This is a genomic window from Candidatus Nitrospira allomarina, from assembly GCF_032050975.1.
Classification (GTDB): Bacteria; Nitrospirota; Nitrospiria; order Nitrospirales; family UBA8639; genus Nitrospira_E; species Nitrospira_E allomarina.
The window spans coordinates 2479442-2537112 of the sequence record NZ_CP116967.1 but is presented as its reverse complement, the minus strand read 5'-3'; the positions used below and the strand labels follow the sequence as shown (position 1 = coordinate 2537112).

Genomic DNA, 57671 nt, shown 5'->3' with positions numbered 1-57671 from the left:
AAATAAATGATTTCCGCGAGGTTCCCCGCCATTCCCGATGTGGCCACAAGTTGATTAAATTGAGAGTCACGTTTCTTTGATGGTAAGGATTTCTTCAAGGTTTGACTGACCAGATTTTCCAGACGTTGGATTATTTTTTTATCAGGAATATCTGCCTTGAGAAATTCATCCTTCAACCTGATCGCACCTAGCTTGAGGCTTCTCACAAATTTTAAGCGCCTTTGCGTACAAGCCATCAATTCCACGGATCCGCCCCCGATATCCACAATCATGGCGGGAAAATGGTCGAGATCCATACTATTCCTGACGCCTAAATAGATGAGGCGAGCCTCTTCCTCCCCGGTGATGACCCGCACCCGAAGGCCAAGCTCTTTGCGTACGAGCTTTAAAAAATCCCCTCCATTTTTTGCCTCCCGGACCGCACTGGTGGCAATGGGTAAAATAGGATCAAATCCTTTATTCTTTGCCAGCATGGAAAACCGTTTTAGGACGGTCAACCCACGGTCCATGGCCTCTGGAGACAACCGCTGAGACGTAAAGGTTCCATCACCTAATCTGGCCATATCCTTTATACGATCGACAATCTTGTAAGAAAATCCTTTTCCAATTTCGGCTAGAACCATGTGAATGGAATTAGTTCCAATATCAATAACCGCGAGCCTTTTCATGTAGCTGAACTCCTTCAAAAAATAGATTCGGTTTTACCCGTTCATGCCCACAGAGATTCCGTGGTCAATACCCGTATCAGATGTTGCAAGAAGGAAATCTTCAGGAAGGGACAGAACCATCATGAATGATATGTATACGATACCCCACACCCCAGACAGTTTCAATAGTGGGGCCGTGATCGCCCAACCGCTGAAGTTTTCGCTACTATATGAGAGCCTACAGTCCGAACTTCGACAGAGATCTGCGTTCACCAGACGCGGTTCAAGAGATCCTGGCGATACAGAGATCTGCCATCGCTATAACCCCGAAAATATTAAAAGGAGAGTTCTCGAGTAAGATGTTGGACGAGCAAACGGTTCCCAAATATGGCATCAACCTTTCCGGATACCTTTGAGGGACGAAGGATTGCCGTCCCTCCTGCCTCCTCAATTAATACTTGAGTAGCCAGGATATCCCACGGGTTCAAAGCTGGATCCACCATTGCGCCAAGGGCTCCACTGATCACCAGGCTATGGCCAAAGCAATCGGTATACCCTCGCACATATCCGGACATCCTTAACAGCTGATGATAATCCGCCTCCCTATTAACACTGGAAAACTGAGCGAAATCGCCCACTCCGATAATGGCCTTTTCAATGGGAAGATCTTCAGGAAGGTGTAAGGCTTTTCCTTGTCGAGTGATCCCTTGTCCCCTGGCCGCGGCATAGGTGAGACCGAGCATGGGTAGGTGAATCACTCCGAGAACAGGAAATTGTTCCCGAGCGTCAACCAAGGCGATAATGGTACCGAATAACGGGATCCCATGGATAAAGGATCGTGTTCCATCGATAGGATCCACGACCCATTGCCATCTTGTTCCCGTTCCCTGTAACCCTTCTTCTTCACCAAGAATATCGAGAGGCCCGATTGCGGCGTTGGAAAGCAAGTGACTGCGGATGAGTGCTTCCCCCTCTTGATCGGCTTGAGTCACCGGTGAACCATCGCTTTTTTCTCTAATACGGAAATCCTGCTTTTCAAAATAGGCTCGAATCGGAACAGCCGCAACGTGGGCCGCCTGGACAGCTGTTTGCAACAGTTGAGTCAGTTGATTATTAGGCAATCCTTTATACATCATTATTCTCCTGCGTGTTTTGAACCCCACTTTTCCCCTGGTAGTATATCGAAATTCATTTTTTGGTGACACAGTTTCTCTCGAATTCTGGATCACAATGCGTTTTCTGACAGTCATATGCAGACTCAATTACCCATCACGTGCAACAGAGCGTGCAGGAAAGAGATACCCGTTTCTTTAAATCAGGTGAGCTCAAGTAATGCTCCCTGGGATTACCGGAGCATGAAGGTGGCCGTAAAAGCCCTGCAGGAAACAACAAGACATTTATCTTGAAAAGACAAGAATTTGCGCGGGAATTTCACACTTTCTTGCGATTCATTCAGGTAAAATGAGACGGATCCCGGGAAGATGTGATTCAAACGGCCCACAGCACACTGAATATTGCAGGATGAGTTGTTATGGCATGGAAGATTCACCAGGCGATTGAAAACGAAATTAAGTTTCGGATTCCCCCCCGCTTCCAAATCCCTCCCGACATGGGGGAGCCGATCCCGCCACGCGTATTTACCTCCACCTATTTTGACAGCGAGCACCATCGACTCGGTCAATTGGGTCTGACACTCCGAAAACGAGTGGAACAAGCCCATGGGGTGTGGCAATTAAAGATACCCAGCGGTGCCGTTCGAGTGGAGTTGACCATTGATTCCAGCAGTCGCAGCATTCCCTGGGAATTTCAGGACTTATTAACGGCTTTTTTTAGAAAACAGGAGGCCATTCAACTCGGAAAACTCCGGACAAAGAGAAAAGGGGTACGCATTCGGAAGGACAGCCAGGTCATCGTTGAAGTCGTTCAGGACTCCGTCGCCCTCATCAGAGACCAAAAAACTGTGCATTCATTCCAGGAAGTCGAGATCGAACTCCAGGAAAGCACAGCCGCTCAACTCAAGCCTATCAGGAAGATCTTGCTGTATGCCGGGGCAGAGGAGAAACCATTACAACCCAAGATTTTTCAAGCACTACAACTTCCCTATCCGCTTGCCCTCAAACTCAGTGATGCTTCAGCACCACCGACAGAACATATTCGAGAAAGGCTTCACTCCCAGTTCCTTCAGATGTTGCAACATGATCCCGGCACCCGCTTGGGTCGGGATAGCGAAGCACTCCATCGCATGCGAGTCGCGATCCGCCGCATGAGAGCCATCATTCGAGCCATGCGTACTTTTCTCGCACCCGAATGGACAGAGCATGTCCGCCAGGAGCTGGGATGGGTTGGTTCTTTGTTGGGCGAAGTGAGAGATGGGGATGTCCTTTTGGAATCATTTCGTCAAAATTTCCATGACCTCTCCATACAAGAAACGCGTGCATTTCAATCGATTCTCAAGATTTTTGAAGATCAGAGGTCTATGGCCCGTGCCAAACTTCTGGAGGGATTGCGTAGTGACCGGTATCTCAATCTCCTGAATCATTTTGAGGACTCATTACCCCGTTTTCCATTTCAGTCGTCTCCACTGACGATTACGGAATTAGCGGAAAACGCCTTTCACAAAGTTCAGGATTTTGTGGATGCCTCAAACAGCTTGTTCCCGAAAACTGATCTGCATCGCACTCGAATACTCTTAAAACGGGCGCGATATGCCATTGAACTGGCCGAGCCCTTGCTTGGCAAGCGTGCCAAACAGTTTCTTAAACAAGCGCAACACACGCAGGATCTTCTGGGACACCATCAGGATGCGTTAGTTGCTGAGCAACGGCTCCTCGCCATCAAGCAATACTCCCGGTCAACGGGCATAGCCTATGTCATTGGACTGATGATCGAACGGTTACGAAACCAGCAATCCCAAGTGTATCAACAACTCCCGAAACAGTGGCAAAAGCTTCAAAAACATGGGAAAAAGCTATAAAGCCTTATGCCACAAATCCTCCTTGCCCCGTTTATGTCGACATTGACCCGTTTTATTGGACTGATGATGGGCCTGTATAACCTCAATGAGGTAGAATGACTCTTCATCCATAACAGGCATAATAGGAGATTAGGTCATGACTCATCAGATAAAACCGAAGGCACCCAATCAATCTGAGGTTATCGATAATCTTGATGACCCCAAGCTGTACCTGAACCGGGAACTGAGCTGGCTGGAGTTCAATAAACGGGTACTGGAAGAGGCAGAAGATCCGAGCCATCCATTACTGGAACGAATTAAATTCCTTTCCATATTCTTCAATAATCTTGATGAATTTTTCATGATCCGAATTTCAGGATTACGCGAGCAATTGTCCAGCGGCGTTCTGGAAGCCGCTCTGGATGGGATGAGTCCGTCCGATCAATTGGGCCAAATCCGGGACGCCCTTCTCCGCAGTTTTTCCCGTGTCACCCAATGTTGGCAGGATGACCTTCTGACGCGTCTGGCGCAAGCACATATTTGCATTCTGGCCTATCAAGACCTCAAACCCAAACAACGATCCCTTCTCCGCCGATATTTTCGAAAAGAAATTTTTCCCGCGTTGACGCCTTTGGCCTTTGACCCCAGCCACCCTTTCCCCCATATCTCCAACCTCACGGTCAACCTGGCCGTCGTGGCGAACGACCCCGAGCGTGGGGAATGTTTTGCACGCATTAAGGTTCCGTCGTTGTTTCCAAGATTAATCAGAATTCCAGACGAATCGCAGGTATCAGACGATGAACAAATGGGGTTAGCCACCGGAGCGGAAAGCACCAACTTTGTGTGGCTGGAGGACATCATCGCCGCCAATCTGGACTTATTGTTTCCGGGTTTGACAATTCAGGCCTCCTATTATTTTCGCATTACCAGGGATGCGGATTTTGAAATTGAGGAAGATGAAGCCGGCGATCTGCTGGCTGCCATTGAGGAACAAATTGATTTACGCCAATTCGGTTCGGTGGTGCGATTGGAACTGGACCGGCATATGCCCGATTCCATTAAAGATATCCTGGTCAGAAATCTGAGTTTAGCGCCCTATCAGGTTTACACCTATGACTTCCGTCTCGGCCTATCGAATCTCCTTGAACTCACAGCCATTGACCGACCGGATCTGAAATTTTCACCCCATTTCCCCAATATTCTGCACGACCCCACCTCCAAGGAGTCATTATTTTCACTCATCAAACGGGAAGACATCTTCCTTCATCACCCATACGACAGCTTCTCACCCGTCGTGGATTTCATTCGACAAGCCGCTCTGGATCCGAAGGTGTTAGCCATTAAGCAGACACTCTATCGAGTAGGCATCAACTCCCCTGTGGTAGACGCCCTCATGGAAGCCCGCCAAAATGACAAGCAGGTTGCCGTACTCTTGGAACTCAAAGCCCGGTTCGATGAGGAAAATAATATTGAATGGGCAAGAAAACTAGAAGATGAAGGCGTCCATGTGGTGTATGGTGTCCTGGGCCTGAAAACACATGCCAAGGTCTGCATGGTCGTTCGTCGTGAATCAGATGGCATTCGTCGCTATCTGCATCTCGGAACCGGCAATTACAATCCCATCACCAGCAAATTCTATACAGATTTCAGTTTATTTACCTGTCATCCGGTATTCGGCGAAGATGTCACCGATCTGTTCAATGCCTTGACCGGGTATTCAAAAAAAGACTCCTACGCGAAACTTTTGATTGCGCCGGTCGGAATTCGAACGAATATCATCGAGCGAATCAATCGGGAAATATCCCGCCAACAACAACATGGAGACGGCTACCTGGCATTCAAGGTAAATTCTCTCGTCGACAAAGCCTCAATTCAGGCCTTGTATCGAGCCTCTCAAGCAGGAGTCAAGATTGAACTCATGGTCCGTGGAATGTGCGGGCTCCGCCCTGGGGTTCCTGGGCTCAGCCAAACCATTACGGTCACGTCTCTCGTCGGACGATTCCTCGAGCATTCCCGCTGTTATTATTTTGGTAACGGAGGGCAGGATGAATTATTTCTGGGAAGTGCGGATCTCATGCCTCGCAATATGGACCGTCGGGTTGAAATTTTGTTTCCGATTGAGAGTCCCACACTCCGAGCCTTCATTGTTGAAACCGTTTTGCGTCCCTACCTGAAAGATAACATGCACACGCGACAACTCCAACCCGATGGAACCTATACTCGCGTCAAGCCTTTGGAGCATGAAGCACCATTTCATGCTCAAGATTGGTTTATTGCAAACTGGAAAGGAAAGTACACCAAGCCGCTTTCCTTCTGAAGATGGTGAATGACCAGTCGGATGCTTTTTTCAACGATGCCAACACATCTCAGCGCCTCTGCCAAAATTAGCCGGTGGATTTGTTAGGCACTAAAAACCAGTTTTCCGAAAGAAACGCTGCTTCCAACTCCATCAGCGGACATCCCTCTTGCTGGCCCTTTATCCTAAAATCCGGCTCATCAGAATATCTATCGAACGTGAGCTTCATGGTCAGCCATCCAGCCGACACATACATCTCATTGAATCATCAGATGCTCTAGCCCATAACAACGGTGCATTCCTCCTGAACCGTCTCGTTTTGACGGGACTTCGTCCAAACCCGGCCAACCGCCTCATTAGCAACTCCACAGAGTTCACGGCGCCTCATACACGCGATAGTTTCCTGAATGCGCTCTGGCCTTCCCCAATCACTCCAATAGACCTCGGTCAAATCCATCATATGTAATTGCTGAGGAATCAGCGATAAGAGATCGCTCGAGAAATTTCTCGTGGGCATCGTTCGATAGAGATGCAGTAAACGTTGATGTTCGCTTGAGGTCCCAATCCCACCCGCATGGTCTTCAAGAGGCATCACAACCTCCGGAATACACTGACGTCCAGCTTCCCATAAAGTTTGAACGTTGGCAATCAACACCAACGTATTCCATTGCCCTCCACTCAAGGCAATGTCCTCTAGCTGGGATCCATCTGGTTTTTCCACAAATCTTCGCACTTCCCTGACCTGAACCCCTCCCGGATGCGAGACACGAGCACCTGGAATCACCCACCCATAGTCCTGGTCTCGCGATTGAGGAGGAACAGTCAACAGCACCATACGGTGCGGGTGCTCCTGGACAAAGGCCACCGCATCATGAACCACTTGAATCATCGGCTCAACGGGGAAAATGAAATGATCAGAAGGCCATAGAACCACCGTGGCATGAGGATCATGCGTTCGAATATAGGAGAGGGGCAGAAACACACCGGGTCCGGTTCCTCGGTTATCAGGTTGCCAGACCACCCGTCCAAGGGATTCCTGGATCAATTGTGTCCGTACATAACCCCAGTGTGATTGGTCCATCACCGTTACAACCTGATGAGGAAGACAAAGGGCTTTCGCCCGCCTCCAGGTATGTTGAATCATCGAACGTTTTCCCATAAACGCACAATATTGCTTTGGTCGATAGGCACCGAAACGCTGTTCGGTATATTCCCGAAGGCGTTCCCCATGTCCACCTGCCAGGACCAAGGACCACAGCGAACCAGGGCCCTGTAAACGTAACGGAGTAACCTGACCTTGGGAATACGGTGAGGAACCTCCGCGGGTGTCAATCCATTTTTGCATACCATTCTCCTTCCGCAAGTGGTTGTGTATATTGAGGATCATTCATACCCACACTATACGTTTGGGAAATGACACTCCTGTCACAGACAGGTAAATTTTTTGTGACAGACGCTAGGAAGCTTGAGGGAGAACACACCAACAAGAGAAAATGGGGAGGAGAAAACAGCAGGCAGGAAAACAGAGTCAGGTTGGATTCATATGACGGATAATTTTCCCTTCAACCATATACACAACCAGTTCCGCCACATTTGTCGCATGATCGGCGATCCGCTCAATGTATTTGGAGATAAATGATAACCGGATGGCACGCGAAATTGTTTGGGGATTTTCCATCATAAAAGACAATAGTTCGCGAAATATTTGTTCATTCAGTTCATCCACATAGTCATCCTCGTTGAGGACCTGTCTGGCAAGTACCGAATCCCCTCGCACAAACGCATCAAGGGCTTCTCCCACCATTTTAATGGCACGCTCAGCCATGAGCGGAATATCGATGTACGGCTTCAATTGAGGTTCGGCATGCAGTTCGATGGCACGCTCACAGATATTTTCGGCCAAGTCGCTCATACGCTCTAATTCTGTGGAAATTTTCATGGCGGTCGTGACAAACCGAAGGTCCTTCGCCGCAGGTTGGTGGAGCGCCAACAATTCGAGGCAAAGTTCGTCGATGACCACATCCATCGTATTCACCTGACGATCATTCTGAATGACCTGATTGGCCACGACATCATCACGGTCCACAAGTGCGGTAAGGGCTTGACGAATTTGGCCCTCAACGAGCGCTCCCATGCGCAAAATTCTCTGTCTGAGATCCGCTAACGAATCATCAAAATGTCGTTTCATCGTGATCCTTTATTCTGGTCTACCAGAAATCAGCCGAACCGCCCCGTCACATAATCTTCCGTTCGGGAATCGCCTGGATTGGTGAAAATTTTCTTGGTGTCATCGAATTCGATTAATTCCCCTAACAGGAAAAATCCCGTCAAATCAGAGACTCGGGCAGCCTGTTGCATGTTATGTGTCACAATGACGACTGTAAGCCGTTCTTTCAACGTATGAAGAAGTTCTTCAATCCTCCCGGTGGAGATCGGATCCAGAGCGGAACACGGTTCATCCATCAACAACACTTCTGGATTCACCGCAAGTGCCCTCGCAATACAGAGTCGTTGCTGTTGACCTCCCGACAAACCCAAGGCGCTGGCATGTAACCGATCTTTGACCTCATCCCACAATCCTGCTCCCTGAAGACTTGTTTCAACGATTCCGTCAAGGATGGCACGTTTGCGGATCTTCTGCAATTGGGGACCATAGGCCACATTCTGCCAGACTGTCTTCGGAAACGGGTTAATCTTCTGAAACACCATACCCACCCGTGTTCGAAGATCGGTCGCATCGACTTCAGGTCGATAAATATTTTCCTCATCCAGGAGAATTGTGCCTTCGACCCTGGCACCATCGACCAAATCGTTGAGTCGGTTGAGACAGCGCAAGAGCGTCGATTTTCCACAACCTGAAGGTCCGATAAATGCCGTCACCTTATTGGCGGGAATGGTCATATTCACACATTTGAGAGCCTGAACGGTTCCATAGTAAAAATTCATATCCTGAATGACGATTTTCGCAGGCACAACCGTTGGTGAATGTTGAGCCGTATCGGATTCTACAAAAGCCTTCTTCATGGGGTCCGTCTGCCTCGTTTCAACCACCAGCCTCAAAGGATTTGCCCCGGAGGTTTTGACCAAAGGCATAGATTGTTCCAGAAAATTCTGCTCGATTTCCATAATTGTACCTCATTTAGACCGAAGCACCAGCATAGCGCTTCCGCATCCGAGTGCGAAGCGCAATTGCGGTCATGTTCAAAAGAAGCACGACCAGAACCAGGACCAGGGTCGTGACGTAGACCATAGGCTTTGCCGCCTCCACGTTAGGGGATTGAAATCCCACATCATAGATATGAAAGCCCAAATGCATAAATTTCCGATCAAGATGCAGAAAAGGAAACTGGCTATCAACCGGCAGGGCCGGAGCAAGTTTGACGACGCCGGTTAACATGAGTGGCGCCACTTCCCCCGTAGCCCGGGACACCGCGAGAATCAACCCGGTTAAAATCCCCGGCATGGCACACGGCAGGACAACCCGCATGAGGGATTCAAATTTTGTCGCCCCCAACCCCAACGACCCTTCCCGGTACTCCCTGGGAACTGCCGATAATCCCTCTTCCGTCGCAACAATCACAACTGGAACAGTCATGAGGGCTAAGGTAAGTGAAGCCCATAACATTCCCCCGGTTCCAAACGTCGGGTTCGGCAAGGAGGCCGAAAAAAATAATTGATCAATGGTTCCTCCCACCGCATACACAAAGAACCCCAGACCGAATACTCCAAAGACAATTGACGGAACCCCCGCAAGATTATTCACCGCAATCCGAATCATTCGGGTCAATGGGCCTTGTTTGGCATATTCCTTTAAATACACGGCCGCCAGGACGCCGAACGGCACCACCACCACACTCATCACCAAGACCATCATGACCGTACCAAAAATCGCAGGGAAGATCCCACCTTCGGTATTGGCTTCCCGTGGCTCTTCGGATAACACGTTCCAGAAGTTTTCCACATACATCAGAATTTTGTCCGACACAGTCATGGCGTTCGGACGCCACGCCTTTACAATGCCGCCAACCGGAAATGTTTTTTCTTCGCCTGTGACATCAAGGAGGGTGACACGATACCGGTTCAATCGCTCATACAATCCTACCAATCGTTCAATCTGCTCCTGATATGCCGCTTCCCGTTGTTGAATCTCCCGTTGAAGAATGTCGGCTGAATCCTGAGAAATTTCCCCTTTTGATTCCAAAACCTTCAGATTCAGGCGGGCCCGCTCCATGTCAGCGTTTATGGCGCCAATCACATCGTGTTCAATATGATGAATTTCCTGGTGAAGCACTTCGGCCTGCTTCAGGAAGGGATACCAGACGTCCCACCCGATATCCTGGCCCTGAGCCAGACGCGTCTCCCCATCCCACACCGCCGTGACCCAGCCATAAAAATTCCCCCACTCCCGTCGTTCAAATGCGATGACATCCTGAGGCCGGTTCCGCTGGGCAATGTCGGCTTCATCAACCCACCGGAAATCCAGTCCGTACACATCCCGGTTGCCCACTTTCAGTTGGATGCGGGACTGCCCATCGGGAAAATCCGCAGTGACCGTTTCCGGAATGCGTTGGGAATCCACGATTTCCCCAAGCACCCGGGTGTTATCCTTGAGCGTCAGCTGCACAAGATCCTTCGGCCAAAAATACCCCATACCATTAATGAAAATAAGCGCCAGGAGGCCGCCGATCAGGAGCAGAGAACAGGCTAAGGCACCACCTGCCAACCAGATAAATAATGTGCCGGATGAAAAAAACCGTTGAAAAAATTTCATGGCTGTTCGACTTAAAACTGAGAATATTTTTGGCGGAGCCGTTGCCGGACGATTTCGGCAATTGTATTAATCGTAAAGGTGAAGCCAAACAAAATCAGACCGGACAGGAACAACACACGATACAGGGTCCCGCCATGAGGAGCTTCAGGCATTTCCACTGCAATGTTGGCCGATAGCGTACGAAATCCATTGAACATACTCCAATCCATAATCGGGGTATTTCCGGTGGCCATCAGTACAATCATTGTTTCGCCTATCGCACGCCCAAATCCGATCATCAATGCCGAGAAGATTCCCGGACTGGCCGAAATAAGGACTAACCGGGTCAAGGTCTGCCAACGCGTCGCACCCAAGGCCAGAGATCCGGCGACAAGTTGCCTCGGCACATTGGCAATGGCATCTTCAGCTATGCTGAAAATTATCGGAATCACCGCAAAGCCCATGGCAAAACTAATGACAATGGCATTACGCTGATCATACGTTAACCCCAAATTTTGTATTAACCATTGTTTGAAGTTTCCTCCAAACAACCAGCCCTCAATCGACTGATTGGCCATCAAACAGGCACTCACCGTAAGAACGATGGCAACCATCATGACCACCAGGTCAAGGCCATACGCCTCAAAACGCTTTATCCGAATAGGAAGAAATTGCCACGCCAGACAACAGACGGCAATCACCAGAGGCAGCAATCCCACAATGGCCACAACCGCAGGGAAAATCCTTTCTAAGAGAGGAGCAAACCAGAGGCCCGCGAGAAAGCCCAGTACCACGGACGGTAGAGCCGCCATTAATTCCAGTGACGGCTTCACCACAGCTCGAAGATGAGGGTGCATGAACATCCCCGTATAAATGGCTCCCATAACCGCAAGAGGTATGGCCAACACCATGGCATATAACGTCCCCTTCAACGTCCCAAACATGAGTGGGATGAGTCCTAATTTCGGCTCAAACTCATCCGACCCACTGGAGGATTGCCAAATCATCTCCGGACGATCATACCCTTCATAGGTCACCGGAAAAAATAAGGATTTGAACGTCACCTCCGGATGGGGATTATCAATAGCATAGGTCTGAAGCGTGCCACCTTCCTCCACCCACACCGCGCCATCGGCCTTGGGAGCATAGCGCAGAGATTCGATGGCTTTGCCCCTACCAGGGATTTCTAAAATCGTTTCGCCAGTCGTGGAATAATGCAGCAACACGGTTCCCTGCTCATCGGCAGTGAGAAATCCTTTATCACGTTGGGACACGGAGAGACTTGTCACCGACCGGGTATGAGGAGTGAAGGTATGAACTTTTCTCAAGATTTTTCCGAACGGCCCGGACTGATCGGCTGAGAACGCCCATGTACTCACGCTTCCAGAGGTGGTGCCAACCACCAACGTTCTTTCACCTAATACATATGAGAGAGCAGTCACCCCATCCTCGGCAGCACCTACAGGCACGGATTGAGGCAGCGCATCAAATCCCTGCCGTTCCCATTCCCATGCGAGGAGATGTCCATCGTTCGTCCCGGCCACCAATCGTTTTCCCACACTATCCAGGGCCAAAGTCCTCAGATGCGCCTTCGGGGGAAGGACCAACCGATTGGTTGTGACAACGACGTCATCCGAAAAGGAAAAATCCCCTGGTTCTTCAATCCTGGTCACCCAAAGCTCCCCGCTTCCGGTGAGAGCCACGACGGTTTGCAATTCATCTCCTCGAGTGACATGCGCATGGAGGATTATTCCCCTTCCGTCAGGAACCACCCGCACAGGATCGTTAACCTTCACACTCGGGAGAATGGTCCGTTGGTCCCCTTGGAAATCCGAGCGATACAGTATTTTGACCAGATAGACGAGTCCCCGATCGGTCCCGACGCTAAGGGTATGGCCTTTTAACCCGACACGCACCACAGACGTCGGCTCACCCTCGATCGACAATCCCCCTCCCGCCTCCGGTATTGGCGTGCCATGGGGTAAAGAAAGAAATTTGAGCTGTTTTCCTTCAAAAATAAACGGAACTTCACGGTATTCATCAATTCCCACCATCATGGGAGTCCGTTCGGAAACTTGAGTCTCGGGAATTGCTACAGGCAGAGTCAGTTCGGGAGAAACGGTAGCGGGTTGAAACAAAGGAATGACTTCCCACACCAGATACACAAAAATCCCAAGGATACTGATAATCGTCGCCAGGCCTCCCGCCCCGACAATATATTTGGCCACACGATCAAACAGGTGACGGATCCGCCTTCGAGTGCCAGGACGGGAAACGTCAGCCAATGATTGCCTATTAGATTCTAAAGATGAAGAGGAGGAAGATACGGGTGGCATCAGGTGTGAGGGCAATGAGAAACAGGGCTAAAATGATTTTAGAACACCCAACCGCTCTCCAAGAGGTTTCTCATGGAGGCGGTCCAGATGTTCCTTAAGATATTTCTACTTGAGGTGCTCTGACTGTTTCCCAATAATCTTTTCCGGGATGGGGAAATAGCCATCTTTAATGACGACCTTCTGTCCTTCACGGCTATACACATATTTCAAAAATTCTCGAACAATCGGCGACAACGGTTGATTGGGAGCTTTGTTCACATACACAAACAAATACCGTGACAAGGGGTACTTCCCCTTGATGGCATTTTCGTACGTGGGCTCCACAAAGGGTTGCCCTGTTTTCATGGAAAGAGGAAGCGCATGGACACTCGAGGTTCGATATCCAATACCGCTATATCCGATCCCTGCCTGATCTTCAGTCACTCCTTGCACGACAGAAGCCGAACCGGGCTGTTCCTTCACTTCATCTTTATAATCACCGTTTTCCAGCACCACTTCTTTGAAAAACCCATAGGTCCCCGACGCCGAATTCCGGCCATAGATACTAATCGGCATATTGGCGAACATTCCGGTTAATCCCAATTGTCCCCAACTGGAGAGGCTTTCCTTATATCCGTGCTGCCGGGTCGTGGAAAATACCGCGTCGACTTGCTCAATCGTCATCCCTTGAATGGGATTATCCTTATTGACATAGACCGCCAACGCATCTATCGCAACCGGAAAGGCGGTAGGTTTATAACCGAACTTTGACTCAAAAGCATCGATTTCTTTCCCCTTCATTTTACGAGACATCGGCCCCAATTGAGCTGTTCCTTCAATGAGAGCAGGGGGAGCGGTACTTGATCCTTTTCCCTCAATTTGAATTTTGACATTCGGGTATTGCCTCCGGAATCCTTCAGCCCATAGCGTCATAAGATTATTCAGGGTATCCGAGCCAATGCTATTGAGGGTTCCGGATACGCCACTCACCCTGGCATAATTCATCCAATTGGGATCTTCCATCCCATCTTTGGCCCAAACAGTGGAGGCCCCAGGCATCGCGGTCCAGGTCCAGCCCATGAACAGCCCTATCACCAAGCCCAACAACCACATTTGCTTTCGTTTCTGACTGTGTTTCATCAATCATGCCTCCTCATGTGAATAAATAGTGTAGGTCCAACAAGTTTCTTCTATGTAACGCCAATGTTACGAATTTGTTAAATACCCATCCACCGATCTCCGGGGTTTGCTGGAATGCTTCCCCCCAGGACATTCTCCACGTTTCCGTTTAACGACGGATGGATGGCCCGAACTTCAAATTGAAACTCCTTTTGGCACCGTCACACCCGGACGGGCAGAAATGACCGCTGACACCTGATCATGATCTTTCCGTTCTACATCAACCGGAGCAATCCATTCTGTGCTTGTTGTTCCCATGGGCCTCTCCCGTCATGGTCGTCTCAACTTGTGACAATTCAAAAGCTCGGCAGTCTAATTATTTAACCCTGCCATCGAATCCTAGCGAATGACTATTTCACCTCTGTGAGGTTCGGGTTACAACTGTGTAACGTTTTTCGGGGGGATCAGGTGGAAACACTAGAGGAAGGGATTTATCCGGGAGAAACCACGAAATCTCACAAAGATCGACTTGAGGAAGTGGGGCTGGCTATTGGCAGGATCACCTCCACGGTGGTGCCTTTACCCAATTCACTCTGTATGCGAAGTTTGCCATCGAGCAGTTGAAGCAGATGCTTGACAATGGAGAGCCCAAGGCCCGTCCCGCCTTCTTCACGGGACCTCGCTCGATCCACCCGATAAAATCGCTCGGTAATCCTCGGAAGATCCGTGGAAGGAATGCCCTGGCCTGTATCTTTAATCTGCAATGAGATTCGCTCATCTCCCAAAGGTATGGATTGAAACGTTATGGTGCCTCCGTCAGACGTATATTTAATGGCATTATCCACGAGATTTACCAGAATCTGAATCAACCGATCTCTATCAACCCAGGCACTAAGGGCGACTCCGATTTTATTGGAGATCTGCAGATTTTTTTTCGACAGTTGATGCTGAAACATCTCAGAGACATCCTGTGCCACTTCACACAGCGGCACCGATTCACAACGCAATACGACTTTTCCCGATTCAATTTCCGAGAGGCTGCGTAAGTCTTCTACTAACCGACTGAGCCGTACGGCATGTTGGTGGGCAACCTGTACAAATTTCCGATTGTTTGGGGTTTCCAATGACGGTTCATCCACAAGCGTTTCCAAATATCCGACAATGGCCGTCAGCGGAGTTCGCAGTTCATGGGACACGTTCTCAACAAACTCCGTCCGTACCTGTTCCAAACGACGCAGTTGGGTGACGTCGTGTAACACCAGCACGCTCCCCTTTTTCTGGTTGGAAAAGGGAAAAGGGAGCGCATAGACCTCTAACACCATGGAGACGGGAGGATGCAATTCTACCTCTGCCTGTCGTCGTTCATGCCACGCCAATTCCTGACAACCTTCAACCAGACCTGCCAGTTCTTGATTTCTGATGATTTCCCACAGCGATCGTCCTTGAATCGCCTGAGCGTCCAATCCCAATATTCGATGGGCGCTGGAATTGGTGAATAACACCTTTCCCTTTGGATCAAACGCCACCACCCCTTCCACCAGATTTTCCATGATGGCAATAATTTTCGTGCGTTCTTCCTCGAGGCCGGTCATACGTTTCTTCACGTTTTCCACCAGGCGCTGGATATGGCCTCCAAAGGCCTCGGGTTCCAACACACGGGAAGTCCTCGCCTCATCAATCCCGCTGAGCTGTTCAAGTTGACGAACGCCTGTCATGACATCTTCATGGTTTTCTCTCGTCTGATCCCATATGTTCCGGGTCAGCAACACCGCCACGCCAACCAGACCAACCCCCAACGAAACCACCACCCAGAATGGCCATGCCCAGGCAACCGACACACCCACACCGATCATGGAGGCCACCATCCAACCAACAAGAATGAGCGAAGGATTACGCATGGATCAAGGTCACGTTCATCGTACTCACCTTAGACCGTCCCTGACTCAAAGCGATAGCCCACACCTTTGACCGTGACAATGCGTGGGCATTCGCTTCCTAACTTTTCCCGGAGCCGTCGAATGTGCACATCCACCGTTCGCGATTCTATATCCACGGCATTGGAATAGCCCCATACCGTTTCCAATATTTGCTCCCGGTTCAGGACCCGGCCATTCGCCCGCATCAACGCACAGAGCAGATCGAATTCCTTGACGGTTAACTCCACCACGGTTCCGTCCACCGTCACCTGGTGCTTGCCTTCATCGACCTCGAGCGTTCCAATCCGTTTGAGCGCCGGCATGTCCTGCCCCTGTCCCCGCCGCAACACCGCTTTCACTCTGGCGAGGAGTTCCCTCGGGCTAAAGGGCTTTACCATGTAGTCGTCCGCCCCCATTTCCAACCCGACAATCCGATCTACTTCTTCGGCCTTCGCCGTCAGCATAATAATGGCGATCGAAGACGTTTTCGGGTCTTTCCTCAACTTCCGGCAGACCTCTAAACCATCCACCCCCGGCAACATCAGATCCAAGACCATAAGATCCGGAGTACGTTCCCTTGCCATCTGCAAGGCCGTTTCCCCATCACGGGCTTCCAAGCACTTGAGCCCTTCCTTTTCCAAGTGATACTTGACCAACTCCACCAGATCCTTCTCATCATCGACGACTAATACCGTGGCAGCCATAGTCCAATCTCCTCAACAGTGCGTCTCAAGGCGCCAGCTTTTTAGCCATTCCCTGAGTCTTGTGGGCGTGATGTTCAAAATATTGTGTGATGGCTGCCATGGCATAGCAATCATCCTCGTTATATTCCAGAATTCTATTCAACAGCGCTTCATTGGCTGGATCCGATAAATAATCGTTATACCAGGCAATGGAGTTGGCCCCGGACGGGTCCAGGTCTCTCCACTGAAACCCGATTAACTTGGCGATATGTTTAATCCCATAAGAAAAGGTCGGCCAGTCAGAATATTCCACAATGAGGTCTTGATACAAATCAAATTCACAGGACTTATATTTTTCAAACGTATCGGCATCCAGATCATATTTTTCCATCAGACGTTTCAGCGTCGATCGCTCCTTATGGGAATACACATAATACACAGCATGTTCCGTCGATTGAATAAATTGCCAGAAATCCCTAACCGTCTGCTCTTCATCTTCGGGCCTTTTAGCCAAAAAATAGGTGAAATGAGAGGGTCTTTTCCCATCCTGAATTACCATTCCGAACAGATAGGTGACGCCACGGGTCGGGTCATCTTCAATATCAAAATAGATCTCCCGATCAACCTCCGGGAACCTATAGCCGGAGCGTATCCTCGGCTTTCCCTCTAACAGAACCTGCGCCCGCTCTTTCATCCGGGTCAAGGAGACTTTTCCCATTCGCGGAATCTTATGAGGCGGCTTGAGATAGGTTTGCACATCCATGCCAGCAATATCTTGAATCGTCCGAAGCCCCTGCTCCCGGAGCGCAAACTTTTGCTTACCCACAAAAAATAAACCGGTGGGATCGGACTGGTCTTTTACCCATCGATAGCATCGGCTAAACCATCCGCACATGGTACAGTGACTTCCCAGCACCGGCTCCGAAGTCTCGTCTCCGGACACCAATTGCTGAACGTCCTGCATGGCCTGGGTAAACCGTTCTTCAAAGAGAGCCGGATCAAATTCTTCAAGCTGTTTGTCCACATTAATAATCCGGCCACCCGCTGGAACGATTCCCTGAATCTGCTCAAGTAACAGCCGATAAAACAAAATCTGAAACGCGTAATGTTCTTTAAACTTGGGTTTCTTGCCGTCCGTTTCTTCCCAACCTTTTCCAGCCTTAATATCAATCGGCTCATAAAGATATCCGCCAAAGCGAGACGCCCCGTCCTCACGTTTTAATAACAGATCCGGTCGCCCCACAAAGTGCTCATGAATCAGACAGCCTTGGTAAATCACAGGGGCTCCATGCTTCATGGCCAACAGGGTTTCCTGAAATGCCGGCTCTACCGCAAGATTTTGCAGGTCCACGATCTCCTGATCGCCGAGCGAAGTAATATAATCCCGTTCAGTCTGCAACCCCACTTCCCACAACAATTTCACAAATGAGCTGACCTCGGATTTTTCGGAGGGATCGCCGTTGCTATCCAGATACACGCGATGCAGACACTTGGTGTAGTTATAGAGGTCTTGGGCGGTGATTCGTTGCCGGGCCATGCTTCAGGAAGGAACGAAGCAGTCAGTTCACATTTGGAAGAATTTTGCGTTCATTGTTAGTACCAATACTAGCACAACAGGCAGAAAAGACCGAGCAGAAAGGGGAAGTAGTCAAAGCACGCAACGGGGAAAAACCATAAGGAAACTCTTCGGTTGATACGGCAGTCGTAGCCTCGATCCTTGTTAAAGCATTTCGAAATCCGGGCGAACCGCTAGTCCTCCATTCAAGCATTCTATTTACACATTGTTTACATAGATGTGATCGACGCCTAACCTTCCGGCAACTTCCGGCCATTACAGTTCCCTTCACCAAATAAAAAATAGAACCCGTAAATTTTCTCATGCTTCTTTCCGATTGTGGCCGATTTCCCATAATTAGAGGAGGATTTCAATTTATGTATTGGGAAGTTGGAATTAGGTTTTTGATCAAATCCGTCCATTCATATGTTTGCCACTTCTTCAAACACCTCAGACAAGAAACGCTACCACGGATTTTAAAATCATTTCGTCGCCCTGCACAGCAATGGGGATGATCCACTTCTGCCCTGCACCTCATCAAAACCCTTCTAGCACAATCTTGCCCCGCGCAGAGCCGCTTTCGAGCTGCGCATGCACCGCCCGCAGCGTCGCCGCAGCGATCTTGCCGGCGACTTCGGTCGCGGTGGAACGGATGCGTCCCGCATCGACCAGTGCGGCCACTTCGTTCAACAGCTTGCCCTGCTCCGCCATATCCGGTGTGCCAAAGAGCGAACGCGTGAACATCATTTCCCAATGAATTGACACGGCCTTGAGCTTGAAGGGCATGACGTTGAGCACGTCCGGGTCATCGATCAGGCCAAAACGGCCCTGCGGCGCAATCAGTCCGACGATATCAGCTAGATGCTGACCGGTCTGAGTCGTTGAGAACACAAACCCCGGAGCGCCGAGACCCAGTGCCTCAACCTGAGTTGCTAAAGGCTGGCGGTGGTCAATCACGTGATGGGCGCCGCATTCGCGCACCCAATCCTGGGTTTCAGGACGCGAGGCGGTGGCGATCACCGTGAGATCGGTCAATGCCCGCAGAAGCTGAATGGTGATCGAGCCGACCCCACCTGCGCCACCAATGACTAAAATGACGTTGCCTCCCTGCGGAGTCGGGCGTTTGACAGCGAGCCGGTCAAACAACATTTCCCAGGCGGTAATCGCCGTGAGCGGAAGAGCTGCGGCCTCCGTGTCACTTAATTTGGCGGGTTTTCGGCCAACGATGCGTTCATCGACAAGGTGATATTCGCTGTTGGTGCCGGGTCGTGCGATGGATCCGGCATAAAAAACCGCATCGCCCGATTTGAAATTTCGCACCTCAGGCCCCACGGCCTCGACAACGCCGGAGGCATCAAATCCAAGGACCCCCCAATCGCCTTCGGGCGCAGCACGGAGGCGCAATTTGGTGTCCACGGGGTTGACCGACACCGCGATGATCTTGACGAGCAGATCACGGCCTTCAGCTTTGGGTGTCTCAAGGGTGATATCCTGCAGGGCGTCCTCACGGTCAATCGGACCAGGTGTTTTGTAGGCAACGGCTTTCATTATGAGTCTCCAGTTGTCCTGAGGTGTAAATAGGTAATATGTGGTTCATGCAACTACGCATCGGTGAGATTTCGCATCCAACGAACATCAGAACAGGTGGAAGGAGCGATATTCCCTCCCCACTAGTCATGATTTGAGCGACGCTCAGTTCGGAGATTACGGTATTCGGTTGGTAAGTGTTGGGAATTTAATGATCCCAGATCGATGCTCGGTGACGGCCACCCGGTCTGAACTTGAACACAGAAAACACATTTCTTCAAATTTGTCATGAACCAGCCCGCCAAAGTTTCCCACAAGCGCCCAACCATTCTCCGGGCTTGTGGCGGATGGGTTGATGATTTGAATTCGGGCTTGATCTCCCGAACAATCAAACTGAATGTCTTGGGTGGAGGCCCTCGTGGTATTGCCCGTCACGATGATTGTCGAATTGGCTCCAGACTTTGGACCCAAAAGGTTAAATATATGAGAGCCGTCGTTTACACGGAGATTCCAATCTATAAAATTTGCTACGAGGAGCGGGCCTATTGTTCCATCCGTTTCGATAAAGCCGGAGACAGTCCCTTTTCCATCAATCACTCGATTCACATTGTAGGTTATCGCTAAGGCTTGGAGGGGCATCTGCGCAAGAGAAAAAGTCACAATCATACTCACAAAATGGTGCCAGGCTTTTTTAAATTTCCTCATGGGTATGTCCCTTAGTGAAAGTGATCCTCGTAGCCCCTCTCCTCCCCAAGACAAAAAAGGTCACATTGTTGATTTCAAACACGGAATGGTGATCCTGAGGAGCTATTATTGTTGATGTTCTCCGAGAAGTAAACCTGGCGATTTAGGGATCTGGCTCCTGCAAAATGAGAAAATTAGCAGAATTTTCTTTTTACATGTTACGAAGAGCAATTAGTGAATTTGTTCACCAATCCCGTATTCAATCCTTGAATTCCTCGGACTCAATCCGCTGTATATCGACCATCGAACGGTCAAGAAAAGCTTGGATCTCATCATCCCACCCGCTCTTGAATTCAGTTATCAGAAACGCATCAACGATCTCCTTGGCTTTGTAAGATGCCGTAAGCATGCCACCCATGGTGAGCACGTTGGCATTGTTGATTGATCGGGCTTTGGTTGCAGTGGAAGGATCTTCGCACACCGCGGCATAGACATTCGGATGCTTGTTCGCAATGATCGCCATGCCTATCCCGGTACCGCAAAGCAGGATACCGCGATCACACTCACCTGAACTCACTTTTCCGGCCAGTTCATGAGCGACTTCATAATAGGGACGTGCTTCATCCGTTGTCCCGCCCAAATCTACGCACACATGACCGAGTGCCAGGACATGTCGCTTCACGGCCTCTTTCAGTCCCAGGCCAAAAGGATCTGCTCCGACTCCAATTTTCATGTTCAGTCTCTCCTTGCGGTTTTCGCCATGGACACCTCCCCCCTACGTATGCAACACCAGCGCGTGAACACCGTCACCGGCAAGTACCTCTACTCCGTTCGAAGCCGGATGCGGTACAGGCCGTTACTGGAGGGTGGAGTCCACGGTCCCGAACCAGAGGGAAACCGGGCGCACACCACATACAGAAAATTGGCGTCGGCACCCCGCCCAAAATCAAGATTCACGGCCGTCTCCTCGGTCGCCAGAAAAGCGAGTCCTTGCCCACTCGGTGTGTAGATGTGGACCCCATTGTTACCAGGAGGGCCACCGACGCCCACGTAGATGTTCCCCTCTCTATCCACAGTCATCCCGTCACCCCAGGTCCCCGTAGGAAATGTCACCACCATGCTTCGATAGCGAAGAGAGCCGTCGTCCAGGAGATCATACGCGTGAACCGCGCTCGGTGGACCGCCAACAACCGGAGGCTTCTCCAGGATATTGGTGTTATAGGTTCCAACCTCAACGACGTAGAGCGTCTTCTGATCGGGCGAGACGGCGAGGCCGTTTGGCTGCCACAGATTGGCCGCAAGAAGATGCACGCTTCCGTCAGGGTCAATCCGATAGATGCCCATCACCGGTTGCTCGATGGGCTCATGGCCGGTGTATCGCGGATCGGTGAAGTAGATCCTCCCGCGAGCATCGATCGTCAGGTCGTTTGGAGCGTTGAACCGATTCCCCTTGTAAAGAGCGGCAACGGTGTGGCTCTTGCCTGTGCTCATCTCCGTGTGCGTTATCCTGCGGCCACCGAAGTCGGCACCTTCGGCCACGATCATGTCGCCGCGGGCATCAAACACGATGCCATTCGCCATCCCACTCGGTGAGCGGAAAATGGTCGTCACTCCCGTGCGTGGGTCATACCGCCAGATACGACCGGCCTGCATCCCGCTCACACTGGTGTGTGGAATGTCTGAGAAGTAGACCGAACCGTCCGGAGCGACAGCCGGGCTCTCAAGCCAGAATCCACCGCTGAACACCTGCTCGAACTTGGCTTCGGATTCCACGATGGGCAATGAATTCTGAGCGAGAAGCGTCCCGACGTTCAACACTAAAAACAAGAGCACGAGGGCTGGCAATATACGTTTCCACATGGTGGTAATCCCCTGTCTGCCCAAGCAACCTGTCCCTTCGTATGAATGAGGGCTCATCTTCCTAAAACAAACAAGAACAAGCCGAGCGCAGCAAAAACCGCAATGGATGAGGACATGATCTCAAGAGGCTCGGCTAGACTTCGAGCGCCAGCGCAGGAACTGCCGAAGAAAATTCGGTAGTGAGCGAGGATCGCAAAAACATATCCGGATACAAGAATGGCAGCTGCACCACAGGCCGCCATCGGCAATCTCAGATAGTTAGGCGAAGTCAAATCTAGAGTCACTAGTGGAACCATCACCAGAAGGAGAGATACCAACGTCGCGAGAATAATGAGCCAATCGGCAAGTGGGATCCAGACTCGTTCCCCCTGCTGCTTCATATGGAGCTTACGTTGAATCCTGAAATACAGCATCACTGCCCCGAAAGCGCCTTTGACACTTGCGAAATTTGCGAGAGTCCCACTATCCATCAATTCTCCTGAAAAACACGGGACAATCCCTGCAACTTCAATCATTTTTTTTGTTCTTGTGGCCAGCCATCGCTGCTATCTTTGCGAATCGGCATAAGACACCAACATTGAACTCAGCCACGGATCTGTAGTAAACCAGGCAAATTCTTGGTCAATTGACAAGAATGTCAATGCGTGAGGTACAAATGGGAGGAACGGCCGGGAAGATTGGAGACCAACCTTCCCTCCCTGGAAAGTTGGGCCATCATAGCGAAAGGCATCGGTAGGGTAAACGTTACTGACTCGTGTTCTGATCGTATTCGGCTGCCTCTACAAAGAAATAGGTATGGCAAGCCCGATCGATAAACGTTTTGGAGAGGGTCGGCGGCACTCCGTTAAATTTTGCAATACTGACAATCTGCTCGATCAAATCCCTGGGATGGCAACTCCGCATATTTAATTGATACTTGACATACACACCATCCAATAAATACTGCACGGCTTCAGGATCATACGGCACCCCCTTTTTCTTGCAGACTTCTTCAAAAATCTGCGTGAACCGTTCGGGGGTCGGATCGGCAATGTAGATTTTATTTCTGATGCGGCGAAGGAACGCTTCATCCGCCAACTTGGCCGGTTCCAGATTCGTGGCAAACAAGACAATCGTATCGAAGGGAATCTGAAAGACCTTTCCCGTATGCAAGGTCAGATAATCCACCCGCTTTTCCAACGGCACAATCCATCGGTTGAGCAAATCTCGCGGACGGACCAATTGTCGTCCGAAGTCGTCAATCAGAAACACCCCGCCATTGGCTTTAATGTGAGGAGGCGCCTTGTAATATTTCGCGGACGCATTAAAAGAGAGATCCAGCGTGGCCATCGTCAACTCACCGCCGGCAAACTCGATCGGACGCTTACACAGCACCCAGCGGGTATCTTTTTCCACTTTGGCTTCAATTAAGGATCTGGCCGCTTCTTGTGGAGCGTCGACTTTAACGTGAGTGATCGGATCGAACACTTGAATGATTTGGCCATCGACTTCCATGGCATAGGGGATATAAACTTCTCCCCCGCCTACCGCTTCCAACATCTTTCCAATGGCCTCGGCCAAAACCGTTTTCCCGTTTCCAGGAGGCCCATACAAAAAAATGGCCCAGCCGGAATTGACGGCTTCCCCGAGTTGGTCCACGGTGCCAGGAGTCAAGACCAGATGTTCCGTGGCCGCTGTCACGGTACGTCGGTCTATGGTTAAACTATTCACGGGCTGACTTTTGATCATGTTGATATACTGATTGAGGGGAACAGGAGCCGGTCCCACATACCGGCACAGATCCATAAAAGCCGTGGCTCTCTGACGACCGGCTTCCGTCAACACATACCGGAGTAACACTCCAAGAGACTCCCCATGTCCCTTGACCTCGCACAACTTCTCCCGTTGGATAAGGATGAACAGCTCCCTCATGACTCCGTAAGGCAATTTCATAATCTCCCCGGCCGATCGCTCGGTGAGTTCTCCTTGGGTGTAGAGAGTTCTGACCAGAAGCTGTACAAGCAATTCCTCCGGCAATCCGGTCTCTTCAATCGTGGTCGGAGCCGTTAGGGAGCGGGCGCTGTGAGGTTGGGTCGTCGCATTTCCATGAGAGGTCATCGTGGCAGCCGAACTCATTCGTAATCTCCTTTGATTAGTCTATTGCTTGAATAAGGGGACATGGCAAGGCAGAGGTTCTTCGAATCTTCAACTTTCGCCCTTTTACAATAGGGATAATCCCTGTAAAATTAGAAAAACATCGCCATGCATAAATCCCCACGCTATTTTCCCGTCTCGTTCACACGCCGTTTTCCTAAGGTTGCATGAGGATTTCTTTCCAAGAACGTCGCGATCTCAGCCATAATCAATCCCCCGTGTGTTCCCCTATCGGTTCTGCCAAAAGAATGCTTCATGGCTTTCAGATGAACTGGCGATTATGGCTGATGGTTTTGGGCCTCATGTCAATTGTTGGCTGCACTGAATCGCTTCCTGATTACACGCTGCGTTTTGGGTTAGCCAATTCGCCGACGAATTTAGATCCGCGTTATGCCACGGATGCCACTTCGGCTCGACTCAATCGGCTGCTGTATTCGCGCCTAGTGGACTTCGGCGAGGGCACGATCCCGATTCCAGCTTTGGCCACGTGGCGTGAACTCTCTCCCATCCATTATCGATTCGACTTACAAGAACCGAGGCCGCTCTTCCACAATGGGGCACGACTCTCCGCTAACGATGTCAAAGCCACCTATGCCTCCATTCTGAATCCTGCCACGGCATCTCCACATCGCGGTATTTTGCAAATTATCACCCGGATCGACACGCCGACGGAGAATACCGTCGATTTCTTTCTGAAGCGGCCCGATTCATTATTTCCCGGCTATTTAGTTATCGGCATTCTCCCCGCAAACCTTATTGCCAGGGGGTACCCCTTCCATGACCACCCCATAGGCAGCGGGCCCTTTCAATTTCTCGAACGTCCCGATGACACCCGGCTTGTTATCGAGCGACAAGCAGATGGTCAACGTGTTGAATTTTTAAGAATTCCCGATCCGACCGTTCGAACCCTCAAGCTGTTGGCAAACGAAATTCATCTCCTTCAAAATGATCTCCCCCCTGAGCTAGTCACATATCTGTCCGCCCACAAGGCCATTACCTTGCAACAGCGTCAAGGGGCAAATTTTGCCTACCTGGGATTCAATCAGTTAGATCCTGTGGTCGGTCAAGAACTGGTACGGAAGGCTATCGCCCATGCCATCGATCGTGAGCACATTATTCAATACGTATTGAGAGGACGAGCCAGGGTCGCGCAAACGCTCTTTCCTCCGGAGCATTGGGCTGGGCATGCATCCTTATCAGGGTACGCCTACGATCCGGAGGAGGCAAAACGCCTATTGAAGGAAGCCGGATATGATCATGACCATCGGCCGACCATCACCTATAAAACCTCAACTGACCCCTTTCGATTGCGCCTGGCCACGATCATTCAATACCAACTCGACCAGGTTGGAATTGATGTCTCCATCCAAAGCCACGATTGGGGCACATTTTACGGCGACATCAAATCCGGCCGATTCCAAATGTATAGCCTGGCCTGGGTCGGTGTGAAATCTCCGGATATTTTCCGGTACGCCTTTCATAGTGACGCCATCCCTCCCGTCGGCGCCAACCGTGGTCACTTTGCAGATGTGGTGGCGGATCGTCTCATGATGCAAGCCGAACAGACCCTGAACAGGCAGGAGCAGCAGACATTGTATCGAACCCTTCAAGCCCGTCTCCTGGAGACCCTTCCGTATGTGCCTCTCTGGTTTGAAGACCATTATGCTCTGGCGTCCACCACCATCACCGGATATCAATTGAGTGCCGATGGCAATTTTGACGGACTCAGTCAGGTCCGGTGGATGGGACCTCCCTCAGTTCCCCCCACACACTTCGCACGGCTTTACCCATGACCATGCCACGCGACCATGACCTGGGCACGCCGGCTCTTTTTTTTCAATTACCGTTTTCTCCGGCTTCGTCATGACCCATTTCCTGGTGACAAGAATCTTGAGCGCGATGCTCGCCCTCCTGGGAGTGATTTGCCTGGTGTTTCTGTTGATTCATCTTATCCCAGGCGACCCCGTAGAAGTGATGCTGGGTGAATCAGCTCAACCGACAGACAAAGAAACCCTTCGCCATGCCTTAGGCTTGGACCTTCCCCTCCATCAACAGTGGTGGATTTATTTCAAGGGGCTTTTACATCTGGATTTGGGCACATCGTTGTTTTCGGGTCGGGCGATTGTAGATCTGCTCATCGAACGCATTCCCGCCACCCTCTATCTCAGTCTCGTCTCACTGATTGTGGCAATCGGTTTAGCGCTTCCCCTCGGCCTCGTCGCAGCCGTCCGGCAACACACACCTCTGGATTATGGCGCCATGGGGTTTGCGCTGTTTGGAATGTCGATTCCCAATTTCTGGATGGGTCCTGTACTCATCTTAGTCGGGGCCCTCTGGCTTGGCTGGTTTCCCGTGAGTGGTCGGGAAGGTTGGAACGCCGTCGTGCTGCCTGCCCTCACACTCGGTACAGCCATGGCGGCCATCCTGGCCAGAATGATTCGGAGCAGCGTCCTTGAGGTACTGGGGGAGGACTTTATGCGGACCGCTCGCGCCAAAGGCCTCTCCTCAACCCGAGCAGTTTTGCACCATGCACTCCCCAATGCCCTCTTACCCATCTTGACCCTCCTGGGCCTGCAGCTTGGGGGCTTGCTGGGTGGAGCGGTGATCACTGAAACGGTTTTTGCCTGGCCGGGATTAGGCCTACTGATGATTGAAGCCATACAACAGCGCGATTATCCGGTTGTGCAAGCAGCAGTGCTTTGTATCAGCGTGACCTATATCGTGGTGAATCTGCTCACGGATCTGCTATATGCCTGGCTGGACCCTCGCATCCAATTCACCACTGGCTAACGATGCGTCTTTGGCTCCCACTCTCCATCATCGCCGCCTGGGCCTTTCTGGCCATCTTCAATTTCATCTTTTCCTTAACTCCTGATGCGATTGATCTCACCAAAATCCTTTCCCCGCCAAGCCTGGAGCACTGGTTGGGGCATGATGAATTAGGTCGACCGGTTGCCGACCGCCTCATCAGCGGCGCACACACGTCGTTTTTTGTTTCGCTGTGTGTGGTCGCCCTGGGGGTGAGTCTTGGAAGCCTTCTCGGCGTCTCCAGTGCGTATCTCAGCGGATGGGTCGATGCCGGTTTTGTGCGAATTGTGGACGTCATGCTCGCCTTCCCGGGATTACTGCTTGCCATCGCCCTCGCCGGGGCATTAGGACCGGGAATCGGCAATGTGATTCTGGCTCTGGGAATCGTGGGATGGGTGGGATACGCCCGCCTGGCGAGAGGACAGGTTCTCGCCCTCAAGCACGCCGATCACGTGCTGGCGGCCCAGGCCATCGGCGCACCGCCTTGGCGTATTATTCTCCGGCACCTTCTGCCGTTAATCATGGCTCCGCTTATTGTTGAAGCCAGCTTTGGTGTCGCCGGCGCCATCATAGCCGAGGCCGGCCTCTCCTTTTTGGGACTGGGTGTTCAACCTCCTGCCGCGTCATGGGGAAGCATGATTCGCGACGGAACCCGCTACATGTTGGTAGCTCCCCACCTGGTCGTCTTTCCCGGCTTGGCTCTTATGGCAGTCGTTCTTGCGGCTAACATGCTGGGAGATTGGCTGAGAGATCGGTTGGATGTGAAAGAACAGACTTCCCGAAGACTGTCATGACCCATCGAACAGCAGACTGAAGGTGACTGCGGGTTCAACATCCACAGCCACCTTCCTGCCATCGGATTCAAAAATGGACAGAAGGTCTTTGCTCGTTCAGGGAGATTCCTTCTTTTCTGAAGGTAGCGGAAACGAGATGATGATGGCACCCATCACATCTCCCATTTTGAAATCACGCTTGGAACTCAACAAATGCCCGTTGTGGCAGTCCACACAGGCTTTTGAAACCGCCCGATCCGCATAAATGGCTTTAAAAAACCGTTGATCCCCTCTCTTGATAATTCCACTATATACTTCATCGGGATTCTCAGCCACGAATTTCAATCCAGACTCTTCAAAGTTGGTGCTTGGCCCATTTTCCTCATAAATAGGCCACAAACTGGCCAGACGATATCGCAGCCCGGTCCCCCCCATTTCGGCCACTCGTCCACCCATCAAAAGCATTTGCGCAGGGAGAGGAAGCGCCTTCCGTTGCTTCCAGGCTTCTGCGGCAATCACGATCCGATTCTCCTGCATGCGATCCACCACATGTGTCGTATAGAGCGCTCTGTCTGCGGCAATCACCGTATGGATATACCCGGCCACAACCTCTGGAGAGAAACTCACTTCAGTCCCTGGTGCCATCCGCACTTCCATTTCATCCTCCCCCGCAGCTTGTGCGCTCTCCCAACCGCTTGTGCACACCATTGCCCCCAGCACGATTCCTATGAATAATATCCGTAAACTCATGGCCGCCCTCCTTTCATCCGTCATACTTCAGTGAATGAACCAACATCCTGTTGCCTTGTTTCGAGCGGTCTACCTCAGGAGATGTCTCCTGTTCTTGGACTTTCCGTCATAAATTTCCCTTGTCTGCCGGGTGACCACTCGTGGCCCGCATGACAGCCCGTTAGGGAATCTGGCGTCTAATCGAAGGGACAATTTCAAGGCCTTCTTCTAATAACTCCAATCCAAACCGGGGATTTACCTCTATTTCATGCGCACTACGACGGCCTTGTGGAGCCTCAAACTGAAAATTAGCCACAGTGGCTTTCTGAGCTGTCACCGTGATGGGTTGTTCCACAAACTCCTTCATCCCGGGATGCCAGGCCGTCAGCATATAGTCTCCAGGAGGAACATCGGTCATTTCAAAGGTTCCATCCTCGGGAGTAATCGCATAATAGGGGTTCTCCAACACAAGTCCCCAAGAAAACATATAGGGATGGAATCCACACTGCATGACAAACACATTCCGTCCTTTTCGTAAATGTATTTTTTCCACCATTGGTTCACCGGGAAGGTGTTTCTTGCCGAATATTCCCGCCACCTTGTGGTACGGATTCATCGGTAGAGGACGATTGAACAGGACCCTGGCCCCTCGCTCTCTGGCCGTTTCATAGGCCTGAATATCATGCTCGACCGGATCCATATTGACGACGGTCAGTTCGTCTCCATCGCGCAATACATTCACAAACGGAATGAATTCACAGTCGACTGATTCGATCCTGACCTTAGGCATGTGAAACGGTTTCCCGTGTTCGATATCTTTGAGAAAAACCACCACATCTTTAAGGCTTTGATCAGGCCCAATAATAAAATCCTCAACAATCCGCCAACCCGTTCCCGTAGAGATGGTTCCACAAAACACCGGATCGGGGATCGTCACTAGATTAAAGGCCATGGGTCTGGGCTTATCTCCCGTAATGGTCACTTTCCCTTGAATGGTTCCCCCATCGGTCACGGTTATTTCATCGTAGGACCATGCCGTTTGCGCGAAAAGCGCTATAAGCCCAACCCCTACGATCCCTTTCCATCCTTTTCGGCCCTTCATTCTCTCCTCCCACAAAAAATAAAATGATTGTTATGCTTATGGACATTCTATCGAACCACTCACTCAAAAAAAAGCGGGGAAGCCGAAGAGTGGCTTCCCCGCTTTCGCTAACCCTCGGAATGAGGGTCTGGCTTACTTCGCGATGGTAGGAATAATTCGCGGCTCGGCACTGGACTCCTCAAGAGCCGCTTGTTTGGAAGACATGGCCGAACCATCCAATGGCTGAATCCGTTGATCCGTGTCCGGCAACACCCGGAGATAACCCCACTGCCCCGATTGGGAATAGGGTAATCGGCCATTGCTCCACACATAATCTCCAGTCAGAGACCATCTTCCTCCTGCCGAGGGCAGGAAAACATCCAAACCTTCCGAACCCGAGAACTCCACGGTGCTAATCATATCCGCACCGGGCAGGAAGGGTTCAATCGGCCATTCATGCTTTTCCACGGTGAACATTCCATTCTGCTCACTGCTGGCGCCAAAGACGTGAATCCGTACTTTGTCTCCGGCATGGGCTTCAATCACCGGTGTCGCAGGATCCTGCGGCTTGTCCACTTGGCACGGTTGGAACATCCGGCCCAATGAACAACCGGCTTCTTCGCGATGAAGATAGGGTTCGGCGCGATAGTTGACGCCGGTCAGGCCTGCCACATTTTGAACATAGGGCATGAAGCTGGTTCCGATGATGTTATCCTCGTCCTGGAAATACAAGGCGACATCCCGGTAGCTCACCCGGCTCTCATTGCCCTGAATAGTCCGATCCACAATCACATCGGCATTCCAACTGTTTTTCAGGGAAATATCTTCCCCGGTTTTTGGATCACGGTACTGTGATCCCTTGGGACCGATAATGATTCCGCCAAACAGGCCGTTGCGGGGATTCATCGACACATTCCCCCAATCCCACACCAAGGTTTGCGTCTCGCCATTGAAGGGATCCGCATAATAGGTGTACATCCGGGATTCACCGGGCGCCACGGTTTGGTCCCCGGGGTTGTTCCCCAAATTGAGGCCTTGGGAATCTTTGGGATCGAAGGCCAGGCCGAAGGCCGAGAATGACGCTCGCCCTTCTTTGAGCTTATTCGTCAATTTGACTTGGAGACAGTCACCCACGTTGGCCCGTAACGTTAACGGCATGGGTTGCACATCACTACCGACCTTTTGCACCTCATCTTCGAGGACATAGATTTTGGCTTCAGGATTGCGCAATTCAATCTTGCGCTCAAAGTCCACTTCAATCGTTTCCGGAGCATTGTTATTAAAGCTCATCCCCGGATGGTCCAAGGCCACGACACTGAAGCTCTTCACCGGAGCCCCTTTCGGACAAACCGGCAATCGCTCCGGCATGCCCTCTTTGCCATAGGCCTTATTCGGTAAGGGCTGCAGATCACCCACCGGCTTATCTAAGACCCGAATCAGCCCCCAGGAGCCTTCCGAAAACTTCGAACTCCGGCCATTAAAGAACATGTAATCGCCGGCTTGATGGCGCGGCCCACCCGCTTCCGGAATGACCAGGTCATACCGTTCGGCAATTCCGATATGCAGCGAATGTTTGCGATTCGCCTCTTGCGCATACCGTTCTGACCAGAAGGTATGGCCGGACAACGTAAACACATTACTTTCATTCATGGTTACGTCAATTAATCTAAACACAATGGCATCACCCAAGTAGGCCCGAATCATGGCCGTGCTGGGATCGCCATGCACCGCACTGCTGAAGAGCTTGGAGGGATCCGGGTTATTGACCAATCGTTGTGCGAATGGCTCAGCCCGGAAATTGAACGCTCCTCCCGTCGTATGTGTGCCGCCATTCAGGAACGGCATGGGCGTCATTTTAATCCGGTCGTTCGGCGGCATGATAAACGACACCGTCCGACCCGCTTCTAAGGCCACATCCACCGGTTGCCCTGGAGGATTGCCCGCCGTCACGATATTTACCGTGTGCGGCACCGTATCCATGATGTGCACCATCAATTCACGGAAGCTGCCTGCCACATCATGTCCCACACGTTCCACCGCATGAATATCGGCTACCGGACCCGAGCGAATCCGCTTGCCGGTCTTCGGATCGTGCCACGTGGAACCGAAGGGTTCGGCAATCATGGTCCCAACTGCCCCGTGCGGCCAGGTTGTGCCACCAAAGGCATGGTCATGCCAGAACACACTGCCCACATCGGCATCCACCCAGAACCGTTGCCGGACATATTCCACGGTGACAATGTCCTTGACCGGATGCGCATTCTTCAAGGGCTGGGCAAATGTCAACGTATTGCCATTAATTTTGACGATCCGTCGCACCTCCTGGCCTTTGACATTATCCGCACCAATCAGAATCGGAATGCCCACATGATATTGCTTGGCATTCGAAACCTCCAAGGTTTTGTCACCTTTCTTGGCGGCCTTCGTCACCTTCGCATTCATCGGCACCGGCAACCCTTTATCCGACTTTTTCTCGAATTGGGTAAACGGCCGCATGGATTGTTCATACGAAAATCCCGAAATGACTCCATCAGATGCCTGATTATCGAACTGGAAGAAATGGAAATGCGTGTTGATCTTGGACGACTGGAAGTTCGTGATATCGTCATCCAACCATTCACTCGTCAGCGTCCAATCGATGCAATCATACACATTCGCCCGAACCACCAACGGGAATTTTTTGTCGTTGTTGGCTCGCACCTCTTCCTCTTCCTCATGCACAACATAGAGAAGCCCATTGGGGTCGACAATCGCCGGCTCTTTTCCTTCGGCAGCCGACAATTCTATCGGTAACTTAATAAAATGCACCTTGTAATCTTGTGATCCGGCTCGATCCGGACACAGACTCCAAGAGCCATTTTCGCCCGCCTTGGCCGGTTCGACCGACCGTGTTCCATCAGGATTCAATCGGATCATTTCCAACCATGGGGCCGGATTGTGATCATTGGAAAACGGCGCCCGTTTTCCGAAATGTGGCGTGAGCCACGGCCACGCGACTTTCCCGGTTGACGGTTCAAACCAAATGGCCCGCCGTTCCCCGGCTTTATATCCCTGCCACTCCGGCCGATATTTGGGATTTTCCCCAAGGGTCGGCTCTTTCTCGCTCATGGCCTTCGACCCATCCCAGACCCAATCCATGACGGTGGCATCATAGGCCTTCATTTGACCGGCCTCATCATCTTTATGTCCGGGCTTGCCTTGATTGCTGAGCTGCATTTCTACCCAATCTTTAATATTCACGACGGCGGGGTCGGCTTTCCAATCACTTTTGCCTTTACCCACAATCTTGAATTGCTTGCCAAACCAATTGACGGTCTTGCCCACCAGTTGATCGGAAGTCACGGGCTTGTGAATGCGGCCTAACCGGTCCGGCAATTCTCGCAAAGGAGCCATCACGTCATTTTGCACACCTGGCTCTTGCAGGCTGTTATACACACGCCAGTAACCCCACATACCGGCCACATAGTGATGCGCCACATGGCAGTGAAAGAGAAAATCTCCCGCCAACCATTGGCAAAGCCCCGAGCCGCATTCGGTCTCCAAATCTAACGCTTCGGATGGCCCAATCACTTCCACATCGACTCTGTCCGACTTCGTCCGAATCACCGGAAATTTCACAGGTCCGTTTTGCCCCGTACTCCAGACCGGCATCTGCGTCGCACGTGGGCTTCGTTGCCACCGAATCGACCCGCCGTGAGGATGATGCGAATGGAAGACTTCCGATCCACCATGCACAATACGGAATTTAGCCGGGTCACCTAAATAACTCCTGGGAATAGTCGGGGCGGCATCACCAAAGGTATAGGAACTATACGCCATCGACTCATCTTCAAATCCAAAGTATTCATGTTGCACGTGCATATTGTTAATTCCGAACGGTTCACTCCGATAATTGAGAGCCCGGGCACCCGGACGATAGGCATCGGTGAGCGGGTCCCGCTGAGGCAGGAAGTCTCCATGCTTATTCACGGGACGAAATGCTTCATCACCCACTTCATGATAAATCAGGACAAATTCCCGAAAGTCTGGTCCGTCCCCATTATCAATCATCACCTGCCAGCCACTCGTGGCTTCCGTGGCCGGCCCCGTACCCAAGGGCTCATAGTAATTCGATCCACGTGGTTCCACGACGAAGACGCCGAAGAGTCCCATGACCGTCAACTCCCGGTCATTGCTAAAGGTATGAAATTGCTTTCCACCTTCTTGAGTATCGGGATGGATGTACCATTCCATTTCAATGGCTTGGCCTTCTGTCGCCACCGAATCAGGATTGGTGGTGAGCGCCGGTTGACCGGTCTGGCTCATCACCATATCAGACCCATTGATATGCAAACTGACTTCTTCGCCGAACTCCAATTGGTTACGCAGAGTAACCTTCACGCAATCGCCTTGATTGCCGCGAATCACCAAGGGTTGTATCCACTGATCCTGAATGCCATTGTTCACAGCTCCCGGATCGACATGACCTTCCTTTTCACGAGCCTCGGCATTTTTGGCTTCCTCCTCACGGATCTTGTCAATATTTCCGGTCAAGGCATACATGTACCCGGGATAATAATCCAGCCATTGATTCAGACTAATTTCCACATTAATGGCTGACACATCATAATTTCGAACAGGTGCGGTCTTGGGACATAACCCACCTTTCATGGACACCGGCTCCACACCGGGAGTACTTGCCAGAAGGCCATTCGCCGGCCCCCCTCCATATTGGTGAATCATCGACATGGAATCAAATGCACCCGTGTCGGCACCCTTATGCTCCATGTCCTTCTGCATTTGCTCCATCATGCGTTGATGCTGCTGCTCAACCAGGGCCGCCCGTTCCGCCCGCCCTTCCATGGCATCTTCCACAATCGTCTGGCCCTTGAGCTGTTCGGCCCAACCAGGAGATTGCGCCGGCATCCCCGTCTGATGGGCGTGTGAAGGAGATGCATTTTCAGCACTGACAAAGGTTGGAGTAGCCCAGAAGGCCGCCCCCCCCATCAGCGCCAAAAATATAGACGCAGTTAAAAATTTACTCTTGCCGTGATACATGCTCCGGCCTCCTTACCTATGAGGTGAATAAAGATCGATTGGGTTTGCTCTCAATCAGACAACTTGTTTCCCACAATTCACGTTTCTCGAAAAACAGACCGGCCAGATACTTGATTGTTAAGTGCCGACGCCGGGAATCCTCTTGGAGAGGTCGGGCATTCCGGAGGCCGGTCCATCACACCCAAACCAGCGTCGGCATCAAATTGTTCCGCAACATCGATGCCAATGAACACTCATCCATGCGACAAACCACAGAAGTCGGTACTGGTGCGGATTTCAGCCGACAATCAGGAATGAATGGAAAAATGCACAACGCGGCAGAATGTCCAACACCTTGGACCAACTTTTCCGTGGTTTGTTATTTCAACTAAAATTCAAGAAGTTGTGCGTCCAAAAAAATGGACAATTGAAAGCTGAGAATGGGGATTTTGGGGGCAAAAACCCGGGCAGATTAGGAAATATGATAGTCCCGCAGCTTGTTGTAGAGGCTGGATCGACTGATATTCAAGGCCCGCGCAGCGCGGGTCTTATCTCCCTTCACATCCCTGAGGGCTTGGAGGATTCTTGACCGTTCCGCTTCCTGGCGAGCGATTTTCCCGATCGAACTCAAATCGCGTTTATCGGGTTGCAAGGGATGATCGGCAAAAAAATCTTTCACTTCAAGTGTGGAATGCGGGCATGTGACCACCACCCGTTCAATCAAGTTTTCTAATTCCCGGACATTCCCAGGCCACGAATGGTGTAATAAAGCCGTTTGGGCATCGGGGCTGACCTGCATCGGACCACGCCCGTGCTTTCTGGCGCATTGATCCAGAAAATACTCCACCAACAGTAGGATATCTTCTCTTCGCTCCCTCAATGGCGGGACGGTTAACGGGAGGACGGCGAGCCTATAATATAAATCTGCACGAAACAGCTTGGTTGCCACAAGATGGTCCAGAGGTTTATTCCCGGCCGAGATGACCCTCACATTCACTTTGACGGATCCATTGCTCCCCACGGGCTTGATTTCGCCTTCCTGCAAAACGCGAAGTAAGCGGGCTTGAAATGCAGGAGTGGTATCAGTAATTTCATCCAAAAAAATTGTGCCACCTTCGGCTTCTTCAAACAAGCCTTTGCGATCAGCGACCGCTCCGGTAAAGGATCCCCGTACATGACCGAATAATTCGCTTTCCAGCAAGGTTTCGGGCAATGCACTGCATTCCACCACTATAAAAGGCCTGAGGCGTCGGCGACTCAAGGCATGAATGGTCTTCGCCACTAATTCTTTCCCGGTTCCACTTTCCCCTTGAATGAGCACCGTTGCCTCACTCGCGGCGATCAATCGAACCATTTCCACCAATTGTTGAATCGGGTCACTGCCTCCGATGATCGTGGGAGGGAGGGCCTCCGTCAAGGAATCCCCAGACATTGCAGGCGGGTCAGATGAATCCTCGTCCTGTGGAACCATCATAATACTCTCACTCCCCCGAGCCCCCATCAATATCGCAACATGGGTCATACCGGTCCCGCTTCTCAATGGCACCGCACGTGGCAACGGACATCCTGGCGTGGTAACAACCGAATGGGAAGGACAGGGAAATGTATCCTGAACTTGCCTGTCAGACCGAAACAGTTCCATTGCGTGACAAGGGTCACAAGGTGTCTGATTGGAAGGCAGTGAATCGGAAGAAGAAAGGGATGATGAAAGGATTAATGGACAATCTTTCGCTATTTTATTGGCTGAGGGATTGGCATACACCAATTCCTTCCGAGGATTGAAAATCACAACCGGCTCATCCACCTGCTGCGCCAGAAACTTTAATCCTTCAATCCGCGCACTCCAAGACACGTCGGAATCAGAATCCTGATGCACGAACGATCCGGCCATCGTTTTACCCTTTCTTTATTTCGCTATCGTGTGTATTGCCTCAATAAAACGGAAGGTTCCCGCAGGGATTCACCAAACACATTTGACAAATCCATGCCTTCAAATCAGAAATACGAAGAGGCTTTTCGAAATATCCTTTGACTCCACAATCTAACGCTTTCGCCTTGGACTGACTGTCTCCATACGCCGTCATGACGACAATCGGACAATCCGGAGCTCCTTCCTGGAGGCGCCGCAAATAGGGAAATCCGCCATCCGGCATTTTCAAGTCCGTCACAATCACATTCGGCACCACGGCCTTTAGGACATTCAAGGCATCTGTCCCATTCTCTGACTCGATCACTCGACACCCTTTTTCTTGAAGGGCGTCCACAAGGAGTGTCCGCATTGCTTCATCATCATCAACGACCAGAATGGTACAGGATTGGCCGCGATGTTTTACCGGTGTGGTATCTGAGGACATTACCGCACCCTCTTCCGAAACATGCCACACTTTCTTAGGAAACCGGAAATGCTCACAATAAACATATACTCAGCAAATTCTGGGCCCTGGGTTTATATAGGGTAGATGCCCAAATTGGCCCATTTCGTCCTTAAAATGGCCTCGGAGAGTGGTCATCCTGTGGATTTTTTCTACAATGTGATTGAAGAGTTTTTTGGCAACCTGAGGGAAATCTTATTTTTCATCCTTGCCCTCATCGTCAACCTCCAATTGTCCCCCACGATGGCACTTCAAACATTTCGCAAAATGCCCGAGTCGATGAGCACCCTCTCCTTTCCGCATCAATCGTTCAACGTACGAATTGTGTAGTAGGGTGCCATTCTGTTTCCCAGCCCCGGCGTTTATCACGTGGCAATCAGAGCAGGACGTCGCGCCGGTGGCCCGAAAAATTAATTCTCCATGAGGATTTTCGACCCTACCGATAGTTATGGCCGTTAACACACCCCGATGCTCCGTATGACAAACCAGACAAGTTTCTCCAGTTTGAATCGCCTTTTGATGCAATTGGCGAACATCCCCGGATCGAGATTGAAATGCTGCCAACGTATGACAGTTCACGCATTTTTGCGGTGTAGCTCCTTTAAACGGTTCATGGCAGGACAGACATCTCGCAATGTCAGTGTGATACCGGCTGAGATTTCCAGGAGCCCACAAGGCTTCTGTGTATGAGGGAGAAGCCCAGGCCAGTGCCACGATGATCAGACCTGTCAAAACCCAGATAAGGGGAGCAACCCATGGTCGACGACATCCCATGATTTAGAAGCCGCCGAAAAAGAGGGCTCCTCCGATGTGCAGCAGGGTGAATGAAACAAATGACCACGTTAGGGGGCCGTGAAGACATTTCCACCATCGGAGTGTCTCCTCTTGTAGCGCCAGACCATGCAGGTGCGCCTCAATCGCCTCCTCGGTCATCCCTTCAAACGCCAGCTCATGCCGTCGTTCGTACAATGTTCGAAACGCCAGATAATGCAAGGCCTGCCCGGTGATCCCACTCATCACTACCAGAACCATGGTGATAAGGGCGATGATCGGCACCAGGGCATGGAAATGCACACCGGCATGGACAAAAATGATTAAGGGGCCAACAATTCCAAAGACGATATGTACTTGAAACCATCCATGTGACCAGACCTGATTAGGATACAACCACCGTTTCAGTGGATACACAAAAGTCAGACCAATGAAGACCAGGCCGGTCCACCCAACCAGGTGAGCCATTTGCGTGTGACCGAAGGGCCGGTCTTCTCTGACACTCAAGAGGAATTCAAGAAAAAGGGCGCCGGCTATGGTGAGAAAAGTCAGACCGAGAACCAAAGATGTACGACGGGAAAGAGACGGGATCATAAAGAACTTTTCTCTTTTCTCATCACAACTGGTGTATTCATCGTTCAGGCGGGGTTGTGAGTCAACACAGGAGAAGATGGAGGAAGGAGCGCCCGTAATTTTGTTTCAATGACCTCAGGATCCTTGATGCCACGGAACCGAACACTCCGGCCTGAATTCTCGGAGTGAATAACAAGAGTACCGATTCCCAACATTCTGGCTATTGGTCCCTGCATGACTTCGACAGACTTGAACATCCCGAACTCCACGCTCGCCATATCTTTTCCCGAATACCCATTCTTCAGTACCACTCGCTTGGACGTGAGCAGATATTTGGCCCAATATCGAAGTACCACCACCAAACTCAATAATATCCCTGCCCCGACAAACCACATCTCCCAGCCGGGAAACCCCATACGTAGAAGTAAAAAACCTCGGAGTCCTGTCCATAGGCTAAAAAAATAGAGCCAAGTAAAATGCCCCCACGAGGGATACCCTTTCCAGATAATCCGTTCGGGATCTCCTGGCTCACTCATGCCTGCCATTCCTTGTGTTTAACATCTGGATTTTTTCACCTTCTAAAATACACAGATTTCATTCCCTAAAACGACGCCGTGCCGCATCATGGTCTTTGTCACACCTCTTGCGACCTTTGTGCCATTAAGTCCCACACGGATGAGAAACGATTTAAAAGAGAAGAGGGAAATGGATCCCGTCTCAGACCAGGCCATTGACGACAAACGCACCACCACCAGACAGTCAATTTGTTGATTTTTGCCTCACAAACCATTGAAAAGCAGAAAGGAAAATTGGACCCGATGACAGGTTCATAGACCCAAACAAAAAAAGAGGATTTGGGAAAAAGAGGAACCGGGGATAAGAGAAACAACTCAGAGTGGAAAAGGGCCATACAAGAGTAGGGAGGTCGTTTGAAACAGAGCCCTGAAACCTCCCGTTGGGATGGACTACACGAGCTTGTCTGCTCGAAAGGACGGCTGCTTAGAAAGGAAAAATCCTCTAGACAGCCCAGACAATCTTTTCAGCAGCTCAGATAGGGATAACCCATGTCCTGTGGAATTTGGGTATTGAATGACGCACCCGCTCCCATAAAGGCCTCCATTGGAAAGGCAGGCTTTTTCCCTATTGATCGCAGAGTCTCCACAATTCGTTCCGGCCGGCCCCAATCGCTCCACGTGACATCATTAAGCTCCATGACACCTAATTGACCGGCAAGAGGTTGCAAGACATCACGGGAAAAATTTCGTGTAGGCATATCCTGATACATAGCCTGGAGGGTCGAACCTTCGGCCGGAGTCCCGATCTGCCTTCGTAGCCCTTCAAAACGATCCATCATATCAGGAAAGCACAACCATCCGGATTTCCACAGCGTCTCGACTTTGGTCACCAGTACCAGGGTGTTCCACAACGCTCCCTCTGACATCATTCGCTTGCCATCAAGAGCCGCCGGCTTTTCTACAAATGATTGGATGCGACGAATAGACGTCCCTCCACTCCACCCGAGCACTCCTCCGACGGATATCCATCCATAATCAAGCTCCAGATGAGACGGACGAACGCCCATGAGAATCATTCGATCAGATAAAAATTCTACTGCTCGCACAGCCCGACGCACTGCCGACACAAAGCGATCTTCGGGACAGATAAAATGATCGGCGGGTAAAAGGACCACGACCGCGTGAGGATCCCAGGCTTTCACGTAAGTAAGAGGAAGAAACACTCCCGGGGCCGTGTCACAATTTCGCGGCTGAAAGATCAGCGTGCCTTCATCTTGCCTCGTGCAATGATGTTCCAACCTCTGCTGATGTGTTCGACCAACAACCGTCACTTTTTTCCTGGGCTGCCCGATTTGGTCGGCCCGGTCCCACGTATGTTGCAACATAGAACGGGTACCGACAAAGGTGCAGTATTGTTTCGGAACCGGGTACCCGAGCCACTGCTGGATTGAGGGGCGAATCCGTTCGCCTTCACCACCTGCCAACACGATGGACCACACGGAGGACGGTAGGGTCTGAACAGCCATGATGAACCTCCTGGAAATTATAAAACGTAGCTAATGGAACATGCCCGATAAAGCAACACCCATACTCGTTTTTCCAGACACCGCAAACTGACTTTCAGATAACAGGGGAGGTATCAGGGATTAATATTGCATTTCGGACCATTAATGGAAAGATAAGCAATTGAAAGGCCAGAGTCGGAAGAAACCTTAATTCGTTGATTTTTCTAACTTTCCGTCGATGCCATCAGAGCCAGAAAGGTGCGGAACCAAACAGGCTGAAGGCGTCGACCTTCATGTTTTTTCAAGAAGAATTTCCCGGGCACTGTTGCTCTGTTGTAATTAAGACATGACATGGCTTTAAACTTATGCTTTACATAGCTGTAATAGATCGGCCTGACAACCTAAGGTGGCGGCTAACCGGACGCCTTTTTGTTTTCTTTTTCATAAGTGAAACCCGAACAGATCGTTGAATTCCTGGACGCACCAATCTTTGGCATGAAACCAGCATATTATTATGATCGTGATGACCGTGCCTCTTTTTTCCAGATGTCTGAAAATGTATTTAATATACTTCTTAAGATCAATTTATCACTGGGGTTTAACGCTTGCACCCGTATAAACTAATTGACCAAAGGATCGTTCCATGAAATTCATCTCGTATGTTCTCACGTTAGGTCTCAACATTGTCCTGATCGCTCCCGCATTTAGCTATGAGGAAATCACGGTCTCCAATGGAGGCACCATTACCGGAAAGGTGACCTTAGCGGGGAAAGAACCCCCGGCATTGGCGTACAGTCTGATTACCAATCCCGATACGGACTTTTGCGGGCGTATTTCCACCGGAACAGGATGGCGTCTCGTCGATGAATTTCAAGTGGCGCCGGATGGTGGTCTCCAGAATACCGTCGTCTTTTTGGAGGGAATTTCTCAAGGCAAGCCTTTTCCCCAAACAGATGCAGCCAAAGTGACGGTGGAGGATTGCCTCTTTACGCCCTGGGTCTCGGTTGTACAAAACGAACAACCGCTCCACATCGTCAACATGGATCCCATTATTCATGATGTGCAAATTTATGAAACGGCACCATTCGGCTCAAAAGTCATGCTTCATCGCCCACTCCGGCTCAATCCGTTCCATCCCAAGAACAGAATCAAGGATCATCAACACAACCCCGGAGAGGCGATGCTCGACACGGTTGAATTCTCCCAGGGCCGCAGAATCCTCTACTTGGAATGCGGATTTCACACCTACATGCAAAGCTGGGGAGTTGCGGTAGACAACCCGTATTACGCCATTACCGATGCTGAAGGAAATTTCACACTCCCAGATGTCCCCGAAGGCGTCTACTCGCTCTTGGCCTGGCATCCGGGCATGGGAGGATTTATTAAAATGGATGTGGTGATCTTAGCCAACGAAACATTGAAGACCAGGATGGAATTCCAGAATCCGATCGACCGGCGCATGGCTCATAATACGATGTTCTCTAATTATCGGTTTGGCACCGAGGTCCTGGAAAAGGAAGGTGCGGTTTATGATGTTCAAGCGACCCATGAGACGCAAGACATCCTCAGCGACCAGCATGGAAAGACCGCCAATACCCATTCAGCGCATTGATACGGCATACATGTAAGGCCCTGGCAAGGACCTTGCTCGCCCATTTCCGAAAAAAGCTATTGATGCATGTGCTTGATTGGAATAAACAGATCAGTTAGCTATTATCTCTGTAGGGTGTTCTCAACATATCCACCTGGATCAACCAGCCTGGCGAGGAGGGTCTGACTGAATAAGTCAGGCCCCATTCTTTTCAACTCGCCTCCTCAAAAAAGACCTGCCCCTTTCCCCTCTCTCTTATGATTTTTGCCTGCCCTCGCATCGGGGGGGTCCATGTAACAACAAAAGCAAGGCTAGCGCCTATCGGCAAGTTCCGATAGGCTGCAGGTTTGGAAAAACATCGTCTGAAAGGCACAAGATATGAAAAAATCGATCAACATGGTAGCCGGAGAAAATATCCCCTATATCCACGAGGCGTTTGCCAGCTTGGGAAATCTGACTCTTCTGCCCGGGCGATCCATCAAATCAAGCGATTTGCACAATACGAATATTCTCCTCATTCGATCGATCACGAGGGTTGATCACACCTTATTGGAAGGGACTCCTGTCGAATTTGTCGGATCGGCCTCCGCAGGAGTGGACCACATCGATGAAGCCTATCTCAAAGCCCGAAATATCGGCTTTACCTCAGCGGCCGGATCGAATGCCAATTCGGTGGCCGAATATGTCCTGGCGTCCTTATTATTCCTGGGCAAGCAACAGGGGTTTTCACTCAAAGGGAAAACCATTGGCATTATCGGCGTCGGGAATATCGGCAAACTGGTCAAGCATAAAGTGGAAGCGCTTGGGATGCTCCCGGTCCTCCATGATCCTCCCCTGGCAGAAACGGGCCAAGTGGAGCACCGGTCGTTAGCCGAAACGCTCAGTTGTGACGTGGTGACGCTCCATACGCCCTTGACCACCGACGGCCCCTACCCGACCTATCACATGCTCAATGAGCAGACACTCAAATGGCTGAATCCATCCGCGATCTTCATCAATGCCGCGCGTGGGGAAGTCGTGGAGACCCATGCGCTGCTGAACGCCATCACCGAAAATCGTATCGGCCCGACCATCATCGACGTGTGGGAAGAGGAACCCGCCATTAACTGGGACCTCTTTCAAGCCGTCACGATCGGCACACCCCATATTGCCGGCCACTCCCTCGATGGCAAAGCCAATGGCACCTTCATGATCTACGCAGCCTTGTGCAAACATCTGGGCATCTCCCCCACATGGAACCCGATTAAGGTACTGCCCACACCAACCGTCCCCTCTTTAACCATCGACTATCACGAGCAATCTGATGAAGAGTTGATTCAAGAAATGGTCAGCACAATCTATGACCTGGAGGCCGATTATCATCGCATGCAACAACTGCTTACGATGCCTCAGAAAGAACGGCCTCGTCGCTTTGACGAACTTCGCAAAAACTATCCCGTCCGCCGGGAATTCCACCGAACCAACGTCACCCTCCCCAAAAACCAGGAAAGGCTTCAGCACCTGCTTGCAGAAATTGGGTTTTTGGAATTCAGCGAGGAAGCATGAAACAGAAATGGACAGGACAACTGAATAGCACCCGTTCATCCTGAGGGCAACGTCCGGCCCGGCAGTCAAAGGGTTTGTCCGGAGCCGGGTCGATGGGAGAAGGGGTAGTCGAACCGCCAACGGAAGGGTCGGGCTCCAATCTTTTATTTAAGTATCGTTCTGTTGTTGGAAGGGAAAAAGAGAAAGATAGACGGTATCCGCTCGTTTCTTAATCCACTGAAATCGGAATAACGTGCGGATTTGACTGGAGTACTGCCCGATATTCGCCTCTTGCCAGAGGCCTTCTGCAAAATAACGCCGATTCTCCCCCTCACTCAGAAATCCTGCGAACTTCTTATCGGTCACAAAGCTCACCGCCCAACTGTTCGTCCAACTCGGATGACAGCGCTGAACATAGTCATCCACCTCAAGAAGCAACGAGGTCATTCCCTCCAGATCCGTCATGAGCGATTCGGAGGCGAGGAGAAACAACACATCATGCCCTTCAGGAATATCGACAAGACCAATGCGGCTTTCCAGAGCCAGACAGGTTTGTTGGTCAATAGCATACACATCCGGTTGGCCGGGATCGCCCTTGGGAATGATAAGGGTATTGGGTGAACCGGGTTTGCACACAAACTTGAGGTTAGACGGAGGACAGTCCCACTGCAATTGCACCCCGGCTTGCTCAATATCATCTAATAGGGAAGGAATCCGGGGATTTAATGCCACCCTATTCTGAATCGATTCGCCCGGCACCAGTGGGACCATTTGTGATCCGAACCTCCCAATAGGAAGGTCCTGCTTGATTGGACTCTTGTGGGCATCCAAACGGCTAACCGAGAGCCAGGTAGAACCATCCGTGGGATTCCAGGGCAAATCCCGAACATCCACGCTGACCGGTTCATCACTGATATTGGTTAAATGAACATGCAGTTCATACAGATGTTTACCGGGCTTCTTTAAAAACACCTCCATCGCCAACGGCAACCGGGGCATTTCCTCAGGATCTTCAGCCGCAACGAGTGGAAGAGGCATGGGATTGCTCAGAGCCAAAAATCCAAAACTTATGACAAGACAAAGAAATCGGTTCAAAATTAATCCTCCCCTAAGCCGTCCCCAAATCTCCATCTAATCTATAAGCACCTTTCACAGACACTCTGAGCAAGATAGGGTCTTTTCAGACAAGTGGTCAAATCATTTCTGGTGCTGCGGTAAATCGTGTAAATTATTCGGGCGAAACAGATCTGCGTGAAAAACCCTCTCCTTTGTAAAGAGACGGATTCTGGAACGATCAACCTGCATATTGACCCATGCGAATGTCGCAAGACTCCAAAAACAAATTGTATCATGACTCAAGCTCATATCCCGAAACAGAAATTTTTTGTTGATGCCATGCTTGGCAAGCTGGCCCGATGGCTTCGTATCCTTGGGTATGATACCGCGTATGAGCGGAACATGGCCGACAAAGCGATCGTCGATCGAGTCTTGAATGAACATCGATGGCTTTTAACCCGGGATCGATTTCTGGTCCAACGGAAAGCCGTTCGAGGCCGTTTTACGCTTATTCGCAGCGACTTCGTGACCGACCAATTACGGCAGATCCGAACGGAACTTGGGATCAGGCTCGCGATTGACGAGGAGACGGTGTGTCGCTGCGTTGCCTGCAACCACATTCTGGAGAACATCCCACCTGCTCAAGCCGGTCCAGAAGTGCCTCCTTTTGTCGCCAAACATCACACGCACTTTACCGGTTGCCCAAATTGTGGCCAACTCTACTGGGCGGGTACGCATTGGGGTCATCTTCAACAGCAGCTGAAGCTGCTGAGTCAGGCGGCAACCAATCAAGTCCCCGATCAATAGCTGATCTCATAGAGTAGAGAAATTCATCTTGAGGGAGGAAGGTGTGCATGGCGAATGCCTCATCATGGGGGCCCTTAAGGTGGCAAACACTCTCCTACAATATGATCGCCAGACAGCATTCTCTTGGCTTCCGATGGGCAGTGAGTTCCTTCCCACACACATCCATGCAAAGCCAGGTTCGTTGACAGTATCCTGTTCATCCCATTTATTCTGATAGCCTGGGATAGTCTGTATAACCTTTCGCGCCCAGGGGCAAATACCAATGTTGCATATCAGCGGGCTCGTTCAGCTCAGCATTGCGCCTAAAGCGCTCCACCAGGTCAGGGTTGCTGATATACGGGCGGCCAAACGCGATTAAATCGGCGTGACCCTCTCTAATCACACTGTCGGCCAATGACTTGTCGTATCCGCAATTGCCCATTAAGGTGCCATGATAGACAGAACGAAATTCACGCAAGGTCATTGGAGGCCCTAGTTCATGGAAGCCGAAGCCCAGGCCGTCCACGATATGCAGGTAGCCCAGATTGCAGGCATCTAACTGAGCGGCTGCATAGGTGAACTGTTCGCGGAAATCCGGTGATCCCATATCGTTAAAATTGCCATTGGGAGAGAGTCTCACCCCCACGCGCTGTGAAGGCCAGACAGCGCAAACCGCTGTGACAATTTCCTTCAAAAACCGATAGCGGGATTCAATGCTCCCGCCATACCGGTCGGTACGCACATTGGTCCGTGATTGCAAAAACTGATCGATCAAGTACCCGTTGGCTCCATGAATCTCCACGCCATCGAACCCCGCCTCTTTCGCATAGCGGGCGGCTCTTTGGTAGTCGGCAACCACGAGGGCAATCTCCTCAGTAGACAGCGCCCGCGGAACCTCATAGGCTTGCTTCCCTAGAGGGGTATGAATCCCATCGCCGTTAAGCATAATCGCGGAAGGGGCCACCGGAAGCTCACTATCATGAAAACTGCTGTGTGAAGCCCGTCCCATATGCCACAATTGTAAAAAGATAGGAGTTCCTTCGGCATGGACAGCGTCGGTCACCTGTTTCCACGCGTCCCGCATCTTCACCGTGTACATGCCGGGGGATTCATTCCAGCCATTCGCTTGGGAGGAAATGGTGGTGGCTTCGGTAATTAGTAATCCCGCCGAACTTCGCTGTCGGTAGTATTCAGCCATTAAGGCATTCGCCAATCGTGCTTTTCCGGCTCGTGCCCTGGTCATCGGCGCCAGGATGACCCGATTCTTCAGGTGCAGGTCACCTAATTGGAATGGGGTCAGCAAAAGAAGTTGAGTCATTTTTTCCATCCAGGGTTACAGTGGAATACGGGTACCTAACGGGCAATTGTGAGATTCGCATGGTATGGTTTATATTTCATGATGTGAGACTATTTCAATGAGGCTCAAGACTGTCCATTCTAACTGACAGTCCGCGCATACCTGAGTGTATGGTCAACATTACCGCCTAAGGTCGAAATGGAGCCAATGTTCAAAGTCGGAGGTTCACACATCATACACACACGGCGGATCGTATGAACGAAATTCTGCCGAACCGATGATGGCACCCCATGAACGAACCACTACCAGGAATTTTTCACTGGCGAGTTGCTCACCCCGACATCCACATTGAAGTCGACAGCTACTACGTCTCCTGCCTGACCCCGGCCTTTCTTATCGATCCCCTGGTGCCTCAGGAAGGCATCGACTGGTTCAGGGAACGGCCGGCCCCGCAACACATTTATCTGACCAATCGGCTCCACGACCGCCACTGCCGACAATTTATCAAAAACTTTGGCGTCACGGTCTGGTGCCATGAGGCGGGGCTGCACGAGTTTGCGGACGGGAACTTGGCCGTTACGGGGTTCCGGTTCGGCGACGAATTGCCGGGCGATGTCCGTGCGCTTAAAGTCGGCATACTCTGCCCTGAAGAGACAGCTCTGCTGCTTCCAAGTGCCGGCGGTGTGTTGTCTATTGGTGATGCAATCATCAATGAAGACGGCGAACTCGGCTTTGTACCTGACACGCTGATTGGCGATGATCCATCCGCCGTCAAGCGTGGCCTGAAAGCCGCGTTCCTCCAGATTTGTCAGCAGGAGACCTTCGATCATCTGCTGTTCGCCCATGGGAACCCAATCATTGGTGGAGGCAAAGACACGCTTCGCACGTTCTGTCAGATCTGAACCACTGATCGACTCCCCTCTTATTGGTGGAGGTAACCCCCGTCTCCGCAATGTTTCCCGAACCTAATCCATGGTCAATATCTAGATCCTACTTAATTGATAAAGTAAGGATATCTACAAACGGGAGAGATCAAAAGTAGGGGCCGATCTTGGGAGCATCTATTGCGAGAATGGATCCTGATGTGACCAGCCAGCAATTGTGATCAAAAAAACCATTTCTTTTTAACAGCCTGGTCACCATGCTTGATATTCCCAAGCAGGCCGCCAAACAAACTGGCCTCCTCAGACTTGACGGCCGAGGCGATCATACGGAAGAGAGCTAGACCAATTGCAGGGGCACCAATTGAGCAAGATTCGAAAAATCTTTGTCGGTGGTTAAGAGGGTGCAGTCGTGTTGGATGGCGGCTGCGGCGATTTGGCAATCAGGGGTGGAGAGGGTCAACCCTTGTGCTGCGGCCTGGCGGCGAAGTTTGGCTGCCGCAACAAAGTCACTACGGTTTAAGGAGAGCAGGGGAAAGGCATCCAGATAGGTGGTAACTTTTGTAAAGGTCCCTTCATGTTTAAAGCCTTGGAGAATTTCCTGCAAAATAATCCCAATAAGGACAATGTTTTGTGTGTCTAACAGGAAGCTTTGTAATTTTTTGACTGCGGGGTGGTCTGCCGGGTCATCTTCCCGAAGGGCGAGAGACCATACGGACGTATCGACTAAGACAGTCATTTCCGTTTTCGTGCCGTCTTGTAATCATATTTGGGGTCCCATTCCAGGGTTCCGAATATCTCAAGGACGTTTTTCTGCTTCCGGCGGGTGACATATTCTCGGAGTGCTGCATTGACAGCAGCTCGTTTAGTGGAATGCCCTCCTAGACGTTGCACTTCTTGAACAAGTTTATCATCAAGTGCAAAATTTGTTGGCATAGTCTTCTTCCTTTCCCACAACGATCTACGCATCATGCTACACAACATGTCCTTGGTGGGTAATATTCCTGTGAGTCAAAGGGGTTACCTTGTAAAGCAGGGATTTGATTGCCAAACCAAAATGGAATCGATTACGACCCAGTGGGCTGAGGAGGTTAGTGGGCTCCTATGATCTCAAGCATTTTTAAGGATCCATTTTTAAAAATCTTGTTCTCATTCAAAAATCTTTCATTACATTCCCAAAGTAAATTTTTCAGGAGATTAATAATTAAAGTGTTCAATATCAATGCCGCTTCGATATCCTTCCGACCGGTTAAGGTAAAAGTATTTATCGAATCATTTAACCAGTCTGTACAACAATTTTCTTTATTATATTGCCCCAGGTTTTGTCTTCTAAAGGGAAACCAAAGTCCGTGAGAATGCCTATAATTTACATCATTCCGAATAATGGATAACCAGTTGCCTGTTGAACTACCTCCTGATCTGGTTAGCCCATCTTTTATCTCTGACAGTAAATTAATAGCTTTTATTTTTTCATCCCCTAGGCCAGTCGTTTGATCAATCTTCTGGATTAATTCCTTTATAAGTGTGAGAAAACACGCCCATGTGTCCCTATGAGAATCTTTTAATTTTTTGAATTCAATCTCGTTAGTAGAATCATTAAATTGAAGTTTGTAAAACCCTTTTTCTAAGCGAGAAACTCCATTGGCCCTATCGAAAAGTTCTACTTGTTCCAATATTTTATTCATGTGCTCTTGATCAAATTGGTTACAAGAGATGCCAAAAACTCTCAGAATTGCATGGGCTGAAAAAAAAGCAGAGTAATATGATTGAATAAAGTGCCATGAAGAACTTTTGGGGAAAGTAGGATTGCTTTGAATATTGGTAATTGTTTCAAATGCAGCTCTTGCCATTCGATCGCAGTCATTTGCTAAGGCAAGAAAAAAGGAGTGATCATTTATTCTTACTTTGAAACAATTCGGTTCTATATCATAATCAATGAAATAACTCTGATTGGCGACCCAACCCCTTATATCAGTCTCGCTTTTTGAATACACTTTAAACTGTTTCAGGCATGCTAGCTGTGATAATATCCTGGCAATATTTGACATTTAAAGTGTAAAGTCCTTTTTCAAGGATTCCTCTAAGTGTTCTAGTAAGGGCTTATAGGCGTTTCCTGTCTCAGTAATTTTGTTGGCTTTAATTCTGTTCTCAAGTGGTTCGAGAATATCCTTGAAATTGTCCACCGAATAAATAGCCCCGCATTTATCTTTTACTCGCTCCGCAATGGTTGGAAAGAAAGAACAAGCAGATTTGAATACATTTAAAGAAAAAAGATAATCGGTTAATTTTTTTGGTCTTAATACGGCTTCGCGAAATGCATATAAATAATTATTAAATATCTCATAAACCTCTTCTACGGGCCGCCCACCAAAATTTTTAATAAGAGGCTTAAATGCAGAATTAAAAGTGTTCCGAGTGTAATGACCTTTCCTTTTCTTCGCGGCCGACAATCTTCCCAGAAGAACACTTTTATTGTCCTTATTAAAGATATCGAATAAATCACGAAGATACTGTTCTTCATCGGATTCATATTCAGCTAGTTTTTTAATATCGAGCAAGAGTTCTGGCCTTACCCCTTTTTGGGTAGAATTAATGTCAATAAATAACCGACTTTCATCTCTTTTGGTTAGGCCGTCATAAATTATAACCGGTATTCGCAATGCGGTTTTAGCCAGTTTAAATCCATAAACTCGATGCTGGCCATCAATGATTAAAAATGCTTTGGGTATTGGATTAAAACTAAGTGATTTTTTGCTTGAATTATATTCTAAAGCAGCATCGGCTTGGGCTGAGAGGACAATTGACGAAGGGACCGTTCCCAACCCCGAGTCTATATAAACTGCAATCTCTGCCGCTCTCTTTTTGTCCAGTTCCCTTTGAAACCCTTCAATCGGATCTTCTTCACGATTGATAACAAAAGTTGTTTGTGCGATAACATCACTTGGGATTGTAAGAGAATAAAACTTGTGCCCACCCTGACGGACTAAGCTGACACTACCAAAACTTTTCTTTTCTCTGCTCATTAAGCTATCCCCTAATTCACAAGATTAAAATACCCATAAAACCATCTTTTATGATCCCTCTTCACATCCCTCATGCCACCGCTCTTTGACGCACATCATCCAAAACCTCAATAAGTGCTTTCACATCATTATTTGGGAACAAGCCACTGACGCCTTGGTCGTCGATGTCTGTAAAAGGGCTCTCATAAAGGCGGCGCGGATCCATAATGCCACGCTCAGTTAAATGCTCGATGATCAGATCGACGAACCCGATCTGATTGGCGGTTAACGTCCGTCCATCCATAAATTTCGTCAGGGCACGCTTGGCGGCCTCCCGATCTAGCCCGGCGAGGGTGCGAATGAAAATCCCCAGGCCGCCTTCCGCGCGAATGCGCCTTAGGTCATCGTCAGCGCCCACCCCCTCATCAATAAAAATACGCTCTAACTCGGATAGGTCCTGTTGTGTGAGCTGCTCATTTCGTTTCAGTTTCTGGATACTGATGTGGTCTTGATGCTGAGAGAGGAAATGACGCACCTTCATGAGGAAACGTGTTTTGTCCGTGCCGGAGCCGGCAATGGGCAAATCGACGACCATCCCCGCCCCTATCTCATCCTCGAAATCCGTATAAACGATCTTCCGGGCTGCCGGTTCAATTAGTTTCACAAGGCCGCGCAGCCGCCTCCGAAGAGTCTCCAGAATAGGCAGATTGATCCCCTGCCAGTATTCGTCTGTTTGCACCTCCAGGATCAATGCCATCTCGGCCGCGACCATTGGCACATTGCTCAGCTCTTCAAGCTGCGAGGCAATGTCCATGATCCGAGACTGAAGTTTAACGAAGCCGGGATCGGTGCGCAGGACGACCAGTTGCGCCATGAGGATCAGGTAATCGAACTGTTTGGCGGCCAGGTCATCATCAACAAGCGCGCTCGGTAACCCGGCAATATGTTCGGTCAGCTCGGCTCGGGCTTCGGGCGTCAGATCTTCCCAGGCTTTTTTTACCTGGAATTTTTCAACAAAGCGCCGCTTTGGCCGGACAATAAAATTGTCCAGGCTCATATTTTCAACTTCGTCGAACAGCCGGTCGCTCAAACTCTTGCGCAAAGCGATTAAGGGCTCAATATCGGTTTCAAGGTTGGTCTGATCAATCTCCCCTATTAACTCAACACGTGTTTTGAAAAGTTTCTCACTGAGAGAGACTCCAAGCGCACCATCTGTCACGGCTGGATTCTGGTTGAAGAACTCGAAATTCTGGCAGAAGTCAAAGACCAGAAAATGTTCCTTGTGTTGTCCCGGCCCGAATAGATCAGGTCGTAAGCGCGTGCCGCGTCCGATCATTTGCCAGAACTTAGTTTTGGAACGGACGATTTTGAAAAAAACGAGATTAATGACCTCCGGTATGTCGATACCGGTGTCAAGCATATCGACCGAAATGGCGATATGCGGAGCTCGACTAGGGTTGGAGAAGTCATCGATGAGTGACTGTGCATACTCGGTCTGGAAGTCAATGACGCGGGCAAAATGCCCTTTTAAATGGGGATAATTTGCATCAAAGCGCTCTGCAATAAAAACAGCATGATCGTGATTCTTGGCAAAAATGATGGTTTTGCCAAGCCGGTCCCCATCCTCGACTTTCAGCCCATGGGTCATAACGTGTTCGAGAACTTTATCCACGGTATCCGCATTGAAAAGCCACTTGTTGATCGCGGAAGCATCAACGCGGGCAGGAACAGTTCCGTCCTCTGACCATTCGAGCGCGTCCCATTCCTCCTTCTCCTCCTCGGAGAGGTCGTCATATTTAATACCTTCGCGTTGAAACTTCAGCGGTACTGAAACAGCTTTTGGCGGCACCAGATACCCGTCTGCCACGGCTTCATCCAAATCGTAGGAATCTGTCGGCACGCCTCGTTCCAGCTCAAACAGCGAATAGGTGTCCCGATCGATCTCAGCACGCGGGGTCGCTGTTAGCCCGACCAAAAGGCTGTCAAAGTAATCAAATATGGCACGGTACTTTCGATAAACGGAGCGGTGTGCTTCATCGATCACAATCAGATCAAAATGCCCTGGCCCAAAACGCCGTACGCCGTTTTGCACTTCGTCGATCAACCCGACCATCGTTGGATAGGTTGAGACATAAACGCGGCCTTCCGTGGCTTTATCGGTGACAAGATTGACGGGGGCCGCATAGGGCAAATGAGTCTTGAATGCGCCTACTGCTTGTCTCACCAGCGCGACACGGTCAGCAAGAAACAATGCCCGCTTCACCAAATTCGCACGCATCAACTGATCGATCAGGGCGATGACGGTGCGGGTTTTGCCGGATCCGGTGGCCATGACCAGCAATGCTTTCCTTTGATTTTCCTTTTCGAAGGCTTCGCCAACGCGCCTTATCGCCCGCGTCTGATAAAACCGCTCGACGATTCCAGTTTCGATCTCAACGGAGGCAAGTGATTTTTTGGTGTTCTTTCGCTGATGCAAAAGCAACAATTCGTCTTTCTTTAGAAAACCCTGAACAGACCGGGGTGGATAGCTTGCATCATCCCAAAGCCAATGCTCATAGCCGTTGGTGTAAAAGATGACGGGACGACGACCAAACTGCGATTCAAGGCAATCCGCGTAAAGCTTCGCCTGCTGTTGGCCGACGCGCGGATCCCGTTTGGTGCGCTTGGCTTCAACCAGTGCCAGAGGCTTGCTGTCATCCCCCCAAAGCACGTAATCGACAAAACCTTCGCCGGTATTGTTGGGCATGCCCGTGATGGGAAACTCACGATCCCGCTCCTGATCAAGCGTCCAACCGGCCTCATGCAAAAGCAAGTCAATAAAGGCGTCACGGGTCTGCGCCTCATTATAGTCATGGGTATCAGGGGCCGCCTGGTTAGCTTGTTTAACAGCCGCGATCTCTGCCTGGAGGCGCGCAATTTCCGTCTCTAATGCGGCCCGCTGCTGTTCAGTCTGGATTCGCGCCGCTTCCGCCTGCTCGTGTGCCTTGGTTTTTTCAGCATAGTCTTTGCCCACAGCTTGCAGGCGGGCCAAGGTCGTCACTTCAATTTGAGCGGTTTTTGGCAAGGAATCCGGCGAAAACTGCCGCCCCGCTTCGGGCTTTGCGCCTTTGGCGTAGGTGCGTACCAGCCAATAGGAAAAATGGAACAATTCTCTTAGCGCCGTGGTCGCTGCTTGTCCTGCAACAGGACGGGTATCATGAACCGCCCGGTTTCCAAGGTCCTTGATAATCCGGGCTTTGGTGACAAGAGCATTGCCAACCAGACCTCGGAAGGTTCCCTCATGGATCAAGGCCGAGAGAGCGTTGTCATAGGGACTACGCAGCGTCCTGTCATGCGCATACATCCACTTCACAGCCGTTTCCAGGGCAAGCCGGGCATAAAAACAAGCCGCGCGCGGGTCGTTCAGGGCCGCGTTTTCGGCCTTCCTTGCATGTTCAAAGACCGGGGAAAATTCAGCTTGTAAGAAGGCGAACTGGCTCACTCATCACCTCCATTCAGTCCAGGAATAGCGCATTGATAGCCTGGAATCATGAATTGCGGTGATTTTTTTTAAAAACGCGAGGAGACCGGCTTCCGTGGCTTTCATATTTATAGTTCCCCTCGAAAGGCGCGGTGTTGGAGAGTGCCAAAAAGATCACTGGTTCTGTCCACTCCCTTCCGCAATTGCGTCATCTGCCGTTCAATGTCACTCACCATTAGCTCGTACTCCGTCTGAAGCCGCATTGGAGGAAGAATTAGATCGGCGTCAGAGAGAGACCCCACATTAAAATGTTGTTGAACCTGACCCTTGCTTTCCGAAAGCACAATTGCCTTTCCGCCCTTGGAGTTGATCAAATCTCTTAAGAAATAGGATTTTACTTTATGTTTTGACGGGGTTGCGATTAGAACATCTATCGAATTGACGCCACTTAGTCCCTTAGAAACGACTGCTGCTAGACCTGGTCTACCCGATCGAACAATGACAAGATCACCCTCCCAAACACGTGTTTTTGAAAGACGAGTTTCATTGTCGCTTTCAGAAAAATAAACTACGTCGCTAAGATCAATGCCACTGGGTTTGATATTCGTTCCCCGGATCGCCGGGACTCCGGATGGCTGGTAGTAAGACGCTGGCCTGACGACGATTCCTACAGTAATTCTCTCGCACAGAGTGCCGCACTTTTCCGTTGGCCATCCCATTGGGTTGGTCGCAGGATCACCAAACATCTCATAGAAAATCGCCTGACCGAGTTCGTTCAGGCGATCGATGGCGCGCTGACGAAGGCGGCGCAATGCATCGGCCTGATCAAGGATCGCCGCAATACGTTTTTGCTCTTCGAGGGGTGGGAGTGGGATTTCCAGCTTCTCCATGTCCGTTTTGCGGATGGAGGGTACAGTTGTAGAATTGGCTAAAGTGTAGAAATCAACTGTTTCGAGAAAGTGGTAAAGGTATTGGGGGGATACTTTTTCAGCATTAGGAATTATTCCCATCACATTGTTATCAAATGTCATGGGCAAAGATGTGATCGCCCGATTATTTTTACGAATAGCTTCACCAATTTTTGCAAATACGATTGAGTTTTTTGGGAAAACTTTGGCTCGAAGTTGCTGCGCTATTTGTTTGGTCACATAGTTTTCGGCTCGTGAAATTGTTTTTCCTTCTTCTCGTTTCGCATTTGAGATGTCCCCAACTTTAGCAAATGGTAAATCCCCTTGGGTCTCCCCCTGATACTTTTTGGGGAATCCCGCACCTGAGTGGATTTCAGCGATTTCACTCAACACCTCCAAATTCATCCCATCATCTCCTCAAGCTTGTTGAGGCCGTCAGAAATCTCTTTTTCTAGCCCTCGGAGTTCGCGAATGATATCGGCTGGGGCGTCGTGGTGTTGCTCTTCGTGCTCAACTTTCTTGTAACAGTTAAGAGAAAGGTCATAGCTGCCCGTGGCACTAATCTCGTCCTTCGGTACGCAGAAACTTTGTGCTGTGCGAACATTGTCACGCTCATTCCCCTCGTGTTCAGTCCAACGCATCAGAAGGTCGGGAAGGTTGTTCTTCGCGTGCTCTTCGTCATTGATCTCCTCGCTCGGACAAACGCCAAGCTTTTCTCCCGCCAATAGTGGCGTGCGCTTATCATCGAGTGAGAAGCCATCAGCTTGAAGATCGTAGAACCAGACGTGATCGGTGCCGCCGACACCGGTTTTTGTGAACACCAGGATCGCGGTCGAGACACCTGCATAGGGACGGAACACCCCCGAGGGAAGTTTGATGACCGCATCGAGCTTATGCTCCTCCACCAGCATGCGGCGCAATTCTTTGTGTGCCTTCGATGAGCCAAACAGCACGCCGTCCGGGACGATGACCGCCGCCCGCCCGCCGGTCTTCAGTAGGCGCAGAAACAGGGCAAGGAAAAGCAATTCGGTCTTCTTGGTCTTGACGATCTGCTGAAGGTCTTTGGCCGTGGCCTCGTAATCAAGGGATCCGGCAAAGGGCGGATTAGCAAGGATCAGCGAATAGGTCCCGGCATCAGCCGTGTGATCCTGGGCCAAACTGTCACGGTAACTGACATCGGGATTTTCGACCCCGTGCAGGGTCATGTTCATAGATCCGATGCGCAGCATGGTCGGGTCGAAATCAAATCCATGAAACATTTGTTCGTGGAAGTGTTTGCGCTTTTTCTCGTCACGAAACAGGGCTGCGTGATGCTGGCGCAAATACTCTCCGGCAGCAACCAGAAATCCGCAAGTACCCGAAGCGGGGTCGCAGATCACATCTTTCGGTGTTGGCTTGGTCAACTCCACCATAAGCTGGATGATATGGCGCGGTGTCCGGAACTGTCCGTTTTGTCCGGCGCTCGCGATCTTACCCAGCATGTACTCATAGAGGTCCCCCTTGGTGTCTCGATCCTCCATGGGAATTTTGTCGAGCATTTCGACGGCCTTGGCGAGAAGCGCAGGGTTGCTGAAGCCCAAACGGGCATCCTTCATATGGCGACCGTAACTAGACCCCTCCGCTCCTAAACTACGCAGGAAGGGAAAAACATGCTCATCCACCACCGCCATCATTTCGCGCGGTTCAAAGTTTTTGAACCGGGTCCAACGCATGTCTTCGTATGCCCTCCCCTTTTCGTCGGTGCCTTCCGGGAATATCCGACGCTCCATCGGAATCCCGAGCGTCTGCGCTTTGCTTTCTTCAAGAGTATGCAACTCATCAAGCCGCTTGATGAATAACAGGTAGGTGATCTGCTCAATGACCGAAAGCGGATTTGAAACCCCTCCAGACCAGAAAGCATTCCAGATTTGATCGACCTGATTGCGAATTTCACCCGTCAGCATTTATGAACGCCCTTCCTTATAAATCCGTAAAACAAGCTGCCACAAAAGGTTGAATTTTACCAGTTTTAAGGGGTGTGTCTTCCTATATCGGGGATCTTTCTGTATTGGTTGAAAAAAAGCAAGCTTTTTCCACTGTTTAAGACAAGCCCCTCCCCTTTTAAGCCCATCCTGCTTCCCCCAAGCAGCGTACGTACGGCCTAGCACACTGCGCGCAAGGGGCAGTTTCTTCAATTCCTGTTTGTGAGTGGTACGTGGTGTTGTGGCGCGGAGGCATTTGCCGGGTGTTATTTATGGCTTCGGTCCCGCACAGGCCACACGAGAAAAGAGGGCCTGACACGGTTCAGCCAGTGCAGTCCGAGCCCTTCGAAAACAGGATCTCCTGGGTTCATAGTCAGCCAGGATTGGATTTCAAGAAATTCCGGGTTTTAAAAATTTTTGATATACCATTGATGATCCGCTTCCCACACACATCTAAAGGAAATTGGATTTCCCCCATCGGCAATGGGTCCGCTGATTTGGCTATCACCCGAAATCCTTGCCCATCTGTCAGTTGAAGGGGAACGGAAAAAGGATTGGCGATCTCTCCTAAATGATCGGCCAGCACGGTCCAATCATGTCGCATGGCATCACGCCTTCTGGTAG

At 50.4% G+C, this 57671-nt stretch carries 47 protein-coding genes (2 of these 47 running past the window's edge); 9 read left to right on the top strand and 38 right to left on the bottom strand.

Annotation, left to right across the window (positions count from 1 at the left end; translation table 11 throughout):
- On the bottom strand, window positions 1–668 hold the 5' end (the start) of the coding sequence (locus tag PP769_RS11235; protein ID WP_312640151.1) for a Ppx/GppA phosphatase family protein. The gene continues 892 nt to the left of window position 1, outside the view; 668 of the gene's 1560 nt are visible here — the first part of the coding sequence; it begins with the start codon at window positions 666–668; its stop codon lies beyond the left edge, outside the window.
- Between the two features lie 314 nt (window positions 669–982).
- Window positions 983–1783 carry an inositol monophosphatase family protein gene (locus PP769_RS11230; protein ID WP_312640150.1) on the bottom strand — a complete coding sequence of 267 codons (801 nt, stop codon included), beginning with the start codon at window positions 1781–1783 and terminating at the stop codon, window positions 983–985.
- Window positions 1784–2178: 395 nt separating this feature from the next.
- On the opposite strand from PP769_RS11230, the gene PP769_RS11225 reads away from it, so the two are divergent.
- Window positions 2179–3621 (top strand): CYTH and CHAD domain-containing protein, encoded by a 1443-nt coding sequence (locus PP769_RS11225; protein WP_312640149.1) that lies wholly within the window; start codon window positions 2179–2181, stop codon window positions 3619–3621.
- A gap of 136 nt (window positions 3622–3757) precedes the next feature.
- Entirely contained in the window at window positions 3758–5917 is a 2160-nt protein-coding gene (ppk1, locus tag PP769_RS11220; RefSeq protein ID WP_312640147.1) for a polyphosphate kinase 1, read from the top strand.
- Between the two features lie 67 nt (window positions 5918–5984).
- Here ppk1 and PP769_RS11215 read toward each other — a convergent pair whose 3' ends face one another.
- The 17 genes from PP769_RS11215 to PP769_RS11135 all read right to left on the bottom strand — a co-directional run bounded on the left by PP769_RS11215 (window position 5985) and on the right by PP769_RS11135 (window position 24420).
- Complete coding sequence (locus PP769_RS11215; protein WP_312640146.1) at window positions 5985–6125, bottom strand: hypothetical protein; 141 nt, start codon at window positions 6123–6125, stop codon at window positions 5985–5987.
- A gap of 48 nt (window positions 6126–6173) precedes the next feature.
- Window positions 6174–7241 carry a sugar phosphate nucleotidyltransferase gene (locus PP769_RS11210; protein WP_312640145.1) on the bottom strand — a complete coding sequence of 356 codons (1068 nt, stop codon included), beginning with the start codon at window positions 7239–7241 and terminating at the stop codon, window positions 6174–6176.
- Window positions 7242–7424: 183 nt separating this feature from the next.
- The gene (gene phoU, locus PP769_RS11205) at window positions 7425–8084 is read right to left on the bottom strand and encodes a phosphate signaling complex protein PhoU (RefSeq protein WP_312640144.1); all 660 of its coding nucleotides are present in this window, start codon (window positions 8082–8084) and stop codon (window positions 7425–7427) included.
- A gap of 29 nt (window positions 8085–8113) precedes the next feature.
- Window positions 8114–8920, bottom strand: a complete 807-nt coding sequence (gene pstB / locus PP769_RS11200; RefSeq protein WP_376753439.1) for a phosphate ABC transporter ATP-binding protein PstB — start codon at window positions 8918–8920, stop codon at window positions 8114–8116.
- Between the two features lie 115 nt (window positions 8921–9035).
- Complete coding sequence (pstA, locus tag PP769_RS11195) at window positions 9036–10667, bottom strand: phosphate ABC transporter permease PstA (RefSeq protein ID WP_312640142.1); 1632 nt, start codon at window positions 10665–10667, stop codon at window positions 9036–9038.
- 11 nt (window positions 10668–10678) lie between these two features.
- The gene (locus PP769_RS11190; RefSeq protein ID WP_312640141.1) at window positions 10679–12931 is read right to left on the bottom strand and encodes an ABC transporter permease subunit; all 2253 of its coding nucleotides are present in this window, start codon (window positions 12929–12931) and stop codon (window positions 10679–10681) included.
- A gap of 156 nt (window positions 12932–13087) precedes the next feature.
- Window positions 13088–14101, bottom strand: coding sequence for a PstS family phosphate ABC transporter substrate-binding protein (locus PP769_RS11185; RefSeq protein ID WP_312640140.1), 1014 nt, complete (start codon window positions 14099–14101; stop codon window positions 13088–13090).
- Between the two features lie 174 nt (window positions 14102–14275).
- The gene (locus tag PP769_RS11180; RefSeq protein ID WP_312640139.1) at window positions 14276–14398 is read right to left on the bottom strand and encodes a hypothetical protein; all 123 of its coding nucleotides are present in this window, start codon (window positions 14396–14398) and stop codon (window positions 14276–14278) included.
- 197 nt (window positions 14399–14595) lie between these two features.
- Complete coding sequence (locus PP769_RS11175) at window positions 14596–15978, bottom strand: ATP-binding protein (RefSeq protein WP_312640138.1); 1383 nt, start codon at window positions 15976–15978, stop codon at window positions 14596–14598.
- 29 nt (window positions 15979–16007) lie between these two features.
- Window positions 16008–16700 carry a response regulator gene (locus PP769_RS11170; RefSeq protein WP_312640137.1) on the bottom strand — a complete coding sequence of 231 codons (693 nt, stop codon included), beginning with the start codon at window positions 16698–16700 and terminating at the stop codon, window positions 16008–16010.
- A gap of 25 nt (window positions 16701–16725) precedes the next feature.
- Window positions 16726–18216 carry a TM0106 family RecB-like putative nuclease gene (locus PP769_RS11165; protein ID WP_312640136.1) on the bottom strand — a complete coding sequence of 497 codons (1491 nt, stop codon included), beginning with the start codon at window positions 18214–18216 and terminating at the stop codon, window positions 16726–16728.
- A 555-nt stretch (window positions 18217–18771) separates the two neighbouring features.
- The gene (locus PP769_RS11160) at window positions 18772–19782 is read right to left on the bottom strand and encodes a zinc-binding alcohol dehydrogenase family protein (protein WP_312640135.1); all 1011 of its coding nucleotides are present in this window, start codon (window positions 19780–19782) and stop codon (window positions 18772–18774) included.
- A 156-nt stretch (window positions 19783–19938) separates the two neighbouring features.
- Window positions 19939–20466 (bottom strand): hypothetical protein, encoded by a 528-nt coding sequence (locus PP769_RS11155; protein ID WP_312640134.1) that lies wholly within the window; start codon window positions 20464–20466, stop codon window positions 19939–19941.
- A gap of 238 nt (window positions 20467–20704) precedes the next feature.
- Entirely contained in the window at window positions 20705–21178 is a 474-nt protein-coding gene (locus PP769_RS11150) for an RpiB/LacA/LacB family sugar-phosphate isomerase (protein WP_312640133.1), read from the bottom strand.
- A gap of 89 nt (window positions 21179–21267) precedes the next feature.
- Entirely contained in the window at window positions 21268–22305 is a 1038-nt protein-coding gene (locus tag PP769_RS11145) for an SMP-30/gluconolactonase/LRE family protein (protein WP_312640132.1), read from the bottom strand.
- A 53-nt stretch (window positions 22306–22358) separates the two neighbouring features.
- A complete protein-coding gene (locus PP769_RS11140; RefSeq protein ID WP_312640131.1) occupies window positions 22359–22775 on the bottom strand; it encodes a hypothetical protein in 417 nt (138 codons plus the stop codon).
- A 274-nt stretch (window positions 22776–23049) separates the two neighbouring features.
- Window positions 23050–24420, bottom strand: coding sequence for a DUF8689 domain-containing protein (locus PP769_RS11135; protein WP_312640130.1), 1371 nt, complete (start codon window positions 24418–24420; stop codon window positions 23050–23052).
- Window positions 24421–24605: 185 nt separating this feature from the next.
- Between PP769_RS11135 and PP769_RS11130 the strand changes: the two genes are divergently transcribed.
- The 3 genes from PP769_RS11130 to PP769_RS11120 all read left to right on the top strand — a co-directional run bounded on the left by PP769_RS11130 (window position 24606) and on the right by PP769_RS11120 (window position 28040).
- Complete coding sequence (locus PP769_RS11130; RefSeq protein ID WP_312640129.1) at window positions 24606–26231, top strand: ABC transporter substrate-binding protein; 1626 nt, start codon at window positions 24606–24608, stop codon at window positions 26229–26231.
- A 70-nt stretch (window positions 26232–26301) separates the two neighbouring features.
- Window positions 26302–27228, top strand: a complete 927-nt coding sequence (locus tag PP769_RS11125) for an ABC transporter permease (protein WP_312640128.1) — start codon at window positions 26302–26304, stop codon at window positions 27226–27228.
- Between the two features lie 2 nt (window positions 27229–27230).
- Complete coding sequence (locus tag PP769_RS11120) at window positions 27231–28040, top strand: ABC transporter permease (protein WP_312640127.1); 810 nt, start codon at window positions 27231–27233, stop codon at window positions 28038–28040.
- A 96-nt stretch (window positions 28041–28136) separates the two neighbouring features.
- Here PP769_RS11120 and PP769_RS11115 read toward each other — a convergent pair whose 3' ends face one another.
- From PP769_RS11115 to PP769_RS11075, 9 genes are all read right to left on the bottom strand, one after another.
- Entirely contained in the window at window positions 28137–28769 is a 633-nt protein-coding gene (locus tag PP769_RS11115) for a Tll0287-like domain-containing protein (RefSeq protein ID WP_312640126.1), read from the bottom strand.
- Between the two features lie 160 nt (window positions 28770–28929).
- On the bottom strand, window positions 28930–29850 hold the full coding sequence (locus tag PP769_RS11110; RefSeq protein WP_312640125.1) for a carboxypeptidase-like regulatory domain-containing protein: 921 nt from the start codon (window positions 29848–29850) through the stop codon (window positions 28930–28932).
- Window positions 29851–29982: 132 nt separating this feature from the next.
- Complete coding sequence (locus tag PP769_RS11105; RefSeq protein WP_312640124.1) at window positions 29983–34866, bottom strand: multicopper oxidase domain-containing protein; 4884 nt, start codon at window positions 34864–34866, stop codon at window positions 29983–29985.
- A 451-nt stretch (window positions 34867–35317) separates the two neighbouring features.
- Window positions 35318–36736, bottom strand: coding sequence for a sigma-54 interaction domain-containing protein (locus PP769_RS11100; protein WP_312640123.1), 1419 nt, complete (start codon window positions 36734–36736; stop codon window positions 35318–35320).
- Window positions 36737–36776: 40 nt separating this feature from the next.
- On the bottom strand, window positions 36777–37199 hold the full coding sequence (locus tag PP769_RS11095; RefSeq protein WP_312640122.1) for a response regulator: 423 nt from the start codon (window positions 37197–37199) through the stop codon (window positions 36777–36779).
- Window positions 37200–37412: 213 nt separating this feature from the next.
- Window positions 37413–37991, bottom strand: coding sequence for a hypothetical protein (locus tag PP769_RS11090; protein WP_312640121.1), 579 nt, complete (start codon window positions 37989–37991; stop codon window positions 37413–37415).
- A 3-nt stretch (window positions 37992–37994) separates the two neighbouring features.
- Window positions 37995–38582 carry a hypothetical protein gene (locus PP769_RS11085; protein ID WP_312640120.1) on the bottom strand — a complete coding sequence of 196 codons (588 nt, stop codon included), beginning with the start codon at window positions 38580–38582 and terminating at the stop codon, window positions 37995–37997.
- A 44-nt stretch (window positions 38583–38626) separates the two neighbouring features.
- A complete protein-coding gene (locus tag PP769_RS11080) occupies window positions 38627–39097 on the bottom strand; it encodes a PH domain-containing protein (RefSeq protein ID WP_312640119.1) in 471 nt (156 codons plus the stop codon).
- A 503-nt stretch (window positions 39098–39600) separates the two neighbouring features.
- Window positions 39601–40602: a sugar phosphate nucleotidyltransferase gene (locus PP769_RS11075; RefSeq protein ID WP_312640118.1), complete on the bottom strand. Its 1002-nt coding sequence runs from the start codon at window positions 40600–40602 to the stop codon at window positions 39601–39603.
- 622 nt (window positions 40603–41224) lie between these two features.
- Between PP769_RS11075 and PP769_RS11070 the strand changes: the two genes are divergently transcribed.
- Both PP769_RS11070 and PP769_RS11065 read left to right on the top strand, forming a co-directional pair.
- On the top strand, window positions 41225–42193 hold the full coding sequence (locus PP769_RS11070) for a peptidase associated/transthyretin-like domain-containing protein (RefSeq protein ID WP_312640117.1): 969 nt from the start codon (window positions 41225–41227) through the stop codon (window positions 42191–42193).
- Between the two features lie 357 nt (window positions 42194–42550).
- Window positions 42551–43717, top strand: coding sequence for a 4-phosphoerythronate dehydrogenase (locus PP769_RS11065; protein WP_312640116.1), 1167 nt, complete (start codon window positions 42551–42553; stop codon window positions 43715–43717).
- Between the two features lie 147 nt (window positions 43718–43864).
- On the opposite strand, the gene PP769_RS11060 is transcribed toward PP769_RS11065, so the two are convergent.
- Window positions 43865–44791: a hypothetical protein gene (locus PP769_RS11060; RefSeq protein ID WP_312640115.1), complete on the bottom strand. Its 927-nt coding sequence runs from the start codon at window positions 44789–44791 to the stop codon at window positions 43865–43867.
- Between the two features lie 255 nt (window positions 44792–45046).
- Between PP769_RS11060 and PP769_RS11055 the strand changes: the two genes are divergently transcribed.
- Window positions 45047–45559, top strand: coding sequence for a Mut7-C RNAse domain-containing protein (locus PP769_RS11055; RefSeq protein ID WP_312640114.1), 513 nt, complete (start codon window positions 45047–45049; stop codon window positions 45557–45559).
- Window positions 45560–45764: 205 nt separating this feature from the next.
- Here the strand turns inward: PP769_RS11055 and PP769_RS11050 are convergent, their stop codons facing one another.
- Entirely contained in the window at window positions 45765–46856 is a 1092-nt protein-coding gene (locus tag PP769_RS11050) for an alkene reductase (protein WP_312640113.1), read from the bottom strand.
- Window positions 46857–47125: 269 nt separating this feature from the next.
- On the opposite strand from PP769_RS11050, the gene PP769_RS11045 reads away from it, so the two are divergent.
- On the top strand, window positions 47126–47737 hold the full coding sequence (locus tag PP769_RS11045; protein WP_312640112.1) for a hypothetical protein: 612 nt from the start codon (window positions 47126–47128) through the stop codon (window positions 47735–47737).
- Between the two features lie 319 nt (window positions 47738–48056).
- On the opposite strand, the gene vapC is transcribed toward PP769_RS11045, so the two are convergent.
- From vapC to PP769_RS11005, 8 genes are all read right to left on the bottom strand, one after another.
- Window positions 48057–48455, bottom strand: coding sequence for a type II toxin-antitoxin system VapC family toxin (vapC, locus tag PP769_RS11040; protein ID WP_312640111.1), 399 nt, complete (start codon window positions 48453–48455; stop codon window positions 48057–48059).
- Window positions 48452–48652 (bottom strand): type II toxin-antitoxin system VapB family antitoxin, encoded by a 201-nt coding sequence (locus PP769_RS11035; protein WP_312640110.1) that lies wholly within the window; start codon window positions 48650–48652, stop codon window positions 48452–48454. The genes vapC and PP769_RS11035 overlap by 4 nt, the downstream gene beginning before the upstream one ends.
- 155 nt (window positions 48653–48807) lie before the next feature.
- Complete coding sequence (locus PP769_RS11030; protein ID WP_312640109.1) at window positions 48808–49764, bottom strand: hypothetical protein; 957 nt, start codon at window positions 49762–49764, stop codon at window positions 48808–48810.
- On the bottom strand, window positions 49765–50739 hold the full coding sequence (locus PP769_RS11025; RefSeq protein ID WP_312640108.1) for a DGQHR domain-containing protein: 975 nt from the start codon (window positions 50737–50739) through the stop codon (window positions 49765–49767). It abuts the gene before it with no gap.
- Between the two features lie 70 nt (window positions 50740–50809).
- Complete coding sequence (locus PP769_RS11020; RefSeq protein WP_312640107.1) at window positions 50810–54199, bottom strand: DEAD/DEAH box helicase family protein; 3390 nt, start codon at window positions 54197–54199, stop codon at window positions 50810–50812.
- 107 nt (window positions 54200–54306) lie between these two features.
- On the bottom strand, window positions 54307–55491 hold the full coding sequence (locus PP769_RS11015) for a restriction endonuclease subunit S (protein WP_312640106.1): 1185 nt from the start codon (window positions 55489–55491) through the stop codon (window positions 54307–54309).
- Window positions 55488–57029 (bottom strand): type I restriction-modification system subunit M, encoded by a 1542-nt coding sequence (locus tag PP769_RS11010; RefSeq protein ID WP_312640105.1) that lies wholly within the window; start codon window positions 57027–57029, stop codon window positions 55488–55490. The genes PP769_RS11015 and PP769_RS11010 overlap by 4 nt, the downstream gene beginning before the upstream one ends.
- Before the next feature lie 391 nt (window positions 57030–57420).
- A protein-coding gene (locus PP769_RS11005) for a PKD domain-containing protein (protein WP_312640104.1) crosses the window boundary here: on the bottom strand, window positions 57421–57671 show its 3' portion. 436 nt of this gene lie beyond the right edge of the window; the window shows 251 of its 687 coding nt (coding positions 437–687); its start codon lies off the right edge, out of view — the gene reads right to left on this strand; the stop codon is at window positions 57421–57423.

What these genes read in the sequence shown, in the direction of transcription:
- PP769_RS11125 (WP_312640128.1), top strand. Translation starts at nt 26,302, where the DNA reads ATGACCCATTTCCTGGTGACAAGAATCTTGAGCGCGATGCTCGCCCTC.
- PP769_RS11070 (WP_312640117.1), top strand. Translation starts at nt 41,225, where the DNA reads ATGAAATTCATCTCGTATGTTCTCACGTTAGGTCTCAACATTGTCCTG.
- PP769_RS11170 (WP_312640137.1), bottom strand. Translation starts at nt 16,700, where the DNA reads ATGGCTGCCACGGTATTAGTCGTCGATGATGAGAAGGATCTGGTGGAG.
- PP769_RS11085 (WP_312640120.1), bottom strand. Translation starts at nt 38,582, where the DNA reads ATGATCCCGTCTCTTTCCCGTCGTACATCTTTGGTTCTCGGTCTGACT.
- PP769_RS11065 (WP_312640116.1), top strand. Translation starts at nt 42,551, where the DNA reads ATGAAAAAATCGATCAACATGGTAGCCGGAGAAAATATCCCCTATATC.
- PP769_RS11215 (WP_312640146.1), bottom strand. Translation starts at nt 6,125, where the DNA reads ATGAAGCTCACGTTCGATAGATATTCTGATGAGCCGGATTTTAGGATA.
- PP769_RS11115 (WP_312640126.1), bottom strand. Translation starts at nt 28,769, where the DNA reads ATGAGTTTACGGATATTATTCATAGGAATCGTGCTGGGGGCAATGGTG.
- PP769_RS11055 (WP_312640114.1), top strand. Translation starts at nt 45,047, where the DNA reads ATGACTCAAGCTCATATCCCGAAACAGAAATTTTTTGTTGATGCCATG.
- PP769_RS11010 (WP_312640105.1), bottom strand. Translation starts at nt 57,029, where the DNA reads ATGCTGACGGGTGAAATTCGCAATCAGGTCGATCAAATCTGGAATGCT.
- PP769_RS11050 (WP_312640113.1), bottom strand. Translation starts at nt 46,856, where the DNA reads ATGACTCAACTTCTTTTGCTGACCCCATTCCAATTAGGTGACCTGCAC.
- PP769_RS11100 (WP_312640123.1), bottom strand. Translation starts at nt 36,736, where the DNA reads ATGGCCGGATCGTTCGTGCATCAGGATTCTGATTCCGACGTGTCTTGG.
- vapC (WP_312640111.1), bottom strand. Translation starts at nt 48,455, where the DNA reads ATGACTGTCTTAGTCGATACGTCCGTATGGTCTCTCGCCCTTCGGGAA.
- pstB (WP_376753439.1), bottom strand. Translation starts at nt 8,920, where the DNA reads ATGAAGAAGGCTTTTGTAGAATCCGATACGGCTCAACATTCACCAACG.
- PP769_RS11180 (WP_312640139.1), bottom strand. Translation starts at nt 14,398, where the DNA reads ATGGGAACAACAAGCACAGAATGGATTGCTCCGGTTGATGTAGAACGG.
- ppk1 (WP_312640147.1), top strand. Translation starts at nt 3,758, where the DNA reads ATGACTCATCAGATAAAACCGAAGGCACCCAATCAATCTGAGGTTATC.
- PP769_RS11025 (WP_312640108.1), bottom strand. Translation starts at nt 50,739, where the DNA reads ATGAGCAGAGAAAAGAAAAGTTTTGGTAGTGTCAGCTTAGTCCGTCAG.
- PP769_RS11155 (WP_312640134.1), bottom strand. Translation starts at nt 20,466, where the DNA reads ATGAGGAAATTTAAAAAAGCCTGGCACCATTTTGTGAGTATGATTGTG.
- PP769_RS11175 (WP_312640138.1), bottom strand. Translation starts at nt 15,978, where the DNA reads ATGCGTAATCCTTCGCTCATTCTTGTTGGTTGGATGGTGGCCTCCATG.
- PP769_RS11090 (WP_312640121.1), bottom strand. Translation starts at nt 37,991, where the DNA reads ATGGGATGTCGTCGACCATGGGTTGCTCCCCTTATCTGGGTTTTGACA.
- PP769_RS11095 (WP_312640122.1), bottom strand. Translation starts at nt 37,199, where the DNA reads ATGTCCTCAGATACCACACCGGTAAAACATCGCGGCCAATCCTGTACC.
- PP769_RS11030 (WP_312640109.1), bottom strand. Translation starts at nt 49,764, where the DNA reads ATGTCAAATATTGCCAGGATATTATCACAGCTAGCATGCCTGAAACAG.
- PP769_RS11080 (WP_312640119.1), bottom strand. Translation starts at nt 39,097, where the DNA reads ATGAGTGAGCCAGGAGATCCCGAACGGATTATCTGGAAAGGGTATCCC.
- PP769_RS11035 (WP_312640110.1), bottom strand. Translation starts at nt 48,652, where the DNA reads ATGCCAACAAATTTTGCACTTGATGATAAACTTGTTCAAGAAGTGCAA.
- PP769_RS11145 (WP_312640132.1), bottom strand. Translation starts at nt 22,305, where the DNA reads ATGTGGAAACGTATATTGCCAGCCCTCGTGCTCTTGTTTTTAGTGTTG.
- PP769_RS11015 (WP_312640106.1), bottom strand. Translation starts at nt 55,491, where the DNA reads ATGAATTTGGAGGTGTTGAGTGAAATCGCTGAAATCCACTCAGGTGCG.
- PP769_RS11160 (WP_312640135.1), bottom strand. Translation starts at nt 19,782, where the DNA reads ATGAAAGCCGTTGCCTACAAAACACCTGGTCCGATTGACCGTGAGGAC.
- PP769_RS11140 (WP_312640131.1), bottom strand. Translation starts at nt 22,775, where the DNA reads ATGGATAGTGGGACTCTCGCAAATTTCGCAAGTGTCAAAGGCGCTTTC.
- phoU (WP_312640144.1), bottom strand. Translation starts at nt 8,084, where the DNA reads ATGAAACGACATTTTGATGATTCGTTAGCGGATCTCAGACAGAGAATT.
- PP769_RS11165 (WP_312640136.1), bottom strand. Translation starts at nt 18,216, where the DNA reads ATGGCCCGGCAACGAATCACCGCCCAAGACCTCTATAACTACACCAAG.
- PP769_RS11105 (WP_312640124.1), bottom strand. Translation starts at nt 34,866, where the DNA reads ATGTATCACGGCAAGAGTAAATTTTTAACTGCGTCTATATTTTTGGCG.
- PP769_RS11150 (WP_312640133.1), bottom strand. Translation starts at nt 21,178, where the DNA reads ATGAAAATTGGAGTCGGAGCAGATCCTTTTGGCCTGGGACTGAAAGAG.
- PP769_RS11045 (WP_312640112.1), top strand. Translation starts at nt 47,126, where the DNA reads ATGAACGAACCACTACCAGGAATTTTTCACTGGCGAGTTGCTCACCCC.
- PP769_RS11210 (WP_312640145.1), bottom strand. Translation starts at nt 7,241, where the DNA reads ATGCAAAAATGGATTGACACCCGCGGAGGTTCCTCACCGTATTCCCAA.
- PP769_RS11185 (WP_312640140.1), bottom strand. Translation starts at nt 14,101, where the DNA reads ATGAAACACAGTCAGAAACGAAAGCAAATGTGGTTGTTGGGCTTGGTG.
- PP769_RS11075 (WP_312640118.1), bottom strand. Translation starts at nt 40,602, where the DNA reads ATGGCTGTTCAGACCCTACCGTCCTCCGTGTGGTCCATCGTGTTGGCA.
- PP769_RS11135 (WP_312640130.1), bottom strand. Translation starts at nt 24,420, where the DNA reads ATGAGTTCGGCTGCCACGATGACCTCTCATGGAAATGCGACGACCCAA.
- pstA (WP_312640142.1), bottom strand. Translation starts at nt 10,667, where the DNA reads ATGAAATTTTTTCAACGGTTTTTTTCATCCGGCACATTATTTATCTGG.
- PP769_RS11110 (WP_312640125.1), bottom strand. Translation starts at nt 29,850, where the DNA reads ATGAAGGGCCGAAAAGGATGGAAAGGGATCGTAGGGGTTGGGCTTATA.
- PP769_RS11120 (WP_312640127.1), top strand. Translation starts at nt 27,231, where the DNA reads ATGCGTCTTTGGCTCCCACTCTCCATCATCGCCGCCTGGGCCTTTCTG.
- PP769_RS11230 (WP_312640150.1), bottom strand. Translation starts at nt 1,783, where the DNA reads ATGATGTATAAAGGATTGCCTAATAATCAACTGACTCAACTGTTGCAA.
- PP769_RS11225 (WP_312640149.1), top strand. Translation starts at nt 2,179, where the DNA reads ATGGCATGGAAGATTCACCAGGCGATTGAAAACGAAATTAAGTTTCGG.
- PP769_RS11130 (WP_312640129.1), top strand. Translation starts at nt 24,606, where the DNA reads ATGAGGATTTCTTTCCAAGAACGTCGCGATCTCAGCCATAATCAATCC.